General features: G+C 72.2%; 46 protein-coding genes (2 of these 46 running past the window's edge). 18 read left to right on the top strand and 28 right to left on the bottom strand.

Going from position 1 to position 57,142, the window contains the following annotated elements; translation table 11 throughout:
- From GR130_RS26175 to xylB, 3 genes are all read right to left on the bottom strand, one after another.
- A protein-coding gene (locus GR130_RS26175; RefSeq protein WP_159510223.1) for a family 2B encapsulin nanocompartment shell protein crosses the window boundary here: on the bottom strand, positions 1 to 842 show its 5' portion. 571 nt of this gene lie to the left of the window's left edge; only the first 842 of its 1,413 coding nucleotides appear in the window; its start codon is at positions 840 to 842; its stop codon lies beyond the left edge, outside the window.
- A gap of 152 nt (positions 843 to 994) precedes the next feature.
- Positions 995 to 2,263 carry an ROK family transcriptional regulator gene (locus tag GR130_RS26170; RefSeq protein ID WP_159506988.1) on the bottom strand — a complete coding sequence of 423 codons (1,269 nt, stop codon included), beginning with the start codon at positions 2,261 to 2,263 and terminating at the stop codon, positions 995 to 997.
- A gap of 93 nt (positions 2,264 to 2,356) precedes the next feature.
- Positions 2,357 to 3,814: a xylulokinase gene (xylB, locus tag GR130_RS26165; RefSeq protein ID WP_159506987.1), complete on the bottom strand. Its 1,458-nt coding sequence runs from the start codon at positions 3,812 to 3,814 to the stop codon at positions 2,357 to 2,359.
- A gap of 228 nt (positions 3,815 to 4,042) precedes the next feature.
- On the opposite strand from xylB, the gene xylA reads away from it, so the two are divergent.
- On the top strand, positions 4,043 to 5,209 hold the full coding sequence (gene xylA / locus GR130_RS26160; protein ID WP_159506986.1) for a xylose isomerase: 1,167 nt from the start codon (positions 4,043 to 4,045) through the stop codon (positions 5,207 to 5,209).
- 135 nt (positions 5,210 to 5,344) lie between these two features.
- On the opposite strand, the gene GR130_RS26155 is transcribed toward xylA, so the two are convergent.
- Positions 5,345 to 6,310 (bottom strand): acetylxylan esterase, encoded by a 966-nt coding sequence (locus GR130_RS26155; protein WP_159506985.1) that lies wholly within the window; start codon positions 6,308 to 6,310, stop codon positions 5,345 to 5,347.
- 179 nt (positions 6,311 to 6,489) lie between these two features.
- On the opposite strand from GR130_RS26155, the gene GR130_RS26150 reads away from it, so the two are divergent.
- Positions 6,490 to 7,455: a hypothetical protein gene (locus GR130_RS26150; protein ID WP_159506984.1), complete on the top strand. Its 966-nt coding sequence runs from the start codon at positions 6,490 to 6,492 to the stop codon at positions 7,453 to 7,455.
- 219 nt (positions 7,456 to 7,674) lie between these two features.
- Here GR130_RS26150 and mmuM read toward each other — a convergent pair whose 3' ends face one another.
- The 4 genes from mmuM to GR130_RS26130 all read right to left on the bottom strand — a co-directional run bounded on the left by mmuM (position 7,675) and on the right by GR130_RS26130 (position 14,489).
- On the bottom strand, positions 7,675 to 8,622 hold the full coding sequence (gene mmuM / locus GR130_RS26145) for a homocysteine S-methyltransferase (RefSeq protein WP_159506983.1): 948 nt from the start codon (positions 8,620 to 8,622) through the stop codon (positions 7,675 to 7,677).
- 19 nt (positions 8,623 to 8,641) lie between these two features.
- Positions 8,642 to 9,514, bottom strand: a complete 873-nt coding sequence (locus GR130_RS26140; RefSeq protein WP_159506982.1) for a YceI family protein — start codon at positions 9,512 to 9,514, stop codon at positions 8,642 to 8,644.
- 230 nt (positions 9,515 to 9,744) lie between these two features.
- Positions 9,745 to 11,124, bottom strand: coding sequence for an SWIM zinc finger family protein (locus GR130_RS26135; protein WP_159506981.1), 1,380 nt, complete (start codon positions 11,122 to 11,124; stop codon positions 9,745 to 9,747).
- 56 nt (positions 11,125 to 11,180) lie between these two features.
- Positions 11,181 to 14,489 carry a DEAD/DEAH box helicase gene (locus GR130_RS26130; RefSeq protein WP_236574024.1) on the bottom strand — a complete coding sequence of 1,103 codons (3,309 nt, stop codon included), beginning with the start codon at positions 14,487 to 14,489 and terminating at the stop codon, positions 11,181 to 11,183.
- Between the two features lie 161 nt (positions 14,490 to 14,650).
- Here GR130_RS26130 and GR130_RS26125 point away from each other — a divergent pair, with 161 nt between their 5' ends.
- A complete protein-coding gene (locus GR130_RS26125; protein ID WP_159506979.1) occupies positions 14,651 to 14,833 on the top strand; it encodes a hypothetical protein in 183 nt (60 codons plus the stop codon).
- Between the two features lie 163 nt (positions 14,834 to 14,996).
- Here GR130_RS26125 and GR130_RS26120 read toward each other — a convergent pair whose 3' ends face one another.
- The gene (locus GR130_RS26120; RefSeq protein WP_201305002.1) at positions 14,997 to 15,794 is read right to left on the bottom strand and encodes a hypothetical protein; all 798 of its coding nucleotides are present in this window, start codon (positions 15,792 to 15,794) and stop codon (positions 14,997 to 14,999) included.
- 89 nt (positions 15,795 to 15,883) lie between these two features.
- Between GR130_RS26120 and GR130_RS26115 the strand changes: the two genes are divergently transcribed.
- Entirely contained in the window at positions 15,884 to 16,306 is a 423-nt protein-coding gene (locus GR130_RS26115; RefSeq protein WP_201305001.1) for a hypothetical protein, read from the top strand.
- Here the strand turns inward: GR130_RS26115 and GR130_RS26110 are convergent.
- Complete coding sequence (locus GR130_RS26110; RefSeq protein ID WP_159506978.1) at positions 16,276 to 16,578, bottom strand: hypothetical protein; 303 nt, start codon at positions 16,576 to 16,578, stop codon at positions 16,276 to 16,278. The two genes, GR130_RS26115 and GR130_RS26110, sit on opposite strands and share 31 nt — an antisense overlap.
- Positions 16,579 to 16,669: 91 nt before the next feature.
- Between GR130_RS26110 and GR130_RS26105 the strand changes: the two genes are divergently transcribed.
- On the top strand, positions 16,670 to 17,566 hold the full coding sequence (locus GR130_RS26105) for an oxygenase MpaB family protein (protein WP_159506977.1): 897 nt from the start codon (positions 16,670 to 16,672) through the stop codon (positions 17,564 to 17,566).
- A gap of 22 nt (positions 17,567 to 17,588) precedes the next feature.
- On the opposite strand, the gene GR130_RS26100 is transcribed toward GR130_RS26105, so the two are convergent.
- Positions 17,589 to 18,200: a class I SAM-dependent methyltransferase gene (locus GR130_RS26100; protein WP_159506976.1), complete on the bottom strand. Its 612-nt coding sequence runs from the start codon at positions 18,198 to 18,200 to the stop codon at positions 17,589 to 17,591.
- Positions 18,197 to 19,687 (bottom strand): purine-cytosine permease family protein, encoded by a 1,491-nt coding sequence (locus tag GR130_RS26095; protein WP_159506975.1) that lies wholly within the window; start codon positions 19,685 to 19,687, stop codon positions 18,197 to 18,199. The genes GR130_RS26100 and GR130_RS26095 overlap by 4 nt, the downstream gene beginning before the upstream one ends.
- A 247-nt stretch (positions 19,688 to 19,934) precedes the next feature.
- Between GR130_RS26095 and GR130_RS26090 the strand changes: the two genes are divergently transcribed.
- Positions 19,935 to 20,549 (top strand): GTP-binding protein, encoded by a 615-nt coding sequence (locus GR130_RS26090; RefSeq protein WP_159506974.1) that lies wholly within the window; start codon positions 19,935 to 19,937, stop codon positions 20,547 to 20,549.
- A gap of 50 nt (positions 20,550 to 20,599) precedes the next feature.
- On the opposite strand, the gene GR130_RS26085 is transcribed toward GR130_RS26090, so the two are convergent.
- Positions 20,600 to 21,028, bottom strand: a complete 429-nt coding sequence (locus GR130_RS26085) for a PPOX class F420-dependent oxidoreductase (RefSeq protein ID WP_159506973.1) — start codon at positions 21,026 to 21,028, stop codon at positions 20,600 to 20,602.
- A 166-nt stretch (positions 21,029 to 21,194) separates the two neighbouring features.
- Here GR130_RS26085 and GR130_RS26080 point away from each other — a divergent pair, with 166 nt between their 5' ends.
- On the top strand, positions 21,195 to 21,602 hold the full coding sequence (locus GR130_RS26080) for a roadblock/LC7 domain-containing protein (protein ID WP_159506972.1): 408 nt from the start codon (positions 21,195 to 21,197) through the stop codon (positions 21,600 to 21,602).
- Between the two features lie 78 nt (positions 21,603 to 21,680).
- Complete coding sequence (locus tag GR130_RS26075; RefSeq protein ID WP_236573496.1) at positions 21,681 to 22,574, top strand: DUF6397 family protein; 894 nt, start codon at positions 21,681 to 21,683, stop codon at positions 22,572 to 22,574.
- Here GR130_RS26075 and GR130_RS26070 read toward each other — a convergent pair.
- Both GR130_RS26070 and GR130_RS26065 read right to left on the bottom strand, forming a co-directional pair.
- Positions 22,561 to 23,427 carry an acyl-CoA thioesterase gene (locus GR130_RS26070; protein WP_159506971.1) on the bottom strand — a complete coding sequence of 289 codons (867 nt, stop codon included), beginning with the start codon at positions 23,425 to 23,427 and terminating at the stop codon, positions 22,561 to 22,563. The two genes, GR130_RS26075 and GR130_RS26070, sit on opposite strands and share 14 nt — an antisense overlap.
- Before the next feature lie 49 nt (positions 23,428 to 23,476).
- Positions 23,477 to 25,990, bottom strand: a complete 2,514-nt coding sequence (locus tag GR130_RS26065; protein ID WP_159506970.1) for a DEAD/DEAH box helicase — start codon at positions 25,988 to 25,990, stop codon at positions 23,477 to 23,479.
- Between the two features lie 478 nt (positions 25,991 to 26,468).
- On the opposite strand from GR130_RS26065, the gene GR130_RS26060 reads away from it, so the two are divergent.
- Complete coding sequence (locus GR130_RS26060) at positions 26,469 to 27,260, top strand: metal-dependent hydrolase (RefSeq protein WP_159506969.1); 792 nt, start codon at positions 26,469 to 26,471, stop codon at positions 27,258 to 27,260.
- 183 nt (positions 27,261 to 27,443) lie between these two features.
- Here GR130_RS26060 and GR130_RS26055 read toward each other — a convergent pair whose 3' ends face one another.
- The gene (locus tag GR130_RS26055; RefSeq protein WP_159506968.1) at positions 27,444 to 29,228 is read right to left on the bottom strand and encodes an ABC transporter ATP-binding protein; all 1,785 of its coding nucleotides are present in this window, start codon (positions 29,226 to 29,228) and stop codon (positions 27,444 to 27,446) included.
- Positions 29,225 to 31,039, bottom strand: a complete 1,815-nt coding sequence (locus tag GR130_RS26050) for an ABC transporter transmembrane domain-containing protein (protein WP_159506967.1) — start codon at positions 31,037 to 31,039, stop codon at positions 29,225 to 29,227. Before GR130_RS26050 ends, GR130_RS26055 begins: the two co-directional genes overlap by 4 nt.
- Positions 31,040 to 31,337: 298 nt before the next feature.
- Between GR130_RS26050 and GR130_RS26045 the strand changes: the two genes are divergently transcribed.
- From GR130_RS26045 to GR130_RS26030, 4 genes are all read left to right on the top strand, one after another.
- A complete protein-coding gene (locus GR130_RS26045) occupies positions 31,338 to 32,099 on the top strand; it encodes a hypothetical protein (RefSeq protein WP_159506966.1) in 762 nt (253 codons plus the stop codon).
- A gap of 184 nt (positions 32,100 to 32,283) precedes the next feature.
- Positions 32,284 to 33,645 (top strand): cation:dicarboxylate symporter family transporter, encoded by a 1,362-nt coding sequence (locus GR130_RS26040; RefSeq protein ID WP_159506965.1) that lies wholly within the window; start codon positions 32,284 to 32,286, stop codon positions 33,643 to 33,645.
- Positions 33,642 to 34,232 (top strand): RNA-guided endonuclease TnpB family protein, encoded by a 591-nt coding sequence (locus tag GR130_RS42030; protein ID WP_443043663.1) that lies wholly within the window; start codon positions 33,642 to 33,644, stop codon positions 34,230 to 34,232. The genes GR130_RS26040 and GR130_RS42030 overlap by 4 nt, the downstream gene beginning before the upstream one ends.
- A gap of 111 nt (positions 34,233 to 34,343) precedes the next feature.
- On the top strand, positions 34,344 to 35,717 hold the full coding sequence (locus GR130_RS26030) for an alpha-amylase (RefSeq protein ID WP_159506964.1): 1,374 nt from the start codon (positions 34,344 to 34,346) through the stop codon (positions 35,715 to 35,717).
- A gap of 24 nt (positions 35,718 to 35,741) precedes the next feature.
- Here GR130_RS26030 and GR130_RS26025 read toward each other — a convergent pair whose 3' ends face one another.
- Both GR130_RS26025 and GR130_RS26020 read right to left on the bottom strand, forming a co-directional pair.
- Positions 35,742 to 38,678, bottom strand: coding sequence for an FAD-binding and (Fe-S)-binding domain-containing protein (locus GR130_RS26025; protein ID WP_159506963.1), 2,937 nt, complete (start codon positions 38,676 to 38,678; stop codon positions 35,742 to 35,744).
- Between the two features lie 41 nt (positions 38,679 to 38,719).
- Positions 38,720 to 39,184, bottom strand: a complete 465-nt coding sequence (locus tag GR130_RS26020; protein ID WP_159506962.1) for a MarR family winged helix-turn-helix transcriptional regulator — start codon at positions 39,182 to 39,184, stop codon at positions 38,720 to 38,722.
- 98 nt (positions 39,185 to 39,282) lie between these two features.
- On the opposite strand from GR130_RS26020, the gene GR130_RS26015 reads away from it, so the two are divergent.
- On the top strand, positions 39,283 to 41,127 hold the full coding sequence (locus tag GR130_RS26015) for an ABC transporter ATP-binding protein (protein WP_159506961.1): 1,845 nt from the start codon (positions 39,283 to 39,285) through the stop codon (positions 41,125 to 41,127).
- 75 nt (positions 41,128 to 41,202) lie between these two features.
- Here GR130_RS26015 and GR130_RS26010 read toward each other — a convergent pair whose 3' ends face one another.
- The 4 genes from GR130_RS26010 to GR130_RS25995 all read right to left on the bottom strand — a co-directional run bounded on the left by GR130_RS26010 (position 41,203) and on the right by GR130_RS25995 (position 45,469).
- On the bottom strand, positions 41,203 to 42,330 hold the full coding sequence (locus GR130_RS26010; RefSeq protein ID WP_159506960.1) for an SGNH/GDSL hydrolase family protein: 1,128 nt from the start codon (positions 42,328 to 42,330) through the stop codon (positions 41,203 to 41,205).
- A 189-nt stretch (positions 42,331 to 42,519) separates the two neighbouring features.
- Positions 42,520 to 43,167, bottom strand: coding sequence for a LutC/YkgG family protein (locus tag GR130_RS26005; RefSeq protein WP_159506959.1), 648 nt, complete (start codon positions 43,165 to 43,167; stop codon positions 42,520 to 42,522).
- Positions 43,164 to 44,672, bottom strand: a complete 1,509-nt coding sequence (locus tag GR130_RS26000; protein WP_159506958.1) for a lactate utilization protein B — start codon at positions 44,670 to 44,672, stop codon at positions 43,164 to 43,166. Before GR130_RS26000 ends, GR130_RS26005 begins: the two co-directional genes overlap by 4 nt.
- Positions 44,669 to 45,469, bottom strand: coding sequence for a (Fe-S)-binding protein (locus GR130_RS25995; RefSeq protein WP_159506957.1), 801 nt, complete (start codon positions 45,467 to 45,469; stop codon positions 44,669 to 44,671). Before GR130_RS25995 ends, GR130_RS26000 begins: the two co-directional genes overlap by 4 nt.
- Positions 45,470 to 45,635: 166 nt before the next feature.
- Here GR130_RS25995 and GR130_RS25990 point away from each other — a divergent pair, with 166 nt between their 5' ends.
- From GR130_RS25990 to GR130_RS25980, 3 genes are all read left to right on the top strand, one after another.
- Positions 45,636 to 47,012 (top strand): MFS transporter, encoded by a 1,377-nt coding sequence (locus tag GR130_RS25990; protein WP_159506956.1) that lies wholly within the window; start codon positions 45,636 to 45,638, stop codon positions 47,010 to 47,012.
- A gap of 201 nt (positions 47,013 to 47,213) precedes the next feature.
- A complete protein-coding gene (locus GR130_RS25985; RefSeq protein WP_159506955.1) occupies positions 47,214 to 47,960 on the top strand; it encodes a GntR family transcriptional regulator in 747 nt (248 codons plus the stop codon).
- A gap of 66 nt (positions 47,961 to 48,026) precedes the next feature.
- Entirely contained in the window at positions 48,027 to 49,196 is a 1,170-nt protein-coding gene (locus GR130_RS25980; protein WP_159506954.1) for an adenosine deaminase, read from the top strand.
- Positions 49,197 to 49,301: 105 nt separating this feature from the next.
- Here GR130_RS25980 and GR130_RS25975 read toward each other — a convergent pair whose 3' ends face one another.
- The 3 genes from GR130_RS25975 to GR130_RS25965 all read right to left on the bottom strand — a co-directional run bounded on the left by GR130_RS25975 (position 49,302) and on the right by GR130_RS25965 (position 51,894).
- Positions 49,302 to 50,507, bottom strand: coding sequence for an LLM class flavin-dependent oxidoreductase (locus tag GR130_RS25975; RefSeq protein ID WP_159506953.1), 1,206 nt, complete (start codon positions 50,505 to 50,507; stop codon positions 49,302 to 49,304).
- 1 nt (position 50,508) lies between these two features.
- Positions 50,509 to 50,763 (bottom strand): hypothetical protein, encoded by a 255-nt coding sequence (locus GR130_RS40930; RefSeq protein ID WP_236573494.1) that lies wholly within the window; start codon positions 50,761 to 50,763, stop codon positions 50,509 to 50,511.
- A gap of 169 nt (positions 50,764 to 50,932) precedes the next feature.
- A protein-coding gene (locus tag GR130_RS25965) for an IS5 family transposase (protein ID WP_443043638.1) occupies positions 50,933 to 51,894 on the bottom strand; the annotation gives its coding sequence in 2 pieces (ribosomal slippage) (positions 50,933 to 51,507 and positions 51,507 to 51,894; 963 coding nt in all).
- Between the two features lie 2,184 nt (positions 51,895 to 54,078).
- Here GR130_RS25965 and GR130_RS25960 point away from each other — a divergent pair.
- The gene (locus GR130_RS25960; RefSeq protein ID WP_159506952.1) at positions 54,079 to 54,852 is read left to right on the top strand and encodes a cutinase family protein; all 774 of its coding nucleotides are present in this window, start codon (positions 54,079 to 54,081) and stop codon (positions 54,850 to 54,852) included.
- Between the two features lie 898 nt (positions 54,853 to 55,750).
- Here the strand turns inward: GR130_RS25960 and GR130_RS25955 are convergent.
- Together GR130_RS25955 and GR130_RS25950 are read right to left on the bottom strand one after the other, a co-directional pair.
- Entirely contained in the window at positions 55,751 to 56,020 is a 270-nt protein-coding gene (locus GR130_RS25955) for a hypothetical protein (protein WP_159506951.1), read from the bottom strand.
- A gap of 1,080 nt (positions 56,021 to 57,100) precedes the next feature.
- Positions 57,101 to 57,142 carry the end of a hypothetical protein gene (locus tag GR130_RS25950; RefSeq protein ID WP_159506950.1) on the bottom strand. Its footprint extends 129 nt past the window's final position, so 42 of the gene's 171 nt are visible here — the last part of the coding sequence; its start codon lies off the right edge, out of view; the stop codon is at positions 57,101 to 57,103.

Below are 57,142 nucleotides of genomic sequence, written 5' to 3'. Positions count from 1 at the left end.
TTCATCGGGTCGTTGTAGAGGTCGCCGACCCTGGTGTGGGTGCGCAGTACGGTCTGCGCGACGCTGAGTTCGTACTCCCGCGGGGCCGGCTCGTAGTCGACGAAGGTGCTGGGCAGCGACGGCTCGCCGTGGTGACCGGAGGCGACCGCGACCGCGGACTCGCCGCTGGCGTTGGTCGGCGGCCCGGCGCCGTCGGTGGCCGAGGCGAGATGGTCGCGCAGCGCGTCGGAGCGGCCGATGACCTCATGGGCGTCCTGCCGGTGCAGTGCCATTGCCGTCACCCGGGTCACCGCGCGGTAGCTGAACTCCCAGTCGCCGTCCGGGCTGGTGAGCGGTTCGTCGCCGAGGTGGTCGCCGCCGGCCAGCGCTTCGAGGACGGTCGCGTCGCCGTACTTGCCGGTGCCGATCCGGTCGACCCGGCCGTGGGTGATGAGCACCACCCTGTCGTGGGGCGTACCGGCCTCGGCGATCAGCTCACCGGGCGCGTACTCGTGCTGAGTAAACCTTTCGCCGAGTGCCGCGAGCACCTCGGTGTCCGTGAACTCCCACAGTGAGGGCAGTTCGCGCAGCTCGTCCGGGATGATGGAGACCTGGGTGCCGATGATGTCGAAGTCGATCCGCCCGTCGCCGACGGTGTACGCCAGCCGGCGGTTGACGCGGTACGTACCACCCGAGACCTGCACCCAGGGCAGCAGCCGCAGCAGCCAGCGGGAGGTGATCCCCTGCATCTGCGGCGCGGTCTTGGTGGTCGTCGCCAAGTTCCGTGCGGCTGCGGTACTCAGACTGGAATGCGGGGTCTCTTCGGCGCTTCCGGGCAGTGTTTCGCCGGCAATCGTCACCATGTCACCTATCTCGTGGAGGGTGCGGCGTGGACCGTCCGGAGAGCGCACGGCGCGGCTCCCCGGCAGCTCGCCGCACCGAAGATAGTTGCCTGACTTTTCGCCGCACAATCGCTGGATGGGGTGGCATGGAATTCGGCTTCTCTGGAAAGGGTTTAGCGGTTTTCAGTGCCGGGAACGGTGTGCCGGGAAAAGGCCAGCGGATCGTCCAGAACGGTGCGGAGCGCGGCGTGCGCGGCGCCGAACAGCGGGCCGTCGGCACCCAGTCGGGATACGGTCACCAACGGTCCACCTGTAGCGGCCGGTTGAGACGCGACGGCCGTCCGCAGTGTCAACTCCCGCTCCAGGGACGGCAGGACCCATGGCGCCAGCCCGGCCAGCGAACCGCCGAGGACCACCGCCCGCGGATCGAGCAGGTTCACCGCCCCGGCGAGCGCGATCCCCAGTGCGGTGCCCGCCTCGTGCAGGGCGCGGACCGTCGCCGCGTCCCCGTCGGCGGCCCGCCGCGCCAGCAGCGCGACCGCGGCCCCCGGCCCCGGGCGGCCGGCCGCCGCCCGCTCCGGTGAGAGCCCGCCGGCGCGCAGCACGGCCCGCTCGCCCGCGTACTGCTCCAGGCAGCCCCGCCCGCCGCAGTCGCACGGGCGGCCCTCCGGATGGACCGGGACGTGCCCCAGTTCACCGGCGAACCCCCGTGCGCCTCGCAGCAGTTGGCCGCCCACCACGACCGCGGCGCCGATGCCGATCTCGGCCGAGACGTGCAGGAAGTCCGGAGGTGTGGGCCGGCCGGTGCCGCCGCCCAGTCGCAGTTCGGCGAGCGCGCCGAGGTTCGCCTCGTTCTCCACGGTCAGCGGTATGGCCCCGGCGCCGGACTCCGGGGCCAGGGCGGGCGCCAGGTCGGCGTCCCGCCAGCCGAGGTTGGGGGCGTGCACCACCGTCGTCGAGCCCCGGGCCACCAGCCCCGGGACGGCGACCGCCAGCCCGGCCGGCCGCAGCCCCTCGGCGGCGATCCCCGTCCGTACCTCCGCCACCAGGGCGGACAACCGCCGGAGCACCGGCCCCGGTTCGCTGTGCCGGTTCGCCGCGTCCGCCGCCACCCGGGCGCGGACCCGGCCGCGCAGATCGACCGCGCACACCGCCAGGTGGTCGACGCCTATCTCGGCCCCGATCCCGGCCGGTCCCCGGTCGCCGACCGCCAGTTCGCTGCCCGGCCGCCCGCGCCCGCCGGTCGCCGCCGGCCCGGTCTCCACCAGCAGCCCGGCCCGCAGCAGTGCGTCGACCAGCGGCGCCACGCCCGCCCGGGTCAGCCCGATCCGCGCCGCGACACCCGGCCGGGACAGCGGCCCTTCGGCCGCCACCACCCGCAGCACCCGGGCCAGATTGCGGCGGCGGATGCCCTGCGGGGTGTCGTCGGCGGGGGCGGGCATGGCGGTCTCCCGGGAGGGTCGTAAGAGGCTTGTGAGCAAGGCGGGTTGGGGGGTGCCGCAACCGGGCGAAGCAGGAGCTGCGGTAGCGGGCGGTCAGCGGCGGCCGAGCAGGGCGGCCCCGTCGGCGAGCGTCGCCGCCAGCCGGTCGCAGGCGGCGGTGTCCCGCTCCACCGCCTCGAACGCCGCGCCGCGGGCCGTCCCCCAGCGGCGCGCCACCGCCGCCGGATCCTCGCCCAGCAGCAGCCCGGCCGCCTGCGCCGCGGCACCGAGCGCCACCAGCTCCTGCGCCTCGGGCACCACCACCGGGCGCCCGGAGAGCCGCCGCACGGTCTCCCGCCAGGCGCGGCCCCGGGCCCCGCCGCCGATCAGCAGCAGCGGCGCGTCCGCCGCGGCATCCGCGTCGAGTACCTGCTCCAGGGCCTGGAGCAGCGCGAACACCGCACCGTCGTATGCCGCTTGGAGGAGCTGGCCGGCCGTGGTGTCGTGCCGCAGGCCGTGCAGCAGCCCCGAGGCGTGCGGCAGATTCGGGGTCCGCTCGCCGTCCAGGAAGGGCAGGAGTACGGCGCTGCCGCCCGCCTCGACGGCCTCCCGGTCGCGGCCGAGCAGCGCCGCCACCCGGTCCACCGCGAGCGTGCAGTTCAGGGTGCAGGCCAGCGGCAGCCAGTCGCCGCGGGCATCGGCGAAGCCCGCGACGATCCCGGTCGGATCGGTCGGCCGGCGGGTGGCGATCGCATAGACCGTGCCGGAGGTGCCCAGGCTCAGCACCGGCTGCCCGGGGCGCAGGCCCAGGCCCAGCGCCGCCGCCATGTTGTCACCGGTCCCGGCCGTAACCAACGCCCCCTGGGGAAGCGGCAGTTCCGTGCTCCGTACGGTGCCCGCGGCCTCGCCCGGCAGCGCCACCCGCGGCAGCTTCTCCGGGGCCAGCCCGACGTGCTCCAGGACTTCCGTGTCGTACTCCTCGGTGGCCGACGCCCACCAGCCGGTCCCCGACGCGTCCCCGCGGTCGGTGACGCCCTGGCCGGTCAGCCGCTGCGTCAGGTAGTCGTGCGGCAGCCGGACCGCGGCGGTGGCCGCGGCGGCCTCCGGCTCGTTGTCGCACAGCCAGGCCCACTTGGCGACGGTGAACGCGGACCTCGGCACGCTTCCGGTCCGCTGCGCCCAGACCTCGGCGCCGCCCCGCTCCCGGATCAGCCGCTCGCTCTGCGGCGCCGCCCGTACGTCGTTCCACAGCAGCGCCGGGCGGACCGGCGCGCCGGCCGCGTCCAGGGCGACCAGCCCGTGCTGCTGCCCGGCGACGGACACCGCGGACGCCTGCCGGGCCGCCGCCCCGCACCGGTCCAACGCCTCACCGAGCGCCCGCCACCACTGCTCCGGATCGCTCTCCTTGCCGCCGGGTTCGCCCCCGTCCGCTCCCGTGCCGCCGCTGACGGTGTGCGGGGCCTGGCCCCGGGCCAGTACCTCGCCGGTCTCCGCGTCCACGACCAGCGTCTTGGTGGACTGCGTCGAGCTGTCCACCCCGACGACGAGCGGTCCGGCCGACTGTGCGCCCATCGTGCACTCTCCCTTGGCGGCTGGTGGCCCGGGGCGCGAACTCCCCGGGACTGCCCGGCGGTCCGGGTTTCTCCCAGGGGTTCCCCGGTGTGCTGCCGCATATTAATTTGTCCGCGACGGAATTTGTAAAGCTCGTTGACGAAATGGGTGGGGCGCGGCGCCGGACACCACGACCGGGTGTGCCGGACCGCACCGCACGACCCGGACGACCCGACCGAGGGAGCCGCCATGAGCCATCACCCCGTGCCCGCCGACAAGTTCAGCTTCGGCCTGTGGACCGTCGGCTGGCAGGGCCGGGACCCCTTCGGGGACGCCACCCGCCCCGCCCTGGACCCGGTCGAAGCGGTGCACCGACTGGCGGAGCTGGGCGCGTACGGCGTCACCTTCCACGACGACGACCTGATCCCGCCCGGCTCCGGCGACCGCGCCCGCGAGACCGCCGTCAAGCGCTTCCGCAAGGCGCTGGACGCCACCGGTATGGCCGTCCCGATGGCCACCACCAACCTCTTCACCCACCCCGTCTTCAAGGACGGCGCCTTCACCGCCAACGACCGCGACATCCGCCGCCACGCCCTCCGCAAGACGCTCCGCAACATCGACCTCGCCGCCGAACTGGGCGCCCGCACCTATGTGGCCTGGGGCGGCAGGGAGGGCGCGGAATCCGGCGCGGCCAAGGACGTCCGCTGCGCGCTGGACCGGCTGAAGGAGGCGTTCGACCTCCTCGGGCAGTACGTCACCGAGCAGGGCCACGACCTGAGGTTCGCCATCGAGCCCAAGCCCAACGAGCCGCGCGGCGACCTCCTGCTGCCCACCGTCGGCCACGCCCTGGCCTTCATCGAACGGCTGGCGCGCCCCGAGCTGTACGGCGTCAACCCGGAGGTCGGCCACGAGCAGATGGCCGGCTTGAACGTCCCGCACGGCGTCGCCCAGGCGCTCTGGGCGGGCAAGCTCCTCCATATCGATCTCAACGGCCAGAGCGGCGTCAAGTACGACCAGGACCTCCGCTTCGGCGCCGGCGATCTGCGGTCCGCGTTCTGGCTGGTCGACCTGCTGGAGACCGCCGGCTACGACGGTCCCCGGCACTTCGACTTCAAGCCGCCGCGCACCGAGGACCTGGACGGTGTCTGGGCCTCGGCGGCGGGCTGTATGCGCACCTACCTGCTGCTGCGGGAACGCGCGGCGGCCTTCCGCGCCGACCCGGCGGTCCAGGAGGCGCTGCGGGCGGCGCGGGTCGGCGAACTGGCGCGGCCGACCGCCGAGGACGGCTTGGCGGGACTGCTGGCCGACCGCGGCGCGTACGAGGCGTTCGACGCCGCGGAGGCGGGTGCCCGGGGGATGGCGTTCGAGCGGCTGGACCAGCTGGCGGTGGACCACTTGATGGGGGCGGCCGGCTGACGGACGGAGCGGCGATCCTGAAGGGAGACAAGGGAGAACAGGGGAGACAAGGGAGATAAGGGAGGCGAGGGGGACCGACTCAGGGGCGACGATCTCCCCTGAGCGGGCCGGCCGAGGGGGCCGCGGCGGGTCCCCTCAACCGAACAGCTCGCGGACGAACCGCAGCTCCGCCGCCCGCTGCTCCCCGCCGCCGCCCTCATGGGCGTTGAACCGCCACACCTGGAGCTGCTTCTCGCCCGCGTAGTGGTGGTACGCGGCGAACCCGGTGGACGGCGGCACGACGGCGTCGCGCAGCGCCGTACCGAAGAGCGCCGGGGCGCTCGCGCGAGCCGCGAAGTTCAGCCCGTCGAAGTGGTCGAGGGTGTGCAGCGCGGTGTCGATGCGGGTGCGTTCGCCCGCGAAGTAGCCGACCAGTTCGCCGTACGGTCCCTCGTCGGTGATGTCGAGGGCGCGCCGGATGTGCGTCAGGAACGGCACATCGATCAGCGCGCCCGCGAGCCCCGGGACCAGCCCCGTCATGGCGAGCGCGAGGGCGCCGCCCTGGCTGCCGCCCGCGACCACGATCCGCTCCGCGTCCACCGCGGCGTGCCCGCGGGCCGCCTCCACGGCCCGGACGGCGTCGGTGAACAGTCGCCGGTAGTAGTAGTCGTCGGGATCGAGCAGGCCCTGTGTCATCTTGCCCGGTACGCCGGGATGCGGGGCGCCGACGGGATCGGGTGTGTCACCGGGCCGGTTGGGGCCGCTCTGCCCCCGGGTGTCCATGACGAGAGTGGCGTACCCGGCGGACGGCCACAGCAGCCAGTCGTGCGGCAGCAGCCGGCCGCCGCCGTAACCGAGGTACTGCACGACGCAGGGCAGCGGGCCGGCGGCCGCCCGCGGGCGCAGGAACCAGCCGCGGATCCGGTGCCCGCCGAAGCCGGAGAACTCCACATCGGCGGTGTGCAGCAGCGCCAGCCCGGCATCGACCTCGGTGAACCGCGCGTCGAGTGCATGGCCGCGGGCCTCGTCGAGCGTTCGCCGCCAGAACGCGTCGAACCCGGCGGGCTCGGGCAGCGGTGGGTGGTAGCGGCGCAGTTCGTCCAGGGGCAGGTCGGTGAACATGGAGCACCTCCGGGCCGTCGGGCGTACACGTTAGGGTCTCTCCGGGCGATCGCGGACCAGGGCCGGTCCTTGGCCGCTCGTCGCCAACGGTGCCCAGCGGACGGACATTTCAGACCAGGGATGTTCGGGGTCGGCCACCACGTCCCTCAAAACACCGTAAAGAAGCGATCATTTCCGCCATGAGCTATCCGCCGCCTCCGCCGTCGAACCAGCCGCCGCACCAGCCGGCCCCTGGCAACTCTGGTGGCTTCGGCCCGCCGGGCGGTGGCTACGGGCCCGGCGCGCAGGGCGGCGGCCAGGGCCCGTACGGACCGGGCGGCTACGGGCTGTCCGGACCGGCCGGCCCGCCGGGACCTGCGGGCCCGTCGGCCGGTGGCGGCCCGGCGGCCTCCGGGCCGTACGGTGCCTCCGGGGGCGGCGGCTTCGGACCTCCCGGCTCGGGCGGTCCCGGTGGTCCCGGTGGTCCCGGTGGTCCCGGCGGCCCGGCCGGTCCGGGCGGCCCCGGTGGCTGGCAGCAGCCGTCCGGCCCGCCGCAGCGGGGCGGCGGCAACGGCAAGGCGATCGCACTGATCGTCGGCGCCGGTGTGCTCGTGCTGGCAGCCGTCATCGGCACCCTGGTCTGGGTCAACAGTGGCAGCGACGGCACGAACCAGGCCAAGCCCTCGGGCTCCGGCCCCAGTTACACGGCCAGCGCGAGCCCGTCCGACTCCGCCTCCGCGACCCCGTCCGGCACCCCCTCGCCGTCCACGGCACCCACCGGCCCGGGAGCCGGCGCGGCCTCGCCCAGCGGCCGCACGATTCCCTTCTACGAGCTGAAGCGGGGCGACTGCTACGACATCCCGCCGGGCGACGACGGCGGCAACAGCAACGCCGCCGCCTGCACCGGCGCCCACGACGCCGAGGTCGTCTTCGTCTACACCCTGCCGTTCGGCATGTCGTCCGAGAACGAGATCAAGGACAAGGCATCGACGCTCTGCGCCTCCGAACTGGAGAGCAAAGCGTCCAAGCAGCCGGCCGGAACCGCCGAGGGCACCTACGTCCAGTTCCCCAGCCTCAAGGGCTACAAGCTGGGCATCAAGTCGGTGATCTGCAGCCTGACGGCCAACAAGAGCGGCACCAAGAAGCTCACCAAGCCGCTGGTGTGACCACGTCTTGCGGCTGGTGTGACCACCCCTTGCCGCTGGTGTGACCACCCCTTGTTTTTTCCCCGCCGCCCACCCCCCTTCGGGGGGTGGGCGGGTGTAGTGGGGAGGTTGGGGGCGGGGGGCGCGGGGGGCAGGCGGAGGAGAGCAGGCGTGCGTAACAGGAGTGCAGGCGCGCGTATCGCGCGGCCGTAGGTGTGGGGCGAGCCGTACCCCGCCACCTCAACGCCCCAGCGCCGCCGCCAGTTCCCTGATCGTCTCCGGGCCCACCCGGCAGCAGCCGCCGATCAGCCGGGCGCCCGCGGCCACCCAGGCGGCGACGCGGTCCCCCCTGAACGCCGGGCTGCCGCACCACGCCCGCGCCGCCGCATCCCAGATCTCCCCGCTGTTGGGGTAGACCACCACCGGCTTGCCGGTGACCCGCGCCGCGACCTCCACCGCTCGGTCCGCGTCGTCCGGCGCGCAGCAGTTCACCCCGACCGCGATCACCTCCTGCGCCTCCGCCGCCGGCGCGAACGCCTCCGCCAGCGGCTGCCCGGCCCGCGTACGGTCCCCGGTCACGCTGTACGACAGATAGGCCGGAACACCCAGGCCGCGTACCGCCCGCAGCAGCGCCACCGCCTCGTCCGCGTCCGGCACCGTCTCCAGCGCCAGCACGTCCGGCCGGGCGGCGGCCAGTACCTCCAGGCGCGGTCGGTGGAAGCGCTCCAACTCGTCCACCGACAGGCCGTAGCGACCGCGGTACTCGGAGCCGTCCGCCAGCATCGCCCCGTACGGACCGGCCGACGCCGCGACGTACAGCGGTCCGGCGACGCCGCCCGCCTGCGCCCGCTCGGCCGCCGCACGCGCCAGCTCCACGCTCCGGCCCATCAGCGCCGCGGCGTCCTCCGTGGCGATGCCGCGCCGCGCGAACCCCTCGAACGTCGCCTGATAGCTGGAGGTGATCGCCACCTGCGCGCCCGCCTCGTAGTACGCGAGATGGGCCAGGACGACGGCCTCCGGCTCCTCGGCCAGCAGCCGGGCCGACCACAGTGCGTCGCCCAGGTCGTGGCCCGCGGACTCCAGTTGGTTCGACAGCCCGCCGTCGAGGACGACCGGCCCCGCGGCGAGCGCCTCGGCGAACGACGGCGTCGCCGCGGGGGAGGACGACGGCGACGACGGCCCGCTCATGGCCCACACCTCCTGGGGATCAGTCGTGCTCCACCGCCTGGATGTCCAGCTCGATCCGGATCGTAGCGCCGATCGCGGCGATGCCCCTGGCCAGCATCGTGCGCCAGTCCAGGGTGAAGTCCTCGCGGTGCAGTTCGGTGACGGCCGTGCACGCCGTACGGGTCTCGCCCGCGATGCCCGTGCCGATGCCCAGGTAGCGGGTGTCCAGCTGGACATTGCGGCTGACGCCGTGCAGATGCAGCACGCCCTGTACCGCCCAGCGGCTGCCGCCCTTGTGGACGAACCGCTCTCCGGCGAACTGGAGATACGGGTACCGCGCCACGTCCAGGAACTCCGCCGACCGCAGATGGTCGTCGCGCATCCGCACACCGGTGTCGATGCTCGCCGCGTCGATGGTCACCTCCACCCGGGAGTCCCGCATCCGCTCACCGATCCACAGCCCGCCCTCGAAGCGGTTGAACCGGCCGTGGATCTCCGCCAGTCCGATGTGCCGGGCGGTGAAGCGGATGGCGCTGTGGTCGGGGTCGATCCGCCACTGCCCCGGGGCGGGCAGCGGCAGCGCCGGCGCCAGTTGCAGGGCGATCGGCCGCGGCACCGTCCGCTCGCCCGCCACGACCACCGCCTCGATGCGCACCGGCCGGTAGCCGTCGGAGGTCACCACGAGGCGGTACGTGGCGGGCGGCAGCGTCACGGTCAGCCGGCCGTTCGGGTCCGTCCGGCCGTGCGTCACTTCCTGACCGTCGGTGTCCCGGACCGATATCTCGACTCCGGCCATCGGCAGGCCGACCGGATCGTGCACGGACAGGTCCAGCGCGCCCGCCCCGTGGGGGAGCGGTGACTGCGGGCTGTGCGGCGAACGGTCGCGCAGGCGCTGGAGGATGGCGAGCGGCATGACAGGACGGGGCCTCTCGGTCGAATCACGGAAGGAACCGTGGAAAAGGTGCAGATACGTCTCCATCCTGTCATTGCCGTGCATCGGAGTGGTCATCGGGCGTCAAAAGCGGGAGAAAGGTGACGTTGGTCGCAGGGGCTTCTTCAGCGCGCGAAGGGGCTTCAGCGCGCGAAGCGGCTTCGGTGGGCGAAGGTGCTTCGGCGGGAGGAGGGCGGCGGGCGCGGTGGCGGTCAGTCGCCGTCCGAGGGCGTCGTCATCCCGGCCAGGGCCGCCGCCGGGTCGTCCGTGGCCGGGCCGGCGGGCGTCCACTGGCCGGCCTCCTTCCGGTACGGCCACCAGCGGCCGTCGCGGCCGTAGCGGAGCTGGGCGTCACCGCCGAGCACTGTCCAGCGGTTGCCGGCGGCGCGCAGTCGGGGCCGTGTCCCGCGGTCCTCCCAGGCGGCCGCGAGCCGTTCGGCGGCGCGGGCGAGCACCTCGGGTTCCGGAGTCCAGTCCTCCTCCAGGACCGCCAGGCCGGCCGGGCCGCCCAGCTCCCAAGCCCGCACCGCCCGTGCCAGGCCCCGCATGTCGCGTCCCGAACCGGCGGCCAGGCGCGCCGCCATGGCCGTACCGGGTCCGTCTGCCGCCAGCCGCACGGCGTCCTGTTCCGGCGTCAGTTCGGGCGGTGGCGGGGCGTCGGGGTGCCAGGGGGAGAGCGCGTCGGAGAGCAGCTGCCGGGCGCGCGCCGCCGCGTCGTTGATGAGGAACTCCAGCGCGGCCACGTCGACACCGGGCGCGGGCGGGGTGCCGCCGCCGAGCACCGGAGCGCCGCCCGGTTGCGTGACCACCGGTGGTGGAGCGGGCAGCGGCGGCAGGATGTCCCGCGCGGCGTACGCCTCGGCGGCCGGTACCCCTGGCGCGTTCCCGTTCCCGTTCCCGTTCCCGCTTCCCCGGCCGGTTGCTGCCGTGGTGTCCGGCGCGTCCCCGGAACGGCCCGCGGGTGCGTCCGCGGTCGCCACTTCGCCCGTGGTCACCCCGGCGCGGGCCGCGCTCCGCTCCTGGAGCTCGTCCAGGAGCGCCTGTTCGCTCCGTCCGCGCAACAGCAGCAGGACGAACGGATCCTCGTCCAGCAACCGCGCCACCTGGTAGCACAGCGCGGCGGAATGCGCGCAGTGGTCCCATGCCCCGCAGCTGCACTCCGGTTCCAAGTCACCGATAACCGGAAGGAGTTCGATCCCGGCGACGGCGGCGTCCTCGACGAGGACCGGCGGCATGTCCCGGTCCAGCAGCGCCGCGATATGCCCGGCCCGGTCCGTGACCAGGTCCAGGAAGCGGTCCCAGTCGGCCGCGCCCAACTGCTGCAGCAGGACGTCGGAGCGGTGCCGGGTGTGGTCGCGGTCCTGTACGACGGCGGTGACCCGGCCGGGGCGTACCGATACCGCGCCGACCGCCCCGGCCCGCGCGTGCCGGCGGCCCAGTTTCAGCTGCTGCCCGTCCAGCGCGGTGTCCTCCAGCGCCTTCAGCCATGCCTGCCCCCACCAACTGCGCGCGAACGCCCGCCCGCGCGCCACCGGCAGCGCGGCGAAGGTCCGCTCGGGACCGTGCCCGTCCGTCTCCACATCGTCGTGCATATCTGCCGTATCCCCCATATCTCCCCTATCCTGCACTTCCTGCGCGTTGCGTGTGGTCATCGTTCGCTGCTCCCCCTCAGCGCGACCAGGTCCGCCAGTTCCGCGTCGGTGAGTTCGGTCAGTGCGGCCTCGCCGGAGCCCAGTACGGCGTCCGCCAACCGCTGCTTACGGGAGAGCATGTCGGCGATCCGGTCCTCGATCGTGCCCTCCGTGACGATCCGGTGGACCTGCACCGGCTGGGTCTGCCCGATCCGGTACGCGCGGTCCGTGGCCTGCGCCTCGACGGCCGGGTTCCACCAGCGGTCGAAGTGCACCACATGCGCCGCCCGGGTCAGGTTCAGGCCCGTACCGGCCGCCTTCAGCGACAGCAGGAACACCGGGACCGAGCCGTCCTGGAAGCGCCGCACCATCTCCTCCCGCCGGGCCACCGGCGTCCCGCCGTGCAGCAGTTGGGCGGTGACGCCGCGCGCCGCCAGATGCGCCGCCAGCAGCCGCGCCATCTGCACGTACTGGGTGAAGACCAGCACGCTCGCCCCCTCGGCGAGGATGGTGTCCAGGAGTTCGTCCAGCAGCTCCACCTTCCCCGACCGCCCGGCGAACCGCACCGTGCCGGCATCCGACGGGCCGTTCCGCTCCGTCGCGTACGGCTCCCTCTCGTACGGCTCGCCCTCGTACGGCTCCTTCACGTACTGCGCGGGGTGGTTGCAGATCTGCTTGAGCGAGGTCAGCAGCCTGACCACCAGGCCCCGACGGGCGAACCCGTCCGTCCCGGAGATCTCGCTCAGCCCCTCGCGCACCACCGCCTCGTACAGCCCGGCCTGCTCCTTCGTCAGGGCCACCACCCGGTCGGTCTCCGTCTTGGGAGGCAGCTCCGGCGCGATCCCCGGATCGGACTTGCGGCGGCGCAGCAGGAACGGCCGTACCAGCCGGGCCAGTTGCTCCGCCGCCGCACCCGCTTCGGGGGACGCCGCGCCGCCCTCGACGACCCGCGCGTAGCGCCTGCGGAACCGCCCCAGCGGCCCCAGCAGTCCGGGCGTCGTCCAGTCCAGTACGGCCCACAGCTCGGACAGGTCGTTCTCCACGGGCGTGCCGGTGAGTGCCACCCTGGCCCCGGCGGGGATGGTGCGCAGTGCCCGGGCGGTCGCGGAGAAGGGGTTCTTGATGTGCTGCGCCTCGTCGGCGACGACCAGCCCCCAGCCCGCCTCGGCCAGCTTCCCGGCATCCAGCCGCATCGTGCCGTACGTGGTGAGGACGAACTCGCCGTCCGCGGGCTCCCCCAGACTGCGCCGCCCGCCATGGAACCGGCGCACCGGCGTACCGGGCGCGAACCTCTCGACCTCCCGCTGCCAGTTGCCCATCAGGGAGGTGGGGCAGACGACCAGGGTGGGGCCGGCGGATGCCGGGTCGGTCTGCCGGTGCAGATGGAGGGCGATCAGGGTGACGGTCTTCCCCAGGCCCATGTCGTCGGCCAGACAGCAGCCGAGGCCGAGCGAGGTCATCCGGTGCAGCCAGCCGAGCCCGCGCAGCTGGTAGTCGCGCAGGGTGGCGGCGAGCGCGGCCGGCTGCTCCACGGGGGCGGCGTCCGCACGCTCCGGATCGGCGAGCCGGTCGCGGAGCTGGGCCAGCATGCCGGACGCGCGCACCTCCACCCGGTGGCCGTCGCCGTCCGCGACGCTGCCGGTGAGCGCGGCGCCGAGCGCGTCGAGCGGGGTGACCTTGCGGTCCCGCCGGTCCCGGGCGGCACGCACCGCCGCCGGATCGATCAGCACCCACCGGTCGCGCAGCCGCACCAACGGCCGGCCGGCCTCGGCGATCCGGTCCAGCTCGGCCCGGTCGATCTCCTGGCCGCCGATCGCGAACCGCCAGCTGAACGAGAGCAGCGCGCCGGCGGACAGCAGGGACGGCATACCGGATCCGGCCCCGCCGGAATCACGACCGTTCCCGTCCCTGTCCCCGTCCCCGTTCCCGTTCCTGTCCCTTGCCTCCGACTCGTCTCCTCCCCGGATCCCGGGGCGGGGGCTGTCGTCCGCCGCCGTCCGGTGCTCGTAGCCATGGGCGGTGCGGTACGCGGCGGTGGTCGCCCCCGTCCCGGTCGCGCCCCTCGCCTCGGGGGGTCCCACGACGGCCTGCGTGGTCAGCGTGCGCGCCAGCTCCTTCGGCCAGTGGACCGGCACTCCGGCGGCGGCCAGCGCGCCGGACGCCGGGCCCAGCAGTTCCGCGATCTCCTCGTCGGCGAGTTCCAGCGCATCGGGGACGGCCGCGGACAGCAGCGGTGCCAGCGGAGCCCACACGTGGGCCGCACGGCGCAGTGTGAGCAGGGTGTCCATCCGGGCCCGCGGCCCGAACGCCTGCCCCGTCGGCGTCCTGCCGGCCCAGACCTCGGCGGCATCCGCGCACAGCGCGGGGTCGGTCGCGCTGTGGAGCTGGAGGACGGCGCTGAAGGTGACGTCCGGCGCGGCCGGCCGGCCCAACTCGCCCGGCCCGCAGGGCGCAGCGGGCTCGTGCGGCCCGCGGAGCCCGTCGCGGCCCGACGGCTCGTCCCGCGCGCCCCGCACCTCGACCCGCAGGGAGATCCGCACGCCCGCGTCGTGTCCGGCGGCGACATCCGCGGCCCAGGCGCGCTGCTCCGGGATGTGCTGTGGGGCGGCCGCGGCGAAGGCCGTTCCACCGGCCGCCAGTACGGCCGCGGGAGTACGGGGCAGACCGTCGGCGACCGCGTCCAGGAAGGCCCGGAGATGGCCCTCGGGCTCCGGCAGCGCCACCGGGTCGGTGCCGGGGAGCGGGGTGGCGTGCGCGTGCGGCGGCATCGCGGCGGCGAGGTCGCGCAGCCGCCGGATGTCGTCCGGGTCGAGCGGGCCCAGCCGCCAGGCGTCGTGGCCGGCGGGGCTCAGACCGGGCAGCAGCCGGCCGCGGGCGGCGATCTGGAGCGCGAGTACGGAGGCCGCGCCCCAGAAGGCGGCTGCCGGTTGGGCGCCGCTCGCGGTACGGGCACGGGTGAGGACCGGCAGCGCGGCGGCGACCGGCAGCACCAGGGCCGGTACGGCGCACACGGCGATCGCGGCGCCCGTGCCGCCGTTCCCCGTGCGGCCCGCCCCGGCGCCGCCGGAACCGTCCGCCGAGGCCGCCGGCAGCGCGACGGGTATCTCCTCCGCCGCCGGCCCGCTCTCGCCGGGGGCCTTGTCGCCCCGCGTGCCGCCGTGGTACGTGTCCCGGGGTGCGGCGCCCGAAGTGCCCATGACGGGGTCGCCATCGGGGCGCCAGAAGGCGATCCGGCCGAGCCGGGGTGGATCGGACGGCAGGAAGACCGCCGCACAGCGGGAGAGGTCGGAGAGCAGATCAGGGGTGACCGTGGTGAGGGAAGCCACTGGGGAAGCCACTGGAACCGAGAACTCCTCAAGTTTGACTAGTTGGCCTTGAGCCGCCCGAGGGTACAGGAGGAACGGCCGCGGCATGGAACCCGCGGCGTGAAAAGGGCGTTCAATGGAATACACAGAGCGCGGCATGCGCCGCGGAAGGGGCGTGAAGGATGTCCACACAGGCGAAGGTCGCGATCGGCGGCGTCGTGGTGGGAGTGATCCTGCTGTCGCTGCTGCCCTTCTGGGCGGCCGTATTGGTCATGGTCGGCATCCCGGCCATCGCGTATCTGACGCTCGACCCCTCCCAGCGGCGCCGGCTGCGCCACGCCGGCCGCAAGCAGATCGACCGCTGACCTCACGGACCTCGTCGTACGCCGGGGGTCCGGGGCCGCGGACGCCCCGCGGCCGTGCGGAGCCGCCCCGCGCCGCCGCGGCAGCCGGGGGTCGGAACCGCTGCACCGAGGGCCACCGACCGCGGCCCTGCGAGGCGGTTTCGGCGCCGCCCCGCGGCGAGCGTCAGACGGGGCGCGCCGCCAGCGTGTCCAACGACGCGAGCAGACCGGGCAGTTCGGGCCCCCGGCCCACCGGGTGCACCTCGCCGGGCTCGTCGTCCAGTAGCACGAACGCGATGTCGTCGGTGCGGGCGACCAGGCTCCAGCCCGGCCCGTCGACCCGCAGTGTACGGGCCTCGCCCGCCGCGAACGACGACCGCACCCGTCCGGGCGGCGGCGGCTCGGAGAGGTAGCCGCGGGCCTCTTCCAGGACCCGCCGCACGCCCTTGTGCGACTGCTCACCCGGCTCGGCGAAGGTGACGTCCTCGTCGTCGACCTGCGCGCGCCACGCCGCCCACTGGAGTGCGATCTCGTCCGCGCCCAGCCGCCGCTGCGCCGGGCCCCACTCCGCGGCGTCCGGCGGCGTGAGCGTCGCCGGGCCGCCTTCCTGCGGTTCCGGGTCATGCGGCTGCGGCACCCCGGGTGCGGACACGGCGAGGGGGAGCGGCCAGCCGGGCAGCGCCGCGACGAGGCTGTCCTCCGTGGGCGACAGGTCGTACTCCATGCCGCAGTCCCAGGCCGCGATCGCGCAGGCCACCAGCGTCACGTCCTCCGTGGCCACCGTCCAGCGCGCGCCGGCGCCGTCCTGGCCGAGGACCAGCCCGTAGCCCTCCGCGTACGGTTCGAGACCGAGGCCCGCGCACACTTCCGGGTAGTCGTCGCCGAGCACGCTCGGGAACTGCGCGGGCGTCAGCAGCACCGCCGTCAGCACGAACAACTCGTCGCCCGACGGGTCGCTGTCGGCGCTCTCGGTCGTCGGCACGCGGGCCTCCCCATCCATTCCGATCCGCACTACGTCGGCGCACCCTAATTGGCTTGGTCCGGCCTTGTCACCAGCCGTACGCTGCGCCGATGTGTTTCTACAGCAGGCGGGTGCACTTCGTGTGCCTGGAGTGCCGCGCCGCGTACAAGAAGACGGCGGGCTCGCGGGAAGTCGACCGCTGCCCGCAGTGCCGCGGGGAGTTGATCGACGCGGGCGCCGATCTGGCCGTCCCCAAGCGGCGGGATACCGCGGGCTGGCGGGCGCTGGAGGCGGTGCTGCGCGCCGGGCTGACCTTCCACGGCGGCTGCTGCGGTACGGGCCCCGGCTACCGTCCGCGCACCCCGCGTGAGGTCCGGGACCGGCTGGTGCTCGCGGCCCGCACCGGCATGCCGGTCGCGGCGGCGCTGGCCGTCGCGGACCCCACGCTGATCGACCGCCATGGTGCCGCCGCGCGCCCCCGAGGGGGCGCCGGCACGTCCCGTCAGGACACCGGCAGTCCGAGCAGTTCGTAGGCGACCTCCCGGGGCGACTGCGCACGCTCCCGCGCCAGTGCGATCACCGCCCGGCAGGCCAGCTCGTTGACGCCGAAGGCCAGGGCCTCGGGCGACACCCACGCCGCCGCCTGCGCGGCGCACTCCTCGTCCTCCTCGGCGGCTGCCGCCACGTAGCAGGCCGCGGCCTCGAAGAGATTGTGCGGGCGGCCCGCGAGAGGGTGCCCGCGCCCCGCTCCCGGCCGTCTGCCGCTGTGGAACACCCCGACGATCTCGCGTATGAATCCGGTCATCCCGACTCCCGATCCGGCGCCCGTACCGTCGTTGAAGTGTGCCCGCAGCGCCTAATGTTGGAACTTCGGCTGACGAAGGGACGGACAGCAGGTGCGGCGTTACGACTGGCTCGAAGAGATCCGGCGGCTCGATCCGGAGCGGGACTTCCTGCGGATCTACCGGATCACCGCCACCTACGAGTTCCCCTGGGACCTCACCAGGGCCCTGGAACTGGCCCTCTACCGCACCTACGCGGTACCGAGCATCGGCCGACTGCTCGCCGAGACCGCGGAACTGACGGACCGTACGCAGAAGCGCTACGACGACACCGCCCTCCTCCTGGACGCCGTCCTGGAGCACGGTTTCGACGGCGACGAGGGCCGCACCGCGCTCCGCCGCATCAACCAGATGCACCGCAGCTACGACATCAGCAACGACGATATGCGCTATGTGCTGTGCACCTTCGTGGTGGTGCCGATCCGCTGGATCGACCGGTACGGCTGGCGGCGGCTGAGCGAGCACGAGAAGCGCGCCATAGCGGCGTACTACCGCACCCTCGGGCGCCACATGGGGATCACCGAAATCCCGCAGACCCACCAGGACTTCGCTCGCTGCCTCGACGCCTACGAGAAAGCGCACTTCGGCTGGGATCCCGGCGCCCGCCGGGTGTCGGACGCCACCCTGGACCTGATGGCGGGCTGGTACGGACCGCTCGCACCGGTGGTGCGCGGTGCGAGCATGGCTCTCCTGGACGACACGCTGCTGGACGCCTTCCGCTACGACCGGCCCAGGCCCGCGGTCCGGAAGGCGGTACGCGGCGCCCTCAAGCTGCGCGCCCGGGCCGTGCGGCTGCTGCCGCCCCGCCGCACCCCGCACTACGCCCGCCAGAACCCGGAGATCAAGGGCTATCCGAACGGCTTCCGGGTGGCCGAGCTGGGGACGTTCCCCGCCGCGCGCCCGATGGGCGGCTGCCCCGTTCCCCATGAGGAGGACCCGGCGGCATCGTGAGGGACGGCGTGTGCCAGGGGGCTCACCCCCGGCGGACCGCCAGCGCCAGGTAGCGGGAGTCCTCGTCCACATACCGGACCAGGTCCCAGCCGCTGCCGGCCAGGAGGGGCCGCAGGTTCGGCTCCGCCCGGAGGTCGCCGGGCGTGAGCGGGCGGCCCTTGCGCGCCGCGAGGGCCGCCCGGCCGACGGGGTGGAAGAGGGCCAGCCGGCCACCGGGGCGGACGACCCTGGCCAGTTCGGACAGTCCGCCCGCGCAGTCGGGCAGATGGGAGATCAGCCCCGCGGCGAACACGGCGTCCAGGGCGGCGCCGCGGAGCGGGAGCCGGGTCACATCGCCGAGCAGCAGGGCCCCGTGGGCGCCGCGTCCGGCCCGTACGGCGGCGTGCAGCATCTCCGGGGTGAGGTCCGCGCCCAGCACCGTTCCGCGCGCTCCCACGGCCTCTCTGAGGGCCGGCAGGGCGCGTCCCGTGCCGCAGCCGGCGTCCAGGACGTGATCGCCTCTCCGGAGCGACAGTTCGGCGACGCCCGCCGCGTAGGCGGGGCCGTCATCCGGGAACTTGGCGTCCCAACTCGCGGCGCGCGGCGCGAAGAACGCGCGGACCTCGTGCGGCCGGTCGGCGTGGTGGTCGGTCATCGGGTTCCTTCGGGGGCTGCGGGACGGGGGTTGGCCAACGGGGCGGTGGCGGCGTACAGGGCGCCCGCGACGAGCAGGGCGACCACGACGCCGAGGTTCATGGCGCCCAGGGTGCCGTGTGCGGCGCTGTCGGTGAGCAGATAGCCCACCACCCGGGCGATGTGCGGATCCGCGGACGTGATCAGGCCGAGCCCGACGGCGGTGGCGACGGCCAGGGAGAGCACCGCCGGCCATCCCACGGCGGGTACGGCGGCCAGAGCGAAGCCGGTCCGGCGGCGGCGCCACTGCTCGACCAGGAAGACCGCCGTCCAGCCGGCCATCGCCACCCCGATGATGGACAGGAACGCCTGGAACGTGGCGAAGAAACCGGGCGAGACGAACAGCACGTACCAGCCACCCGCCGCCATCAGCACACCGTCCACCAGCACCGCGAGATGCCGGCGGACGGGGATGCCGAGGGCCAGCATCGCCATTCCCGAGCTGTAGATGTCCATGATCGCCCCGGAGGCGAAGCCCCCGATGGCCGTCAGCAGATACGGCACCAGGAACCAGGTCGGCAGCTCGGCGGCCAGCGCGCCCACGGGGTCGGCGGCCGCCGCCCGCGCGAGCGCGGGGTCACCGGCGTTCAGCAGCACCCCGAAGACCAGCAGCACCACAGGGGCCAGCACCCCGCCCAGCGTCGTCCAGCCGGCGATCGCCCGGCCGCTGCTCCTTCGGGGCAGGTAACGGCTGTAGTCGGCACCGCAGTTGACCCACCCCAGCCCCAGGAGCGTCATCGCGAAGACCACGCCCCCGATGGCGGTGCCGAGATCGGCCGGCGGGCCGTGCACGAGGGCGGACGGGTGGACACGGCCGGCCATCAGCGCCATGTAGACCACCGTCGTGATGGTGATCGCGCCGGTCACATAGGTCTGCACCTTCATGATCAGCGCATGCCCGTAGATCCCGACGACGACCACGGAGACGGCGGTCACGGCGAAGCACAGGGCCTGGGCCCCGGTGGTCGGGGACCGCCCGTCGGGTTGGGCGAAGACCTCGGGCGAGACACGCGCCAGGATGGCGGCTCCGCCCAGCGAGGAGAGCGCGACCAGTACGGTCTCCCAGCCGACGTTCGAGACATAACTGAACAAGGTGGGCAGCTTGTTGCCCTGTCGCCCGAAGGAGGCCCGCCCGATGGCCATCGTGGGCGCCCCCGTACGCGCCCCGGCGATCGAGACCACGCCGACGAGGACGAACGACAGCACGTAGCCGATGACTCCGGTGGCCACCGCCTGCCAGGGGTTGAGCCCGAGGCCCATGAGGTAGCTCCCGTAGGCGATGGACAGCAGGGACAGCCCGGACGCGGCCCACGGCCAGAACAGGGACCGGGGCGTGCCGTGCCGCTCGGCCTCCGGAACCGGGTCGATGCCGTTGCGCTCCACGGTGCCCGCCGTGGTGTGCCCGCCCGCGGGCGGGCCGTGCCGCCGCTCCGACTGCTGCTGCGTCATGGGCTCATGTTCCCCCATGGGCACCGGCCGCAGGGGAACGGGTGTGCGGTAATCGGCTTGGCCGGAGACCATCTTGACCAGAGCCTTTGACAGCTTTCGTGAATTCGAGGACATCCCGATCAGCGGGCGGTACGGTCCTCGCCATGGATTTCGGACGGCGCTCCGTGCCGCCGTCGGCTCCCCCTGCCGAGCCATGGATCCGCACGCCCCGCGATGCGCGGGACCCGCACCCTGAAGGAGACGGCCGATGAACGCCGCACAAGGGGCCCCGGAAGGCGCAGCCCTGGACCCCGACCCCGAATTGTCGCTGAAAATCTTAGTCGCGGGCGGATTCGGGGCGGGCAAGACCACCCTGGTCGGCTCGGTCAGTGAGATCCGGCCGCTGCGCACCGAGGAACGCCTCAGTGAGGCGGGTCAATCCGTGGACGACACCGGGGGAGTGGACGGCAAGACGAGTACCACCGTGGCGATGGACTTCGGCCGCATCACCATCAGGGACGGCCTCGCCCTGTACCTCTTCGGCACTCCTGGGCAGGACCGGTTCTGGTTCCTGTGGGACGACCTGTCGGAGGGCGCCCTGGGGGCCGTGGTGCTGGCCGACACCCGCCGGCTGCAGGACTGCTTCCCGGCCGTCGACTACTTCGAGCGCCGCGCGATACCGTTCCTCGTGGCCGTCAACTGCTTTGCGGAGGGCCGGTCCTACGGTGCCGACGAGGTCTCCCACGCCCTGGACCTGGACCGCGGCACCCCCGTCGTCCTCTGTGACGCGAGGGACCGCGACTCGGGCAAGGAGGTGCTGGTCCGTCTCGTCGAGCACGCCGGGCGGCTGCGCTCCGCCCGGCAGCTGGATTCCGTGGGCTGACCCACGGCGGGGCGGCGCGGGCACCGGCTGAACCGCGCCGTCCCCGCCCGTCAGCTCGCGAGATCGGCGACCGCGACCACCTTGTCGATCCTGACCCGGACCACCAGTTCGCCCGGCACGCCGTTGCGGGCGCCGTACTCCCGTGCGCGCTCCTCGCCCACATAGCGGGCCGCGATCCGGGTCGCCCAGTGCCGCACGTCCGCGAGATCCTCGCTGAGTTCCGCCGTCCCGTGCACGACGACGAACGCGAACGGCGGCCGTTCGTCGTCGACGCAGAGCGCCACCCTGCCATCGCGGGCGAGGTTGCGACCCTTGACCGACTTCCTGCCGGTGTTGAACACCAACTCGTCACCGACCATGAGGAACGACACCGGAGCGACGTGCGGGCTCCCGTCGGCCCGTACAGTCGACAGCTTTCCGGTACGGGTGCCCTCGGAAAGGAACGCCCGCCACTCGTCCTCGGTCATCTTCCGCGCCATGCCGACATCCTGGCCGCCGGCACGGTCCCCGCGGTACTTGGCGCGCCGGGCGTAGTGCCGCTTGCCGAGACGGCAGACCTGGGACAGGCTGGCACGGCAGTCTGCGGACGGACCGCGAACTGCCGTCCGGCCGCGCGTGCGGACGGGGATACGGGGAGGAACCGGCATGGCATTGAGCAGCGGACTCGACTGGCTGCTGGACGACCTGACCAAACGGGTGGAGAAGGTGCGGCACGCGTTGGTGCTCTCCAACGACGGGCTGGTGACCGGCGTGAGCCAGGGGCTGGAGCGGGAGGACGCCGAGCATCTCGCGGCGGTGGCCTCGGGGCTGCACAGTCTGGCGAAGGGGTCGGCACTCCACTTCCGTATCGGACGGGTACGCCAGACCATGATCGAGTTCGACGACGGGGTGCTGTTCGTGACGGCGGCGGGGGACGGCAGCTGCCTGTGTGTGCTGGCCGGAGCCGACGCCGACATGGGCCAGATCGCGTACGAAATGACGCTGTTGGTCAATCGCGTGGGGGAGCACCTGGGCGTCGCGGCCCGCCGGCCGGAGACTTATCCACAGGCTTGAGGCGGGCGTTGACTCGGTGTCGTCAACCGCGGCACAGTCGTCACTGTCAGTGATGGACCGAGTTGCGGGGGAAGCAACATGACAGTGATGTGCGATGGGCGGCAGACGCTCGCGATGGGGCGGGCGGCCCGGGAACTGGAGCTGCGGAGCGGCGAGTTCGAGCTCGCCACCCAGCTCGGGCAGGTACGGACGGTCCCGGCCGGGCCGGCGGACCGGCCGGGTCGTGCCGGGCCGCCGGCGCGGCGCCGGGTCCCGGCGGAGGAGATCGCCCGGCTGCAGGCCGAGCCGGGCTTCCCGGAGGCGCTGCGCGAACGCCTCCGCACCCTCACCACGAACGAGGCCGCGACGCTGATGGGCATCGGCCCCGGCCGGGCCCTGCGGCTGACCCGCGCCGGCTGCGTGAGTCCCGTCCGGTTCTACGTGAACCGCTTCGGCGCCGTGGTCTGGCTCTATCTCGCCACGGAGATCGCGGAGTTCGCGGAGCGCCAGCCGGAGCTGATGCAGGGCAGCACCCCGGCCGCGATGCGGGTGATGCTCAACAACGGGCAGGACTGGCGGGCTCGGGAATGGCGCAGCCGCCGGGTCGCCCAGCTCATGCGCCAGACCGACGACCCCTGGGCCTCGGCCGCGGTGATCGCCGCCGTACTCCCTCCGGAAGAACTGGCCTCGGTCGCCCAGGACCCGCTGGAGCGCACGCTGCTCCGCAGGCTGCGCCCGGCACTCGCCTCCATGATCACGGCGACCTCCGCGGCCCGTGAAGCCTTCGAACGGGTCCTGACGGCCGAGGAGTTCGACGAGGTGATGTGGTACCGCGTCAGCCTCTCCCGGTCCCTCGAAGAGGCCCGCCGGGACGACCCCGGACGACCAAGGACACCGACCGCCCCAACCACCACCGCCCGCCGCCCGCTTCAGCCGCCCAGCTTGCGGAACAGCCCCTCCGGGGATGGTCGGACACTTCCTACAGTGCCCTAAACAATCCCTCCTGGACGACGGAGACGAGCAGCCTGCCCTCGCGGTCGTAGATCCGTCCGCGGGCCAGGCCGCGGCCGCCGGTGGCGATCGGGGACTCCTGGTCGTAGAGGAACCACTCGTCCGCGCGGAAGGGGCGGTGGAACCACATGGCGTGGTCGAGGGAGGCCATGTCGAAGCCGCGCGGGCCCCAGAGGGGCTCGATCGGGATCCGGACCGCGTCCAGCAGGGTCATGTCGCTGGCGTAGGTCAGCGCGCAGGTGTGCACGAGTGGATCGTCACCCAGCGGTCCGACCGCGCGCATCCAGACGGCGCTGCGCGGCTCCGCGCCCTCGATCTCGTCCGGCGTCCAGCGCAGCCGGTCGACGTACCGGATGTCGAACGGCTGCCGGCGCGCCATCCGCTCCAGCGACTCGGGCAGACCGCCCAGGTGCTCGCGGACCTCTTCCGCGACGTTCGGCAGATCGTCCGGGTCGGGTACGGCCCGGCGCATCGGCAGTTGGTGTTCGAAGCCGGGTTCCGGCTTGTGGAAGGAGGCGGTCAGATTGAAGATCGTGCGTCCCTGCTGGACGGCGACGACCCGGCGGGTGGTGAAGGACCGCCCGTCGCGAACCCGCTCGACCTGGTACACGATCGGCACCCCGGGCCGGCCGGGGCGCAGGAAGTACGCGTGCAGCGAGTGGACCGGGCGGTCCCCTTCGGCGGTCCGCCCGGCAGCCACCAGCGCCTGGCCTGCGACCTGCCCGCCGAAGACCCGCTGGAGGCTCTCCTGGGGGCTGCGGCCCCGGAAGATGTTCACCTCGATCTGTTCGAGGTCCAGCAGATCGACCAGCTTCTCGGCCGGATTCGTCGTCACCGGTGGTCCTCCGTCATCTCCTTCGGCGGCCTCGGGCGAAGCCGTCGCCTCACAACTGCCCCACATCCGTGACCCTCACCACCGCGCGCCCCTCCTCGTCGGAGGCGGCCAGGTCCACCTCGGCGGAGACGCCCCAGTCGTGATCGCCGTTCGGGTCGGCGAACGTCTGCCGCACCTTCCACAGCCCGTGTTGGGCATCCTCCTCGATCTGCAGGAGCTTGGGGCCGCGCGCGTCCGGGCCGGTGCCCAGCTCGTCGTACTCGTCCCAGTAGGCGTCCATGGCCTCGCCCCAGGCGTCCGCGTCCCACCCGGACTCCGCATCCATCTCGCCGAGTTCCTCGACCTTGTCCAGTGCCGCCAGCTCCACCCGCCGGAACATCGCATTGCGGACGAGGACGCGGAACGCCCGCGCGTTGGCCGTGACCGGCCGGACCTGGTCGGCGCGCTCGGCCGCCTCGTCCGCGGTCTCCTCCTCCGGATTGGCGAGCTGCTCCCATTCGTCCAGCAGACTGGAGTCGACCTGCCGGACCATCTCGCCCAGCCAGGCGACGATGTCCTGGAAGTCCTCCGACTTCAGATCGTCCGGCACGGTGTGGTCCAGGGCCTTGAAGGCGCTCGCCAGGTAGCGCAGGACGATGCCCTCGGTGCGCGCCAGCTCGTAGAAGGAGGTGAACTCCGTGAAGGTCATGGCGCGTTCGTACATATCGCGGATGACCGACTTCGGCGACAGCGGGTGGTCGCCGACCCACGGGTGGCTCTTGCGGTAGAGGCCGTAGGCGTGCGACAGCAGCTCGTCGAGCGGCTTGGGGTACTCGACGTCCATGAGGCGCTCCATGCGCTCCTCGTACTCGACGCCGTCGGCCTTCATCTGGGCGACCGCCTCGCCCCGCGCCTTGTTCTGCTGGGCGGCCAGGATCTGCCGGGGGTCGTCGAGAGTGGACTCCACGACCGAGACCATGTCCAGGGCGTACGACGGCGACTCGGGGTCGAGCAGGTCGAACGCGGCCAGTGCGAACGTCGACAGCGGCTGGTTGAGCGCGAAGTCCTGCTGGAGGTCGACGGTGAGCCGGACGATCCGGCCCTCCGCGTCCGGCTCCGGGAGCCGCTCCACGATCCCGCCGTCCACGAGGGAGCGGTAGATCGCGATCGCGCGGCGGATGTGCCGCAGCTGGTTCCGCCGCGGCTCGTGGTTGTCCTCCAGGAGCCGGCGCATCGCCTCGAAGGCGTTGCCCGGCCGGGCGATCACCGACAGCAGCATCGCGTGCGTCACACGGAAGCGCGAGGTCAGCGGCTCGGGATCGGACGCGATGAGCTTCTCGAAGGTGTTCTCGCCCCAGTTGACGAAGCCCTCCGGCGCCTTCTTGCGGACGACCTTGCGGCGCTTCTTCGGATCGTCGCCCGCCTTCGCCAGCGCCTTCTCGTTCTCCACGACATGCTCGGGAGCCTGCGCCACCACAAAGCCCGCCGTGTCGAAACCCGCCCGGCCGGCGCGGCCCGCGATCTGGTGGAACTCGCGGGCCCGCAGCGTCCGCACCCGCGTCCCGTCGTACTTGGTCAGCGCGGTGAACAGCACCGTACGGATGGGGACATTGACCCCGACGCCGAGCGTGTCGGTACCGCAGATGACCTTCAGCAGCCCTGCCTGGGCCAGCTTCTCGACGAGCCGGCGGTACTTCGGCAGCATGCCGGCGTGGTGCACGCCGATGCCGTGCCGGACGTACCGCGACAGGTTGCGCCCGAACTTGGTGGTGAAGCGAAAGTTCCCGATGAGCTTGGCGATCTCGTCCTTCTCGGCGCGGGTGCACATGTTGATGCTCATCAGCGCCTGCGCTCGCTCCACGGCGGCGGCCTGGGTGAAGTGCACGATGTAGACCGGCGACTGGCGGGTCTCCAGCAGTTCGGTCAGCGTCTCCGTCAGCGCCGTCGTGCGGTACTCGTACGACAGCGGAACGGGCCGGGTCGCGGAGCGCACCACCGACGTCGGCTTGCCGGTGCGCCGGGTCAGGTCCTCCTCGAACCGCGACATGTCGCCGAGCGTCGCCGACATCAGGATGAACTGCGCCTGCGGCAGCTCCAGCAGCGGAATCTGCCAGGCCCAGCCGCGGTCCGGCTCGGCGTAGAAATGGAACTCGTCCATCACGACCTGGCCGATGTCGGCGTGCTTGCCGTCACGCAGCGCTATCGAGGCGAGCACCTCGGCGGTGCAGCAGATGACCGGCGCATCCGCGTTGACCGACGCGTCACCGGTGAGCATGCCGACGTTCTCGGTGCCGAAGAGCTTGCAGAGGTCGAAGAACTTCTCCGAGACCAGCGCCTTGATGGGCGCGGTGTAGAACGTGACCTGGTCGTTGGCGAGAGCGGTGAAGTGCGCGCCGGCCGCCACCAGGCTCTTTCCGGAGCCGGTGGGGGTGGACAGGATGACGTTCGCCCCCGAGACCACTTCGATCAGCGCCTCCTCCTGGGCAGGGTAGAGCGCGATGCCCTGCTGCTCGGCCCAGCCCGAAAAGGCTTCGAAGAGGGCATCGGGGTCGGCGTCGTTCGGCAGATGATCGATGAGGGTCACGCCCCCATACTGCCTGCCTTCGGCCCGGATCCGGGAACCGGTGCTCCGGATGGAGATCAACTGGAGATCGACGGCCGGTGGAGATACCCCATCCGCGGGTGCCCGCGCCGTGCCGGGCCCGCCGCCGGACCGTGGTATCGGCCCGGCGGTCCTGACCTGCGGGGACGGCATACGGCGGGCGCCCCGCGGGGACAGTCCGGCGCTGCGGGGATGCGGGGCCGGTGCGCTGGTCTGCGGAGACTTCCGCGCAAGGTCTTCACATTCCGTACGCGGCCGTGTGCGGAATGCCGTCGCCGTCGCGGTGCCCGGTGGCACGTCGGGCGGGCCGGCTCCCCGGTACCCCCGTTCCTCGTGGAGAGATCATTTGACGCTACGCTGAGTATCCGACCGGGCGTCAGATATGCGGTGGAAACGCAACGCGAAGGCAACGCGTCGTGCGCCGACGTCAGAAGCGCAGAGCAAGGGGTGGAGAACGACCATGATGGGACCGGCGCACTCGCTGTCGGGGGCCGCGGCCTGGCTGGGGGTGGGAGCGGCGGCCTATGGGGCCGGGTATCCGATGCCCTGGCCGGTGCTGGTCAGCGGCGCCCTGATCTGTGCCGGGGCGGCGCTCGCGCCGGATCTCGACCACAAGGCCGCCACCATCTCGCGGGCCTTCGGGCCGCTGTCGCGGGGGCTGTGCGAGGTGGTCGACACCCTGTCGCACGCGGTGTACAAGGCGACGAAGATGCGCGGGGACGCGCACCGTTCGGGCGGGCACCGGACGCTCACCCACACCTGGCTCTGGGCCGTGCTGGTCGGTGGCGGTATGTCACTGCTGGCGACGGAGGGCGGGCGCTGGGCGGTGCTCGGGATCCTCTTCGTCCATATGGTGCTCGCCATCGAAGGGCTGCTGTGGCGGGCGGCGCGGGTCTCCAGTGACGTGCTGGTCTGGCTGCTGGGTGCCGCGACGGCGTGGATACTGGCCGGGATCCTCGACGAGCCGGGCAACGGTGCGAACTGGCTGTTCGCGGAGCCGGGGCAGGAATACCTGTGGCTCGGGTTGCCGATCATGCTCGGTGCGCTGGTGCACGACATCGGCGATGCGCTGACCGTTTCGGGCTGCCCGATCCTGTGGCCCATCCCGGTGGGCCGTAAGCGCTGGTACCCGCTGGGTACGCCCAAGCCGATGCGCTTCCGGGCCGGGAGCTGGGTGGAGCTGAAGGTGCTGATGCCGGGCTTCATGCTGCTGGGCGGCATCGGGGCGCTGGGCGCGCTCGGTTACATCTAACCGAGGGGGCTCCCAGCGGACAGGGGTGGGGCGCCCCCAACTCCATACTCCTCCCGCCCCGTCTGCGGGTGGCCCGGAGACCGCTGCGGCCCGTGCGCCCCGCCCGTGCTCCTCCGCCTCCGGGCCTCGCCGGTTCATCGGCCGGTCCGGTGCGCTCCGGGGTGACGGGCCGGCCGGTGGGCCTCAGCCGTGCCAGGACTTCCAGAGTGCGGCGTACGCCCCGTCGGCGGTGACCAGTTCCTGGTGACTGCCCAGTTCGCTGATGCGGCCGTTCTCGACGACGGCGATGACATCGGCGTCATGGGCGGTGTGCAGGCGGTGGGCGATGGCCACGACCGTGCGGCCGCGCAGGACCTTGCCCAGCGAGCGTTCCAGGTGGCGGGCCGCCCGCGGGTCCAGCAGCGAGGTCGCCTCGTCCAGGACCAGGGTGTGCGGGTCGGCCAGGACCAGGCGGGCCAGCGCGATGTGCTGAGCCTGGGCCGGAGTCAGGCTCTGGCCGCCGGAACCGACCTCGGTGTCCAGTCCGTTGGGGAGGGCGCCGGCCCAGCCGTCCGCGTCGACCGCGCCCAGCGCCGCCCAGAGTTCGGCGTCGGCCGCGCCGGTGCGGGCCAGCAGGAGGTTGTCGCGCAGCGTTCCGACGAAGACATGGTGCTCCTGATTGACCAGGGCGACGTGTTCGCGGACGCGTTCGGCGGGCATCGCGGAGAGTTCGGCGCCGCCCAGGGACACCGTGCCGGCGCGCGGGCCGTAGATGCCGGCCAGCAGCCGACCCAGGGTGGACTTGCCGGCGCCGGACGGGCCGACCAGTGCCACCGTGCTTCCCGGGCGGACGTTCAGTGAGACCTGGTGCAGCACGTCGACGCCCGCGCGGTAGCCGAAGCTGACGTCGTCGGCGCACACGCCCCGGCCGTCGGGGGAGAGCGTCGCGTCGGCCGTCTCCGGCTCGATCTCGCGGACGCCGACGAGGCGGGCGATGGACACCTGGGCCACCTGGAGTTCGTCGTACCAGCGCAGGATCAGGTTGACCGGCTCCCGCAGCATCTGTGCGAGGAGCGCGCCGGTCGTCAGCTGGCCGGGGGTGATCCAGCCGTGGAGGACGAAGACCCCGCCGAGCAGCAGCACCGAGCAGAGGATCAGCAGGTGGGCGACGTTGATGACGGGGAAGAGGACGGAGCGTAGTGAGAGGGTGTAGCGCTCCCACTGGGTCCACTCGCGGATCCGGTGCTCGGAAAGGGCGATCCGGCGGCGGCCCATGCGGTGCGCCTCGATGGTGCGCCCGGCGTCCACGGACTCGGTGAGGACCGCGGACACCGCGGCGTAACCGGCGGCCTCGGAGCGGTAGGCGCCGGGTGCGCGCCGGAAGTACCAGCGGCAGCCGATGAGCAGCACCGGCAGCGCGATGACGACGGACAGCGCGAGCGGCGGGGCGGTGAAGGTGAGCCCGCCGAGCAGCAGGCCCGCCCAGACGACGGCGATGGACAGTTCCGGTACGGCCTCGCGCATCGCCTCGGCGAGCCGGTCGATGTCCGTGGTGATCCGGGAGAGCAGGTCGCCGGTTCCGGCCCGCTCCAGGACACCCGGCGGCAGTGCCACCGACCGGACGAGGAAGTCCTCGCGCAGATCGGCCAGCATCTGCTCGCCGAGCATCGCCCCGCGCAGCCGCACCATGCGGACGAAGACGGTCTGGGCGATCAGGGCGAGGGCGAACAGGGCGAGCGTGCGGCCCAGTTGGATGTCTCCGCCGCGGCCGGCGGACAGGTCCTCGACCAGTCCGCCGAGGAGGTAGGGGCCGACCATCGAGGCGATGACCGCCGCCGCGTTGACGGTGACGAGGATCGTGAAGGCGCGGCGGTGACGGCGGATCAGGGCGGCGACGTAGGAGCGTACGGTCGCCGGTGAGCCGACGGGCAGCGTGGTGGCGGTCTGCGGGGTGTCGGGATCGTGCTCCGGCGGTGCCAGGCCGATCATGCGGTCTCCTCGTGGTGGTCGGGCCGGTCCGGTTCGCGGGTGACGACCGCGCGGTAGCCGGGTTGGGTGCGCAGGAGTTCGCGGTGGGTGGCCGCACCCGTGACCTTGCCGTCCTGGAGGAACACCACCTGATCGGCGCGGTCCAGCACGAGCGGGCTGGAGGTGAGGACGAGGGTCGTACGGCCCGCCCTGATCTTCCGCAGCCCGTCGGCGATGCGCGCTTCGGTGTGCGAGTCGACGGCGCTGGTCGGCTCGTCGAGCACCAGTACTTGCGGGTCGGTGACCAGTGAGCGGGCCAGGGCCAGGCGCTGCCGCTGCCCGCCGGAGAGGGACCGGCCGCGTTCGGTGACGTGGGTGCGCATCGGGTCGCCGGAGTCGTCGGCGGATGCCTGGGCCAGGGAGGCCAGCACATCGCGGCATTCGGCCGCGGCCAGCGCCTCGGCCGTGGTCACCCGGCCGGATGCCGGGACGTCGAGGAGGTCGGCGAGCGTGCCGGAGAGCAGCACCGGGTCCTTGTCCTGGACGAGTACGGCGGTGCGGGCGGTGTCGCGCGGGATGTCGTCCAGCGGGGTGCCGCCGAGGACGACGGAGAGCGGACGGCCGGCGGATTTCCTCCCGGGCTCGGCGCCGTCGCCGCCGTCCTCGCCCTCGTCCCGGTGCGGGGGGTGGCCGCCCAGGCGCTCGGCGAGCCGGCCCGCCGCGTCGGGGTCGCCGCAGACCACGGCGGTCAGCCGGCCGGCCGCGGCGGTCAGTCCGCTGACCGGGTCGTGCAGATCGCCGGACGGTGGTTCCGGTGCGGTGAGCCGGCCGTCGAGCGGCCGGCTCAGGGCCAGTACGCGTGCCGTGCGCGCCGCCGCCGGACGGGAGAAGGAGTAGGACATGGAGATCTCTTCGAAGTGGCGGAGGGGGTAGAGCAGGAAGGCCACCGCGCTGTAGATCGTGACCAGTTCGCCGACGGCGATCCGGCCGTCCCGGGCGAGCCCGACGCCGTACCAGACCACCGCGATCAGCAGCACCCCGGGGAGCAGGACCTGGACGGCCGAGATCAGCGACCACATCCGGGCGCTGCGGACGGCGGCGCTGCGCACCTCCTGGGAGGCGCTGCGGTAGCGCCCGAGGAACAGCTCCTCGCCGCCGATGCCGCGCAGGACGCGCAGTCCGGCGACCGTGTCGGAGGCGAGTTCGGTGGCCCGGCCGGCCTTCTCCCGTTGGTCGTCGGCGCGCCGGGTGGCGGCCGGCAGCAGCGGCAGCGCGGCCAGCGCCAGGGCGGGCACGCCCAGGGCCACCACGAGGCCCAGTTCCGGTTGGTAGACGACCAGGGCGAGGCAGACGCCGACCGTGGTCACGGCCGCCGCGCAGAACCGGGAGAGGACCTCGACGAACCAGCCGATCCGCTCCAGGTCGCCGGTGCTGACGGCGGCGACCTCACCGGCCGCCACCCGCCGGGTCATCGCCCCGCCCAGTTCCGTCGTCTTGCGGGCGAGCAACTGCTGCATCCGGGCGACCGTGACGATCCAGTTGGTCACCGCCGCCCGGTGCAGCATGATGTCGCCGAGCGCGACCAGTACGCCCAGCAGCGCCAGCAGGCCGCCCGCCAGGGCGAGTCGGGATCCGTCACGATCCACCGCGGCCTGTACGGCGAGCCCCACCGGGAGCGGGAACGCGGCCACCGCGCTCATGTGCACAAGACCCCAGAAGAGCCCTTTGGCCTGCCCGCCGAGCTGCCGTCTGCACAGCCACAGCAGGAATCTGCCACCCGTACGGACGTCCGGGACGCCGGGGTCGGGATGCGGGAGATCGCGAATACGCATGATGTCCAAAGGAGTTGTCGCGGCAGGCGGGGTGAGCCGAGCGTGCTCGGCGGGCCGGGGCGGAGGGGCGGCGGTCGTGGGCAAGGGGGCGGCGGGGGCCGTCCCGGGCAGGGCGAAATGCCCCTCTCGCACGTCTCGGCCATCTCGACGTGGACGGAGGTAAGGGAAGGTTCGCCCGTCGCGTGGGCCGCTTTCAAACGGTTTTTCCGCAGCGGGGCGGTAAAGCCGATGAATCGGCGGTGATGTGCACAACGCCGGTGCTGAAGGACCGTCAGTGCGGCGGTGGCACCATGGGGCCATGCGGACAGCGGCGGGTGCGATACGGGCGGTGGCGGCGGCCGCCGCGGGACTGGTCCTTGTGGCGGGCTGTGGGGGCGGCGGTGCACACGGCAGCGGCCGCGGGGGCGCGGAGGGCGCCAAGGGGGGCGGCGGAGCGCGGGCGGGCGAGCGGCCCGGCGGGCCGCCGGCCGCCACTCACCTCGCGGACATCCCGGACGTCGGCCCCGCGCTGCGGTCGCGGATCCCGGGCGGCGCGCGTCAGGTCGTGGCGGTCTACGGCAAGGGAGCCGACTCCCCTGACGCCACCGTCGTGCTGTACGACAAGGGCGTCAAGGGATGGGACCGCAAGGGGAGTTGGCCCGCGCACAACGGGCGCCGCGGTTGGACGGCGGACCATCACGAGGGCGATCAGCGCAGCCCCTTCGGGGTGTTCTCGCTGACCGATGCCGGGGGAGTGCTCGCCGATCCGGGCGCCAGGCTGCCCTATACGCGATCGGCGGCGTTCACCCCGCCGTCGTACTGGTCCGAGAACACCCGCCATGACTTCGACTACGTGGTGGCGATCAACTACAACCGGGTGCCGGGGACGTCCCCGCTGGACCCGACCCGCCCCCTGGGGCAGTCCAAGGGCGGCGGGGTGTGGCTGCACCTGGATCACGGGACCGGGACCTCGGCCTGTGTGACCGTGGCGAAGTCCGCGATGGCGGCGCTGCTGCGGGCTCTCGACCCGGCCCGGCACCCCGTCGTGGTGATGGGGGACCGGGGTCACCTTTCGTCCTGAAAGGGAAGTGGCCGGGCGCCGGTGAGCGGTCTGCGGACGGCGTGCGGAGCCAGCTCTTGGATCAAGCTCCAAGATTTTCCCGGAAGTTACATCGGCCTCTTTCGTGGTGAACGACAAGCGGCAATAGTGACGGACCGCGGAAGTCCGATTCCGCATCACAGAATCCGTCCATGGAGGAGTGCCCGTGCCGCACACCACCGGAACCCTCGTCCGCCGCGCAGGGCGTCTGCTGCGCACCAGCCTGTTCGTGCAGGTCCTGCTCGCCCTGCTGCTCGGTGTCCTGGTCGGACGCCTCTGGCCGCAGGCGGGAGCCTCGCTCCAGCCGCTCGGCGACGGGTTCGTCCGTCTGATCAAGGCGGTCATCGCCCCGCTGGTCTTCTGCGTGGTCGTCGCCGGTATCACCAAGGCGGGCGACCTGAAGTCCTTCGGTCGCATCGGCGTCAAGGCGCTGATCTGGTTCGAGGTCGCGACCAGCGTCGCCCTGGTCGTCGGTCTGCTGGCGGGCAATGTCTTCGCGCCCGGCGCCGGGATGCACGTCGACCCGGCGGCCCTGGACAAGAGCGCGGTCGATGCCGAGACGGGCGGCGGGAAGCTGCCCTCCGCCGTCCAGTTCATCCTGGAGGCGCTGCCGAACAGCGCGGTCGGTGCGTTCGCCGTGAACTCGCTGCTGCAGGTCCTGGTACTGGCCTGCCTGGTGGGCGCGGCCCTGCTGCACCTCGGTCAGCGGAAGGTGCCGCAGCTGCTGCCGCTGATCGAACAGGCCCAGGACGTCGTCTTCACCATCGTCGGCTACATCATGAAGCTCGCCCCGCTCGCGGTCTTCGGTGCCACCGCGCATCTCGTCGGCCGGTACGGGCTGGGCGCGATGTCGACGTACGGCAAGCTGATCGCGGTCTGCTACGGCGTCGCGTTGGCCTTCCTCATGCTGCTCGGGTGCGCCCTCAAGGCGGTGACCGGGCTCAGCCTGTGGAAGTTCGTCCGCTACACCCGCGAGGAGCTGCTGCTGGCGCTCGGTACGGGTTCCAGCGAGACCGTGATGCCGCGGATGATGCAGAAGCTGCGGGCCGCGGGCTGCCGGGACGACGCGGTGGGGCTGGTCCTGCCGACCGGCTACTCCTTCAACCTGGACGGGGCCTCGATCTACCTCTCCGTCGGGACGCTCTTCATCGCGCAGGCCATCGGCGTGCAGCTGTCGCTCGGCCAGCAGATCACCGTCGTCCTGGTGTTGATGCTGACCAGCAAGGGCATGGCGGGCGTGCCGGGTTCGGCGTTCCTGGCGCTGTCCGCGACCGCCTCCGCGCTGGGGGTCGTCCCGGCCGCCGCGGTGGCCCTGCTGCTCGGCGTCGACCGGATCATGGACTCGATGCGGGTGGCCACCAACCTGCTCGGCAACTGCGTCGCGGTCTTCGCGGTGTCCCGTTGGGAGGGCGCGCTGGACCGGGTGACGGCCAGGAAGGTGCTGAACGGGGAGCTGCCGGCCGTCCGGACCGGGGAGGAGAAGGCGCCGGAGGCGGACAGCGCGTCCGTCGTTCCCGGCGAGAAGTGACGCTCCGGGCCCGGAGGCGGACGGCCGCCGTCCACCGCCGGGCCCGGACCGGCGACCGGTATGCGGAGGCCGGACTTGAGAGGGCAACTCCCGCTATTCGACCGGTTTCCGTGCGCAACATGGTCAAGAACCGGAGCCTGGCCCGCGCCATCAGCGATGCCGCCTGGTCGGACTTCCGGAGCATGCTGGAGTACAAGGCCGCCTGGTACGGGCGGGAGGTGATCGCGGTGGATCGCTTCTTCCCCTCCTCCAGGCTGTGCTCCCACTTCGGCGCCCTGCAGGAGAGGATGCCGCTGCAGGTCCGCACCTGGAGGTGCGGCTGCGGCGCTACCCGTGACCGGGACGTGAACGCCGCACGTAACGTGCTGGCCGCCGGACTGGCGGTGACAGCAACCTCCGTGAGGACCCTGGCGGTTGCTCCGGCTGGGGCACAGGAGGGCCAATTGGACTTCCAGTGCGCAGAGTTGGATGTTTCGCCGCCGGGTGTGCGCGCTCCGCGACCGGCCGGGAACGCTCCGCTGCGCCGTCGGGCCGGCCCCCGCCACCGTCTTTCGCAAGACGCTGAAATCCCTTGCTTGAAACCTTGACGTGTCCACGCGCGGAACGGCAGGCTCCGAAGCGAACCCCCCATGGCGGCCTGGCGCGTGGCTGCTCTCGTGGGCGCGGTGCGCCGTGCCCCATGACGAAGGAGCCGCAAGATGCAGCAACGTTCCCGTGTGCTGGGCGGGACGCTGGCCGGCGTGCTGGCCGCGGTCGGCCTCGCCACCTTCGCCCCCTGGTCCTCGCAGGCCACCCCACCCGGCGACAAGACCGTCACGGCCACCCTCTTCGAGTGGAAGTACGCGGACGTCGCACGGGCCTGCACCGACCAGTTGGGGCCGGCCGGCTACGGCTACGTGGAGGTCTCACCCGCCTCCGAGCACATCCAGGGCGACCAGTGGTGGACGTCGTACCAGCCCGTCAGCTACAAGATCGCCGGCCGGCTGGGCGACCGCAACGCCTTCGCCGCCATGGTCGGCGCCTGCCACGGCGCGGGCGTCAGGGTCCTCGCCGACGCCGTCGTCAACCACATGTCGGCGGGGTCCGGCTCGGGCACCGGAGGCACTCAGTACACCAAGTACAACTACCCCGGCTACTACGAGGACCAGGACTTCCACAGCTGCCGCAAACCCATCTCCGACTACGCCGACCGCAATGACGTCCAGAACTGCGAACTGGTCGGCCTCGCCGATCTCGACACCGGCAGCGACTACGTCCGCACCACCATCGCGAAATACCTCGACGACCTGCGGTCGCTGGGCGTGGACGGGTTCCGGGTGGACGCCGCCAAGCACATCTCCGCCACCGATCTCGCCGCCATCAAGGGCAAGATGAAGGACCCCGGGTACTGGGTGCAGGAGGTCGTCTACGGCGCCGGCGAGGCCGTCCAGCCCGACGAGTACACCGGAATCGGCGATGTCGACGAATTCCGCTACGGCACCCACCTCAAGAGCGCCTTCCAGGGCGGCAACATCGCCCAGCTCAAGTCCGTCGCGGACGGCAAGCTCAGCGGTGACAAGGCCCGTACCTTCGTCGACAACTGGGACACCGAGCGCAACGGCTCCACGCTGACCTACAAGGACGGCGCGGTCTACACCCTCGCCAACGTCTTCATGCTCGCGTCGCCCTACGGCTCGCCCAACGTCTATTCCGGGTACACGTGGACCGACAAGGACGCGGGCCCGCCGGCCTCCGGCAGCGGCGGCTGGACCAATGAGCACGCCAAGCAGGAGATCACCGGCATGGTCGGATTCCGCAACGCGGTGGGGTCGGCGGAGCTGACGGACTGGTGGGACAACGGGGGCAGTGCGATCGCCTTCGGCCGGGGAAAGGCGGGCTTCGTCGTCGTCAACAACGGTGACGCCGAACTGCGCCAGACCTTCGCCACGCCGCTGCCGGGCGGCACGTACTGCAACGTCGTCGCCGCGGCGCCCGCCTCGTGCGACGGGCACACGGTCACCGTGGGCGCGGACGGGAAGGCGCAGATCACCGTCCCCGCCAGGAGCGCCGTGGCGCTGCACATCACGCGCTGACCCGCGCCGGCCGGGGGAGTGCGCTCAGGCCGGGCCGGGACGCGTCGCGTACTCCAGTGCCAGGAGGGCCGAGCAGTAGCCTCGGCCCTCCGTCGCGTGGTCCATGCCGATCTCGCACATCCGGTTCGCCGAGAGGTGCGCGTCGAAGTGGCGGGCGGTGACCTCGGCGGCCTCCTTCGCCGTCGCCGACTCGGTCAGCTCCCTGTGCAGCATGCCGCGGTCGCCGGCGAACGCGCAGCAGCCCGCGTCGTCCGGCACCACCACTTCGCGGGCGCACGCCTCGGCGACCTGCCGGAGCCGGTCCTCGTCGCCCAAGTGCCGCATGGAGCAGGTGGGATGGAGGACGGCGGAGCCGAGGGCGCGGTGGACGTCGAGGCGGGGGAGGAGCTCGTCGGCGGCCCAGACCAGGGAGTCGACGACCGTCAGCTCGGCGTGCAGGGCGCGGTGAAACGGCGTCAGATACGGAACGACCTCGCGGGCGATGCCCAGGGTGCAGGAGGAGGCGTCGACGATCAGCGGCAGCTCGCCGCCGGCCGTCCAGCCCCAGGCCGCCTCGACGATGCGCTGTGCCATGACGCGGTTGCCGCCCTCGTAGCCCTTGGAGTGCCAGATCGTGGCGCAGCAGGTGCCGGTGACGTCCGGGGGGATCCACACCGGGCGGCCGGCCCGCCAGGACACCGCGACCACCGCCTCGGGCAGCGAGGGCCCCCGATGGCCGGCCGGCTCGCCGAAGATCCGGTTCACACATGCCGGGTAGTACACGGCCGCCGCGCCCGCCCGCCGGGTTCCGGGCAGCTTCCGGGCCGCGGCCCCCGGGATCTGCGGCAGCCACTCGGGCACCAGATCGGGGCGAACGGCCCTGCGGGCGGCGCCGGTCACCGACGTCAGCAGCCGGTCGCCGATCCGGTCCGCGGCGGCCACCGCCAGCCGCGCCGCCCGCTCCACCGTCGCGAACCGCCGCGCGGTCTGCTCGGCCAGCCACTCCTCGTGCGGCGAGTGCCGCAGCCGCCGGAAGTCCCTCATCAGCGCCCCGGTGTCGATGCCTACCGGGCAGGCCAGTTCGCAGGTGGAGTCGCCGGCACAGGTGTCCACCGCGGCATAGCCGTACGCGCCGAGCAGCGCCTCGCCGACGGCGGAGCCGGGCGGCTGGCGCAGCATCTCGCGGCGCAGCACGATGCGCTGGCGGGGCGTGGTGGTCACATCCTTGCTGGGGCAGGTCGGTTCGCAGAAGCCGCACTCGATGCACGGGTCGGCGATGGCCTCTACCTGCGGGATGGTCTTCAGCCCGCGCAGATGCGCCCGGGGATCGCGGTCCAGGAGGATGCGCGGGGCCAGGATGCCGTGCGGATCGACAGTCTGCTTGATCCGCCACATCAACTCCGTTGCCCGCGGCCCCCATTCGAGCTTCAGGAAGGGCGCGATGTTGCGGCCGGTGGCGTGCTCGGCCTTGAGCGAGCCGTCGAAGCGCCCGACGGTCAGCCGGCAGAAATCGTCCATGAAGGCGGCGTAGCGGGCCACGTCGTCCGGGTCTGCGGCGTCGAACGCCAGCAGGAAGTGCAGGTTGCCGTGGGCGGCATGGCCGGCGACCGCCGCGTCGAAGCCGTGCCGGGCCTGGAGGTCCAGGAGCGCCGTACAGGCGTCGGCGAGCCGGTCCGGCGGCACCGCGAAGTCCTCAGTGATCAGCGTCGTACCGGGCGGCCGGGATCCGCCGACCGCGGTGACGAACGCGCGCCGGGCCTTCCAGTAGCCGCCGATGACCGCCGGGTCCCGGGTGAAGGCGTTGCTGACCGAGGCGACCGGCGCGACCAGCTCCAGCCCGTCCAGCAGCCGTCCCGCGGTCCGCTCGTACGCCTGCCGCGTGGCCTCGTCCGGCGCCCGGAACTCGACCAGCAGCGCGGTGGTCTCCTTCGGCAGTTCCGCCCAGTCGGCGGGCACGCCGGCCACGCTCACCGAGGCGCGCAGCGTGTTGCCGTCCATTAGCTCCACGGCCCGCGCGCCCGCCTCGTTGAAGCGCGGTACGGCGGCGGCAGCGGAGGCGAGGTTCGGGAAGAAGAGAAGCGCGCTGGTGGTGTGCCGGTCCAGCGGCAGGGTGTCGAAGACCGTCTCGGCGATGAAGCCGAGCGTGCCCTCGGAGCCGACCATCAGCCCGCGCAGGATCTCCACGGGCGTGCCGCCGTCGAGGAAGGCGTCCAGCCGGTAGCCGTTGGTGTTCTTGATCCGGTACTTGGCGCGGATCCGCGCCACCAGCCCGGGGTCCGCCTCGATCTCCGCCTTGAGCGCGAGCAGCCCCGCGCAGAGCGCCGGTTCGGCGCGCGCCAGCGCGGTGTCCGCGTCCGGGTCGGCGGTGTCGACGAGGGTGCCGGACGGCAGGACGAGGGTGAGCGAGGCGAGCGTCCGGTAGGAGTTGCGGGTGGTCCCGGCGGTCATCCCGGAGGCGTTGTTGGCGACCACCCCGCCGAGGGTGCAGGCGATCGCGCTGGCCGGGTCGGGACCGAGCAGCCGGCCGTGCCGGGCGAGCGCGACGTTGGCCCGCAGCACCGTCGTGCCCGGACGGATACGGGCGCGGGCGCCGTCGTCGAGCACCTCGATCCCGGCCCAGTGGCGGCGTACGTCGACGAGGATGTCCTCGCCCTGTGCCTGGCCGTTGAGGGAGGTCCCGGCGGCCCGGAAGACGACGCCGCGGCCCTTGCCGTGGGCGTAGGAGAACACCGCGGAGATGTCGTCGACGTCCTCGGCGAGCACCACGACCTGCGGGACGAAGCGGTACGGGCTCGCGTCGGACGCGTAGCGGACCAGGTCGGAGACCTCGTGCAGCACCTTGTCCGCGCCGAGCAGCGCGACGAGGTCGCCGCGCAGCGGCTCCGGGGTGCCCGCGGCCAGCCGGTCGGGCACCCGGTCGGGCGCGGGCCCGGTGGTGGCCGCGGGCCGCAGGGCGTGGGGGCGGGGCTCCAGCAGGGGCACGGTCACTCCTCCGGTGAGGCGGTGCTGCCGTGGTGCTCAGGTCAGTGATGCCTACCCGGCCCGTCGACCAGAGCCGACAGCAGGTCGCCGAACACCTCGCGCTGCTCGGCGGTCAGTGGGGCCAGGATCTCCTCCGCCGCGGCCCGCCGGGCGCTGCGCAACGCGCGCAGCGTGCTGCGCCCGGTGTCGGTGAGCTCGATCCGCACCACCCGCCGGTTGGCCGGATCCGGGACCCGGCGTACCGAACCGTTCGCCTCCAGTGCGTCCACCAGCGTCGTCACCGCCCGGGGAACGACCTCCAGCCGCTCGGCGAGGTCGGCCATCCGCGGCGGGGTGTCGCGGTAGTGGTCCACGATCCGCAGCAGCCGGGACTGGGCCGGGGTGAAGGCGATGTCCAGATGCTCCAGATGGCGCTTCTGCGCGCGGTGCATCCGGCGGGTCAGCCGGACCAGCTGTTCGGCGAGGTTGCCGCTGCCGGCGGACGAGTCGGGGGAGGGCGAGGGCATGCCCCGAGGATAGCAGGACCTTGTTCATTGTGAGTATAGGTAACAATGAGCTAGGCTCCACGATGCCCCAGTTTCCGGTACGCATCCCGAAGGAGCCCATGCGCCGCGACGAACCCCAATGGACCGCACCGCCCAAGGACCCGGACGCCCCGGTCCCCCTGCGGCGGATCCTCGCCCTCTTCCGCCCCTACCGAGCCCGGCTCGCCCTCGTCGGCCTGCTGGTCGCCGCCTCGTCCCTGGTCTCGGTGGCGTCCCCGTTCCTCCTCCGGGAGATCCTGGACGTCGCCATCCCGGGACGGCGCACCGGACTGCTGTCCCTGCTCGCCCTCGGCATGATCGCCACCGCCGTGACCACCAGCGTCTTCGGCGTGCTCCAGACCCTGATATCCACCACCGTCGGCCAGCGCGTGATGCACGATCTGCGCACCGCCGTCTACGCCAAGCTCCAGCGGATGCCGCTGGCCTTCTTCACTCGCACCCGCACCGGTGAGGTCCAGTCCCGGATCGCCAACGACATCGGCGGCATGCAGGCCACCGTCACCTCCACCGCGACGTCCCTGGTCTCCAACCTCACCTCCGTCGTCGCCACCGTCGTCGCCATGGTCGCCCTCGACTGGCGGCTGACCGTCGTCTCGCTCCTCCTGCTCCCGGTCTTCGTCTGGATCAGCCGCCGGGTCGGCAACGAGCGCAAGAAGATCACCACCCAGCGGCAGAAGCAGCTGGCGTCGATGTCCGCGATGGTCACCGAATCCCTCTCCGTCAGCGGCATCCTGCTCGGCCGCACCATGGGCCGCGCGGACTCGCTCACCAAGAACTTCGCCGAGGAATCCGAGCGCCTGGTCGGCCTGGAGATCCGCGCCAACATGGCCGGCCGCTGGCGGATGGCCACCATCGGCATCGTCATGGCCGCCATGCCCGCGCTCATCTACTGGGCGGCCGGGATCGTCCTCCAGTTCGGCGGCCCGGCCTTCTCCATCGGCACCCTGGTCGCCTTCGTCTCGCTCCAGCAGGGCCTGCTGCGCCCCACCGTCTCGCTGCTGTCCACCGGCGTCGACATGCAGACCTCGCTGGCCCTCTTCCAGCGCATCTTCGAGTACCTGGACCTGCCGGTCGCCATCACCGAGCCCGCCGACCCCGTACAGCTGCCCGCCCCGCGCGGTGAAGTCCGCTTCGAGAACGTGCGGTTCAGCTACGACCCCGAAGCGGCGCCCACCCTGGACGGCATCGACCTGACGATCCCGGCGGGCGGCAGCCTCGCCGTCGTCGGCCCCACCGGCAGCGGCAAGAGCACCCTGAGCTACCTCGTCCCCCGCCTCTACGACGTGACCGAGGGCCGGGTCACCCTCGACGGCACCGACGTCCGCGACCTCGGCTTCGACACCCTCGCCCGCTCGGTCGGCGTGGTCTCCCAGGAGACCTACCTCTTCCACGCCTCGGTCGCCGACAACCTCCGGTTCGCCAAGCCCGACGCGACCGACGAGGAGATCGAACGCGCCGCCCGCGCCGCCCAGATACACGACCACATCGCGGCCCTCCCCGACGGCTACGACACCCTTGTCGGCGAGCGCGGCTACCGCTTCTCCGGCGGCGAGAAGCAGCGCCTCGCCCTCGCCCGCACCATCCTGCGCGACCCGCCGGTACTCGTCCTGGACGAGGCGACCAGCGCCCTGGACACCCGCACCGAACACGCCGTCCAGCAGGCCGTCGACGCCCTCTCCGCGGGCCGTACCACGGTCACCATCGCGCACCGCCTCTCCACCATCCGCGACGCCGACCAGATCGTCGTCCTGGACGCCGGCCGGATCGCCGAACGCGGCACCCACGACGAGCTGTTGGCCGCCAACGGGCGCTATGCGGCGCTGGTGCGGCGCGATGCGCACCAGGTGCCGGCGGACGGCGACGGCGCGGCGGACGACGGGCACGCCTCGGGCATGCTGGTGTGACCGGCGCGGTGCCGGGCCGGCGGCGCCCGCCCCGCTCCGGCGCCGCTCAGACCGGACGCCGCCGCACCCCGGCGGTCAGAGCGCCGCGAGATCGACCGCCGCCGCCATCGCCCGGTACCCCGCGTCGTTCGGGTGCTTGCGGTCCCCGCAGTCGAAACCGGGCGCCAGCGCGTCCGCGTCCCGCGGATCGGCCAGCACAGACGCGAAGTCCGCCACCGCGTCGAACGCGCCGGAGGCGCGGATCCACGCATTGACCTCCCGGCGCTTCGCCTCGGCTGCCGGGGTGTGGTACTCCGACCCCTTGAACGGCGTGATCGTCGCCCCGGTGACCCGCACCCCCGCCGCCCGCGCCCGGTCGATCAACCCCTGGTATCCCGCGATGAGTTGACCGGCCGACAGGTCAGGATCGGGCTTGTACGTCGGCAGGTCGACCTCGCTGAACCCGATGTCGTTGAGGCCCACCAGCACGACGACGGACCGCACGCCCGGCTGCTCCAGCACATCCCGCCCGAACCGCTCCCCGGCCGACTCGCCGTACCACGGCGAGTCGTGCAGCAGCAGGTTCCCGCCGATGCCGTGGTTGAGCACCGGACGCGGGGTGCCCGCGGCGGCCAGCCGCTCGGCCAGCGCGTCCGGGTAGCGCGCGTGGCCGTCGACCGTCGACCCGAAGCCGTCGGTGATCGAGTCGCCGAAGGCCACGACGGTGTCCCGCCGCGCCGCCCCGCCGTCGGCCAGCTCCACGGCGGCGAGGTGGTACCACGACACCGTCGTCTCACCGAAGACCGCCGGATCCACCTCCCCCAACTGCTCGCCCGCCGCCCGGTAGGAGGTGGCGAACGCCTGCGCGTGGAAGGTCGCCGGCCCTGTCGGCCGGGCGAAGTACAGGGACACGGTCAGCGCGTCGAAGGCCGCCACGCGCACCTCCACCGCATCGCTGTGCACCTCGCCGCCCGCCGGGATCCGTACGGAATCCGCCCCGCCGAAGGTGAGCCGGCGACCGGTACCGCCGTGCACCGCGGGCCCCCGGTCCGTCCGCGCGAGCCAGGCGCCGGACACCTCCAGCGGTGCGGTCCCGTAGCGGTGGGAGAGCTTGACCCGGGCCGAGGTCCCCGTCCCGGTGACTCGTACGACCTGCCGTACGGTCTGATCCGCGAACCCCTCCTCGGCCCAGTTCTTGTCGAACCCCGCACTGGGGCGCTGCATGGATGCCGCCCAACCTGCCTCCCAAACAAGGGAGTTGTCGCTGCTCACGATGTGGTGCCTGCCTCTCGGTCGGTCGCCCGATGACGACGGCCACGAGTCTGGCGGCCCGCCCGGCGGCGACCCAGACACCTCCGTTTGGTACGCACCGGATGCCTGCCAACGTCAGGGTCACCCTCCGCGCCGCGGCCGTCAGCCGGCCGCCAGCAGCACCACCTCCAGCGTCCGCGGACCGTGCACCCCCTCCACCCGGTCCAGTTCGATGTCGCTGGTCGCGGACGGTCCGGAGATCCAGGTCAGCGGGCGGTCGGGGGCCAGTCGCGGCAGCGCCTCGGGGACCGAGCCGACGACCTGGCCGGGGACGCGCACGACGCAGATGTGGTGGTCGGGGACGAGGGTGATCCGGCGCCGCCCCTGGTCGGGCCCGGCGTCCAGCACGAGGGTGCCGGTCTCCGCGATCGCCAGCGCACACCCCGTCACCACGCTGTCCACGGCGTCCAGTTCGCGTGCCGTGCTCGGTGCCAGGTCGGGCACCCGCGTCACCTCGGCCGCGGCCAGCCACCCCGGATCCAGCCCCGGCGGCACCACCACCGACCGCGCCCCGCGCTCGGCCAGCAGCCGGCCGATCAGCGCCGGCAGTCCGTCGGGGCCGCTGCGGTGCACGATCGCCCGGTAGTCCGCGAGGTTCTCGGCGAGCAGCTCGACGTCCTGCCCGGCCGTACGCGAGCCGTGCACCCGCAGGTAGTCGCGGGCGACCGGTGGATCGCTCGGCCCCTCGCCGCGCGGTACATCGGCCAGCGCCCGCCGGATCCGCGCCAACACCACGTCCCGGCCGCTCATCTGACGCCTCCTCGCCCTTCTCCCGACGCCCCGTCGGGGCGCTGCTCGCCACGGGTGCGCCGCCACCAGTCGCGGAACGACTCGGCCGCCACCGCCGGCAGCTCACGGCTGTCGGACCAGGCCCGCCCCGGCCCCGGCAACCGCCGCGGATGCAGCCGCCGGGTGCGGGACGCCAGCCGCATCCCGCCGCGCAGCGCGCCGGGATGGTCGAACGCCCAGGCCGCGGCCCGCATCGCCGCCCGCTCCGCGGCATGGCCCCTGGCCGGCTTCAGGACGGTGCGGGTGCCGCGCCGGGTGACCGGGCCGCCCTCGACGACCCGCTCCCGCAGGTGCACCAGGACCTCGGGGATGTCGATGGCGACCGGGCACACCTCGTAACACGCCCCGCACAGCGACGAGGCGTACGGCAGCGACGCCTCCAACGATCCCTCGATGCCCCGCAGTTGAGGCGTGAGAATGGCCCCGATCGGACCCGGATACGGTGAACCGTACGCATGCCCGCCGGCCCGCTCGTACACCGGGCAGACGTTCAGGCAGGCCGAGCAGCGGATGCAGCGCAGCGCCTGCCGCCCCACGGTGTCGGCGAGGGTGTCGGTGCGCCCGTTGTCGAGCAGCACGAGATGGAAGGTCCGGGGCCCGTCGCCGTCCGTGGTCCCCGTCCAGGTGGTGGTGTACGGGTTCATCCGCTCGGCCGTCGAGGAACGGGGCAGCAACTGGAGGAAGATCTCCAGATCCTGCCAGGTCGGCACGGTCTTCTCGATACCGACGACGGAGATCAGCGTCTCCGGCAGCGTCAGGCACATCCGGCCGTTGCCCTCGGACTCGACGACCACCAGCGTGCCGGACTCGGCGACCATGAAGTTGGCCCCGGAGATCCCCACCTTCGCCGTCAGGAACTTCTCCCGCAGGTGCAGCCGGGCCGCCTCGGCGAGCTCGGCGGGGGAGTCGGACAGCCCCTCGGGCGCCGGACGTCCCCAACTCCCCATCTCCCGAAGGAAGATGTCCCGGATCTCGGAGCGGTTGCGATGGATCGCCGGCACCAGGATGTGCGACGGAAGATCGTCCCCGAGCTGCACGATCAGCTCGGCCAGGTCTGTCTCGTACGCCCGGATGCCGGCCTCGGCCAGCGCCTCGTTCAGCCCGATCTCCTGCGTGGCCATCGACTTGACCTTGACGACCTCGCGCTCACCGGTCTCCCGCACCAGCCGGGTGACGATCCGGTTGGCCTCCTCGGCGTCCGCCGCCCAGTGCACCCGGCCGCCCGCGGCGACCACCGACTCCTCCAACCGCTCCAGGTAGTGGTCGAGGTGACGCAGCGTCCGGTCCTTCACCGCGGCGCCCGCGGCCCGCAGTTGTGCCCAGTCGTCCAGCTCGGCGACGGCCCTGGCCCGCTTGTCGCGGATGGTGTGGGTGGCATGGGTGAGATTGGCGCGCAGCCGGCTGTCGCCGGTGGAGACCGCGGCGGCCCGCGGGAACGCCGGCATCCCGAGAGAGGTGCCGCTCATCGCGCGCCCCCTTCCGCGCCGTCGACCGCACCGGGGACGGCACCGCCCTCCGCGCCGTCCTCCGTGGCGGCCAGGATCTCCGCGATGTGCACCGGACGGACCCGCGAACCCTGCCGCGCCAGCGTGCCCCCGATGTGCATCAGACAGGAGTTGTCGACCGTGCAGACCGCCGAGGCGCCGGTCCGGGCCACCGCCCGGACCTTGTCGGCCCCCATCGCGGCCGACACCGCCGGATTCTTCACCGCGAACGTGCCGCCGAACCCGCAGCACTCCTCGGCACCCGGCAACTCCCGCAGCTCCAGCCCCCTGACGTGCTCCAGCAGCCGCCGCGGCCGGTCGCCCAGCCCCAGCATGCGCAGGCCGTGACAGGTCGGGTGATAGGTGACGGTGTGCGGGTAGTACGCGCCCACATCCGTCACCTTCAGCACGTCCACCAGGAATTCGGTGAGCTCGTACGTCTTGGGCACGGCCCGCGCCGCCGCGTCGGCCAGTTCCCGGCCACGCCCCTCGGCGGCCGCCTTCGCCCCGATCCGCGGATAGTTGTCGCGCACCATCGCGGCACAGGAACCGGACGGGGTGACCACGTACGCGTAGTCCCGGAACGCCCGGTCGAAGCGGTGCACCAGCGGTTCGGTGGCATGCCGGTAGCCGGTGTTGAACTGGGGCTGCCCGCAGCAGCTCTGGGCGCCGGGAAAGTCCACCTCGACGCCCAGCCGCTCCAGCAGCGTCACCACCGCCTGCCCCGTCCGCGGATAGAGCGTGTCGTTGATGCAGGTGACGAACAGTGCTACCCGCACGTTGCGATCTCCTTGCCGTCATCGTGCCGTTTTCTTGCGGCGGTGTTTCGGCCGCGCCGCCTCCGCCGAATCCCCTGGCGGTGGCCCGCCTCACCGGTACATGATCACGTGTCGGATCATCCTGCCCCAGCGGGAGGCCGAGGAGAAGAACCGGGAGCGGAGGACCATGTCGAGTGCACAGCCCATCACCGAGGACCGGGCGCCCCGCGGCGATCGCCCGCCGTCGCCGATACGGCAGCTGGCCGCCGCCTCCATCGGCAATGCCGTCGAGTGGTACGACTGGTACGCCTACTCCTTCCTGGCCGTCTACTTCGCCGACCAGGTCTTCCCCAAGGAAGCCGGCAACTCACTGGTGCCGCTGCTGTCGACCTTCGCGGTCTTCGCCGTCGGCTTCTTCATGCGCCCGGTCGGCGGACTGCTGATGGGCGCGGTCGCCGACCGGCGCGGCCGGCGCGCCGCGCTGACCCTGACGATCCTGCTGATGGGCGGCGCCAGCCTGCTGGTCGCCCTCACCCCCACCTACGCGGCCACCGGCGTGCTCGCCCCGGTCGTGCTCGTCATCGCCCGCCTCGTCCAAGGGCTCTCCGTAGGCGGGGAGTTCGCCGCTTCCACCACCTTCCTCGTGGAATCCGCGGGTCCGGGACGGCGCGGGCTGTTCTCCAGCTTCCAGTACGTCTCCACGACCCTCGGCCAGCTGCTCGCCTCCGGGACCGGGGCGCTGCTCGCCGCACTGCTCACCGAGCGCCAGATGGGGCAGTGGGGCTGGCGGGCCGCCTTTCTCGGCGGCGCGCTGCTGAGCCTGCTCGGACTCTGGATCCGGAGCGGCGCCCAGGAGACCCGTTCCCCGGCGCTCGACTCCGTTCCCGCTCGGGGCTCCGCCCGCTCGGGCGGAACCCCGAGCGCAGTGCAGACCTCGGCCGCCGAGCAGCAGGCCGCCCGCCCCGGCCTCTTCGAGGGCCTGCGCCGCCACCCCCGCCAGTCGCTCCTCATCTGCGGCATCACCGCCGGCGGCACCCTCGCGTACTACACCTGGACCACCTACCTCCCGACCTACGCCCAGGTCAACGCGGGCTTCGACAAGGCCGATTCGCTCACCGTCGGCACCCTCTCCCTGGTCTTCTTCGCCCTGCTCCAGCCGCTCGGCGGCATGCTCTCGGACCGTATCGGCCGCAAACCGCTGCTGCTCGCCTTCGCCCTCGGCTTCGCCGTGCTGGCCGTTCCGCTGCTGCACCTGGTCACCGGCGCCTTCCTCTCCCTCCTGCTGGTGCAGTGCGCGGGCATGGTCCTGCTCACCGGCTACACCGCGGTCGCCGCCGCGGTGAACGCCGAGGTCTTCCCCGCCCGGGTACGCGCCGCCGGCATCGGCTTCCCGTACTCCCTGACCGTCGCCCTCTTCGGTGGCACCGCCCCGTACGTCGGCACCTGGTTCAAGCAGTCCGGCCACCCGGACCTCTTCCCCTGGTACGTCGCCGTGCTCTGCCTGATCTCCTTCGGCGTCTACCTGACGCTGCCGGAGACCGCGCACCGGGAACTGGAGAAGTAACCCGCGGACGCAAACCTGTCAGACAAGATCGTCGGGCAAGGAGCCGCACAAGGAGTCGGCCGAGGAGTCCGTTCGCGCTGGCCCGCACCGCACCGTCGATGGGAAACTGCCCTGCGCACGGGATGCGACCCGTGCGGCACGGCGGCAGGCGGCTCGCGGACGGCCGCGGGCCGGTCTGACCACGGACCCCGGGAGACGGATATGGCCGGCAGACAAGCTCAGGGGCGACGCCCGGTCGTCGCACTCTACGAGCGGATGGTCGAGGCGGTCCGCGCGGGCACCTACCCGCCGGGCTCCACCCTCCCGACCGAGCCCCGGCTCGCCGCCGAACTGGGCGTGAGCCGCCCCGCCCTGCGCGAGGCGCTGATCCTGCTCCAGGAGGACGGCGTGATCAACGTGCGGCGCGGGGTGGGGCGCACGGTCAACCACCATCTCCCGCCGCGCGGCTTCGAGTTCCTCAAGCCCGTCGAGGAGCTGCTGGGGGAGGGGCGGCAGGCCGTGACCGTGCCGCTGGCCCGTACCGGCGAGGAGCCGACGGACTTCTCCACGCAGCATCTGGTCCTGCCGTCCAACGGCGAGGTGCGCTTCTGGGAGAGCCTGATCGAGGTCGCCGGGATGCCCGCCTGCCTGACCCAGGAGTGGGCCGCGGACGAGACGGTGGGGGAGCTGCTGCCGGACGCCGTCGCGGCGTTCGACGGGCCCGAGGGGCGCACGTCGTCCATGCTGCGGCTGCTGCTGTCGGCCGGGCGCGGGCTGCCGCTGACCGGCAGCAGCACCATCGTGGCCACCACGCTCGGCCGGCAGCGCGGCCGGCAGCTGGGGCGCGCTGCCGACACCCCCGGAGTCCTCGTCACCCAGGTCGTACGGCTGGACCGCACCCCTCTGCTGGCCGCCAAGCACATGCTGCCCCCAGGGGCGCCCGCCCTCCCGGTGTGGCAGGCGCGGTGAACGGGGCCGGTGGCCCGATGACCCCTTCGGTGACGCGACGGCGGGGACGTGTCATACTCGCGCCCCATGACGTTGTCTGACAAGCTCCCCCGGCAGTCCGCCCACCCCCTGAACGGCGAGCGGATCCGCCGCGCCCCCAAGGTGCTGCTCCACGACCACCTCGACGGCGGTCTCCGCCCGGAGACGATCATCGAGCTGGCCGAGGCCATCGGCTACCGCGACCTGCCGACCACCGACCCCGCCGCGCTGGCCGCCTGGTTCCGTGACGCCGCGGACTCCGGCTCTCTGGAGCGCTACCTGGAGACCTTCGCGCACACCTGCGCGGTGATGCAGACCGGCGGGGCGTTGTTCCGTATCGCCGCCGAGTGCGCCGAGGACCTGGCCGCCGACGGCGTCGTCTACGCCGAGGTGCGCTACGCCCCCGAGCAGCACCTGGCGGGCGGCCTGACCCTCGACGACGTCGTCGACGCGGTCAACGCGGGCTTCCGCGAGGGCGAACGCCGGGCCGCGGCGGCCGGCCACCGCATCCGCGTCGGCACCCTGCTGTGCGCCATGCGGCACGCCGACCGCGCCCTGGAGATAGCCGAGCTGGCGGTGGCCCACCGCGACCGCGGGGTGGCCGGCTTCGACATCGCGGGCGGCGAGATCGGCAACCCCGCGAGCCGGCACGCCGCGGCCTTCGACTACCTGCGCAGCCAGGGCGCCCGGGTGACCGTGCACGCCGGCGAGGCGGTCGGTATGGAGTCCATCCACGAGGCGGTACTGCGCTGCGGCGCCCACCGCATCGGCCACGGCGTCCGCATCACCGACGACATCGCGATCGGCGCCGACGGCCAGGTCACTCTGGGACGCCTGGCCTCCTACGTGCGCGACATGCGGATCGCCCTGGAGGTCTGCCCGACCTCCAACCTCCAGACCGGAGCCGCCACCAGCTATCCGGAGCACCCCGTCGACCTGCTCCGCCGGCTCGGCTTCCGCGTCTGCCTCAACACCGACAACCGCCTGGTCAGCGGCACCACGATGACCCAGGAGTTCCAGCACCTGCGCGACACGTTCGGCTACGGCGCGGCGGAGCTGGAGGAATTCACCGTCAACGCGGTGAAGTCCGCCTTCCTGCCCTTCGACGAGCGGGCCGCCCTCCTCAACGAGGTCATCCGCCCCGGATACGCCCAGCTCCGCGCCTGGGAACTGAGCCGGGTCCCCGTAGCGGACGCCTCCGGCACCGCGGCGGCCTGACCGGCGCCGACCGGGATCCGGAGCGGTCCGGGCCGTCCGGTTCGTCCAGGCCGTCCAGGAATCGCCCCGCTCCGGAGCCCGGCGCCGCCACCGCGGCGCGCCGCCTCAGGCCGGGCCGCCGGGCACGACGGAGGCGCCCACCGGGTCGGACACCGGCCGTCCGCTCGCGGCCGGGACGCCCGCCGGCGGCGACGGCCCGGCGTCCACCAGCCCGCGAGCGGCGAGTTCCGGCCGTACGCCCTCCCCGAACCAGTACGCCTCCTCCAGGTGCGGGTATCCGGACAGCACGAAGTGCTCGATCCCCAGCGCGTGGTACTCCTCGATCCGGTCGGCCACCTCGGCATGGCTGCCGACCAGCGCGGTGCCCGCCCCGCCGCGTACCAGCCCGACCCCCGCCCACAGGTTGGGCGAGATCTCCAGCCGGTCGCGCGAGCCGCCGTGCAGCGCCAGCATCCGCTGCTGACCCACCGACTCGCTCCTGCGCAGCGCCTGTTGGGCGGCGGCCACGGTGTCCGGATCGAGATCGTCCAGCAGCCGGTCGGCGGTCGCCCATGCCTCCTTCGACGCGTCCCGGGAGATGGTGTGCAGCCGGATCCCGAACCGGACCGTCCGCCCCTCCCGCTCCGCCAGCCCGCGAATCCAGTCGATCTTCCGCCGCACCTGCACAGGCGGCTCCCCCCAGGTCAGATACACATCCACGTTCCGGGCCGCCACCGGACCGGCCGCGGCGGACGACCCCCCGAAGAAGATCTCCGGCAGCGGATCCGGCGGCAGCGCCGTCAGCCCGCCCTCGACCTGGTAGTGCCCACCCCGGAAGTCGAACGGCGTGCCGCCCCACACCCCCCGTACGACCTGCAGAAACTCATCCGTACGGGCATACCGCCGATCATGGTCAAGATGATCCCCGAACCGCTTCTGCTCGGTGGCGTCACCACCGGTCACCACATTCAGCAGCAGCCGTCCCCGCGAGATCCGCTGGTACGTGGCGGCCATCTGCGCCGCCAGCACCGGCGAGACGACCCCGGGCCGGAACGCGACCAGGAACTTCAGCCGCTCGGTGACCTGGGTCAGCGCCATCGTCGTCAGCCAGGCGTCCTCGCACCACGTCCCGGTCGGCGTGAGCACCGCCTCGAACCCCAACTGCTCGGCGGCATTGGCTATTTGGGCCAGGTACTCGACGTCCGGGGCCCGTACCCCGCGTACCGCGGTGATGCGATCCCGCCGGATGCCCCCGTCGGTGTACGCGTGCCGGTCGACGAGCGTCCGCCCGTCGCCGCCGGTCGACAGAAACCAATGCAGGTGTACGGACATGTCACCGAGCCTTTCCGTAGGTACGCGGTGCCGTGCTCGAAGGCGGCAGGCCACCGTTGATGCGGGGGTTGACGAACTCCGCGAAGTCGCAGGCGCGCGGAATCAGCGCCAGCGCCGCGAACGTGTCCACGATCCGCTGCTCGGAGGCGAGGGCGGCCCGGTCCACGGCGACCGTCACCGCTGCCCCGTGGGTGCGCCGGACCGCGTCCCGTGCCGTCTTCCCCGGCAGCCCGGCAGCCCGGTCGCCTTCGCCCATGCCTCCGCCCACCCGTCCGGGTGCCGGAACACCCAGCCCTGAGCCCGCCGCAACCGTTTCGTGCAGTCCTTCAGCGCCGCCGACTTCTTCGTGTCGTCCAGGGCGGCGGGCGCGGCGACCCGCAAACCCACTCCGCCGACGTTCCCCTGACCCATCGTCAGCCCGCCCTCTAGGGCGTTTCTGATGGCTCTTGGACGGTGTCGCGGAGCCAGATGACGATCGCTGCAACGGCCAGGGTGCCGTTGAAGATGTAGTCACGCTTGTCGTACCTGCTGGCCACTGCGCGGTACTGCTTCCACTTGCTGACGCACCGTTCGACGGCACTGCGGCGGCGGTACTGGGCCTTGTCGAAGGCCGGAGGACGTCCGCCGGCCCGGCCCTTCCGCCGGCGCTTGGCCCGCTGGTCATCGGGCTGGGCGATGGTCGCCTTGATCCCCCGCCGTCGCAGATAAGCACGGTTGTCGTAGCTGGAGTACGCCTTGTCACCGCGGACGCGATCCGGTCGACTGCGGGGTCGGCCCGGTCCGCGCCGCCGGATCCGCAGCCCCTCCAGCACAGGGATGAACATAGGGCTGTCGCCCCGCTGGCCTGGAGAGGTCCGCCAAGTCAGCGGGCGGGCCCGGTCGTCGGCCAGCAGATGGACTTTGCTGGTCAGCCCGCCTCGTGAGCGTCCCAACGCCTCACGCCCATCGCCTTCCACACGCGAACCGCCCCCTTTTGCGGAAAGTCCCGCGGCGGCCTGTGGCGGGCACCGGCTGCGTGCTGGTGGGCCCGGCAGGACGTGGAGTCGATGTTCACCGCCCATTCCCGCCGGCGCCGCACACTTTCCTTCTCGACGTCCTTGGCCAGGGCCCCGTCGGGATCGGTGGCATCGGCCTCGATCTGTAACTCGGTCAGGATCTGCTGCCAGGTTCCGTCCGCTGACCAGCGACGGTGCCGCTCGTAAACGGTCTGCCAGGGGCCGTACCGTTCGGGCAGGTCCGGCCAGGGAACACCGGTACGGGCCCGAAACAGCACCCCGTTGATCACCCTGCGGTGATCGGCCCACTGCCCGCCGGGCCTGCCATTGGCAGGCAGTAAAGCCTCGATCTTCTGCCACTGCGCGTCCGTCAGCTCATGTCGCCGCACCATAGAACGCACCTGCCCAGCCGGAGCACTGATCCACCCACCCCAGCAAGAGCCATCAGAAACGCCCTAGGTGCCGGCCTGATAGATGGCCTGTGACGCGTACGGGTCCCACACCGCCCAGGGGAACCAAGGCCCCATCGCCGGCAGCCCCCGAAAGAAACCCCGGTCGGAACCCGAAACAAACAAACATCGGGCTCAACCCCGAAACGCGGAGCCAGGGCAAGGCACCGAACAGCCTGCCCGCCCACCCCTCACGGGCCGAAACCGCGTCAGCCCATCGGCAACATCAGAAACGTCAGCAGCAGCCGCAACAACACGCGGCGGAGGCCACCCGCAGCAGGTCGACATGACCGCGCGTAGTGAGCAGAACCGACGAAGACATGCCCCCGAACGTAGCGCCGCCCCCGAACGGGGTCAAACCTCATCTCGGCTGCTGGACCTTTGTTGCCACAGCATTGACCAGAGTGGCGAACACCCCTCCCGCCTCCACCCAAGGCGCGGCGGCTCGGCGGGGGAGGCTGTCCATGCGGAGGCCGTGGCGGCCGCTGCCGCCGTCTTCGAGACGCACGGGGCTTCGAGAGCAAGTCACCAACTTTGCCCGTGACGCCAGGTCGTCAGGACGTCAGGAACAGATCGCCCGAGAGGGATCCCATCTCACGGGTCGTGCACTGAACGGCAGTCACGAGGAGGCATGGATTGACGCGTTTGCCCCTTGTGGCCAAACGGCGCTTTTCCGTCAGGGCAACATCCGCTCCACCGCACCGTTTACGAGCGTTGACGACGGGCGTGGCGGCGCGGCTCCCTCCGAGCGTTCCGGTGCCATGGGATGTGTGGCCCGTCGCACGCGTGGCTGTGTGTGCGTTGGCGCATGCGTGGTTGAAGGCCGGGGAGAGGGCCCCGATGATGCCGCCTGCCTCGGCGGGGCTGGCTGCGACAACTCCGGCACCGACGGCGACCGCGCTGACCACAAGCGCAGTCATTGAGTTACGAATGGTCATGTCAACTGGAACGACTGGGGTTTCCCGGAGTGCTGAGAGACCACTCGTCCGGGCCAGCACGCGAAGTTCCGTCATCTCGCTCAGTTGGGGTGGACCGTGCTGGGGTCTGCCCCGAAGGGCAGTGATCAGCGCCGGCGGCGTCATGAGCCCGAGGGGCCAACCTTGGTGGACGCGCAGGCCGGCAACGCCCCGACGATTCCCCGGCCCCGCCCGACGATTCCTGGGACCGGGAGATCGGCGCCCCTTCTCCAAGCCCGAGCCAAGAAGGACCCCCATTGAACCTTTCCCGGTAACCTGTCGTGGCGCTTCGTGATGCCGCGTCCTGCGTCATCTCGGCCTCGACCTGACGCCGCGTCGGGGACCGGTGGCTGGATCCGACGTGGTTCGTGGTTTGCGTACACGTTCTTGGCACGAACTGCACATGGATGTGTGGATGCCGATGGGCCGCGCGGTGATACTGGTTGTTCGCGGTGATTCGTCATGGCATGGGGGGCGTGTGGATGAGAGCGGTCGCACGAGAAGGTCGCGAGCGGGGTTACGCCTACCTGGGGTAGGGCGGGTTGTCCACCATGGGCAGTGGGTGGGTGTGGGGGCCGTGCTGGAGTCGGGCGTTCTGGCCGCACGCCTGCCGCGTCGCGACAGAACCGTGCCAGGGGATGAGTTCGTCGCCCGCGATTGGGGCGAACGCACCGTGCTCATAAGGAAGTTGATCGGGCCTTTGCGTGACCTGGCGGGTGCCGGTCCTCCGCCCGCGGGCCGAGGCGGTCCTGTCAACGCCCACCTGTTCACCACCTCTCCGCCCTCGCCTGGTTCCCGGCCGAGAGGCAACGGCAACACAACGTGCTGCGGGGCCGTTGGGCGATCAGGCGCGCTTGCGTCCGCACCGCGCTCAGGGCGGCTTCATTCTGTTCGCAACCACCGTGCGCCGCTAGGCGACCCGCGCGGAGCAGGCACCGACCGCCAGGCCGCGGCCAGGGCTGGGGGAGCAGCGCCCCGTCGAGCAGACGGCTGGGGAGCCCTGCCCTGATAGATCTGCCGGTCAATCCCCCAGCCCGGAGTACCCGGTGGCCGAAGTCGTAGGGATCCAACACCAACGGAACACCACAGCGTGTCCGGCACCGACAACCCCACCGCGTGGGGCCTTCGCAGTGCCGGGTGACGGAGCGTCAGCAGGAGAGGAAGAGAAACGATGTTTTCCGCACGTCTTCGCAGGTCCACAGCGCGGGCTGCAGCCTGCGCGGCATTACTGGCGCTGACGGGCGGGCTGCCGCCCGCCGTGGCTCACGCCGACTCAGGGAAGCACTACTACATAGAGATTGGCGGCACCGGCGGCTCGGAGCCGGTCCCGACGTGCACGCACAGCTACGGTTTCGCCAACCAGGCACTCGCCGGGAACCGGGACAACGTGATCGTCCCGGTCTGCTACGCGGCCAGCGCAGGACCATGGCAGGCCGGCAACAGTGCCATCCCGGGCATCGGTGCTCTGAGCTACGACGACAGTGAACGTCAGGGCTACGACAACTTGCTGGCCAAGGTCGAGTCGGTCCATAAGGCCGATCCGGACGCGCGCTACACGATCGTCGGCTACTCGCAGGGGGCGCAGGCAGCCGACCAGGTCCTGCAGGCGATCGCCGAGAACCGGACCGACATCCCGAGGTCGCAGGTGGAGGGCAAGCTCTACGCCGATCCGCGGCAGCCGGACACCGGGATCTGGAGCCGGGTGCCCCGGGGCTGGAGTGCGTTCGGTTTCACGTCGACCGGGCCGGGACCAGCCGACTTCGCGGGCATCCCCGTCGCGCGCTACTGCATCCACAGCGACCTTGCGTGCGACGCGACTTCGCTGTTCTCGGTTCCCGGTTTCCTTTCCCAGCACCCGCGTTACTTGCGGGAAGGCGGCATCGTATTCGACACCCTGACCAAGGACGGCCAGAACGGGATCTTCTGGTACGCGCCCAACTCGTAGTCCCGCACCGCCTCCCAGCCAGGCCCTCGGCCGACCTCACGTCGGACGAGGGCCGGGCTGCCGGGTCGCGCCTGTCCGTCCCCGGCCCGGCCCCGGGTGTGATGCACCGGAACTGCGCGTCCCGGTCCGGCGGTTGGTCGCTTTCGCTCCTCCGCCGACAGTCTCTTCCGAACCGGCGCCTCACCGATCGCGGAGTCCTGACGAACGGGCGAGGTGATCTCGGAGTCGAGTGTGGCGGAACTGGTAGACCCCGCCGGTCTGGCGCAGTACACCTCGTTGGTGGGCGTCTTCCAGAAACGTCATCACCCTCCATGGAAGCCGTCCGGTCAGCGGCAGCCAGATGTGCGCGAGGGCCACCCACTGACCCCAAGCGGTCAGACTGAGCACGGCTCCGGCCCCGGCCCCGAACGCGCAGAGGAACCCCGTTCCCGAGGGCAAGTACGGGGCCCCATACGAGCGGGATGCCCCACAGGGAACCGTGCAGAAGTTTGACGGTGAGCCAGCCCCCAAACCTGGACAAGAGTCCGAACAACGACCCGAATATGAGTAGCTGCATGAGCACGGTCTTACGGCATGTGTTCAGCAGGTCACGGGGGCCGGGGGCGGATTCGACGCCGATGGGAGCTTCAAACCAGGCCATGAGCCCTACCGCGATCCCGCCCCCGAGCGCGAATGTGGGCCCGAAGACGACCACCTCCAACAGCCCGAGCGTGAGCGAGCCTGCACTCCCGGGAAGTTCACCAAGAGTCCCGAAACGTCACCGAGAAAGGTTCATTGTGTGCGCCTGTGTCCAGCGGCTGTAAGGCGTCGCGTCCTCAAGGCCATGGCGATTTTTTCGGGTTCTGAAATGGGTTTGGCGCCCCGGGCGGCGGGGCGCCAAACGTTCACCTGCCGACGATCAGCGGGTTGCGGCGCCGCCAAGGGCGTTGGTCTTGGAGGCGAGGTCGTTCTTCGTAGCCAGGCTCTTGGCGACCTTGTCCACCCCGTTGACGATCGCCTTGATGTCGACGATGTCCCCGGGCTTCGTCACGGTGGACTTGCTGACCGTGTTGCTGTCCAGCAGCGGCTTGTCGTTACCGCTGGCTGCGGGAGCGGCAAGTGCCGGGGACGCTGCTCCCAGAGCCAGCGCGACTCCGGCGACACTCGCAGCGGCCTTTGAGATCTTCACGATCCATATCCCTTCCGGCAGTTGCGCTCAACGGCGAAGGTACGAAGCTCGCACCTCCGGAGCACCCAGTCCGCGGGCGCTCGCTACGCACTGCCGCATTCCCCAACCGCTGCGCTCATATCAAAGTGTCGGGGCGTCACCCGTCCGAGCAGTGTTTTCTTCGGTCTTTTCACTCGACTCGATGAACCGTACGAACGGCCCTGCCGGGTAGTCCCAGCAGCACCGTTCCAGGCAGCAGAACAAGGAGGGCGGCTTGGGTGAGGACGCCGATGTGATCCGCATAGCGCGCGGAGAAATGGGCCACCGCGAGGGATTCAGCGGACGCCACTGGAACAACCAGCAACGCTACAGCCCAACCGGGCCGGGCCCGGAGTGGTCCCAGAACCAGGCATGGTGCGCCACGTGAAGGGGAAGCGCGGGTTCGACCCCCTGTGGAGTCGGCGCTGCGGGCGGAGCGCCTGTTGGAGTCCCCTTGGTGCGATGGGTCGTTCGGGTCCATGGCCCGCATCGCGTACGCGACGAAGTGGCGCCGTGGTGATCGGGGCCCGCGAAATCCATGACGAGTCGGTGGCGTTGCGGGGCGGCGTGCCTAGCCGCAATCACGTTCCTGGTGATTCCGCGATTCCCATTCCTGGGCTGCCGGAGGGTTCGCTGGGCGACGGCACCGGCCGGTAGCGAAGGGCAGGGGCCCGGACGGACAGTGTTCCGTCCGGGCCCTTCGCCGTATCTGGCGGCGCCGCGCGGGTCGGAGGTAGGCAGGCTGGCCCGTTCCCTTCCTTCTCCTCCTCGGTTCAGAAAGAGAAGGACTTGGTCCCCGGCCTCTCACCGCACATCATGCACGGCGTTTCGGCCTTCAGGTTGTTGGTGCGCCTCTCGGCCCCACAAAACGCGGTTCGCTAGGAAAACGCCCGGCAGCACATCAGGTGCCCGCTGCCGTCGGGGCTGGTGTCGAGCTTCATCTACTGCGTGGTTTGCGCTCCTGTGGCGCTGACGTGTCGCGCCTGGTCGGCAGATGAAAACCGCCAGACGTAATGCCGCAGAGCGGGACACCTGCGAACTGGTTACTTCTCCGCGATCGCTCTAGAGGGAGATGGGGCAGCCGATGATGGGGAGGCAGTGGTC

Origin of the sequence: Streptomyces sp. GS7, from assembly GCF_009834125.1 — a bacterium.
Lineage (GTDB): Bacteria > Actinomycetota > Actinomycetes > Streptomycetales > Streptomycetaceae > Streptomyces.
The sequence above is the reverse complement of the archived record's forward strand: the minus strand, read 5'-3'. Positions and strand labels throughout refer to the sequence as shown.

What these genes read in the sequence shown, in the direction of transcription:
- GR130_RS26060 (WP_159506969.1), top strand. Translation starts at nt 26,469, where the DNA reads ATGATGGGACCGGCGCACTCGCTGTCGGGGGCCGCGGCCTGGCTGGGG.
- GR130_RS26140 (WP_159506982.1), bottom strand. Translation starts at nt 9,514, where the DNA reads ATGCCGCTCGCCATCCTCCAGCGCCTGCGCGACCGTTCGCCGCACAGC.
- GR130_RS26170 (WP_159506988.1), bottom strand. Translation starts at nt 2,263, where the DNA reads ATGCCCGCCCCCGCCGACGACACCCCGCAGGGCATCCGCCGCCGCAAT.
- GR130_RS26150 (WP_159506984.1), top strand. Translation starts at nt 6,490, where the DNA reads ATGAGCTATCCGCCGCCTCCGCCGTCGAACCAGCCGCCGCACCAGCCG.
- GR130_RS25975 (WP_159506953.1), bottom strand. Translation starts at nt 50,507, where the DNA reads ATGTCCGTACACCTGCATTGGTTTCTGTCGACCGGCGGCGACGGGCGG.
- GR130_RS26015 (WP_159506961.1), top strand. Translation starts at nt 39,283, where the DNA reads ATGCGCCGCGACGAACCCCAATGGACCGCACCGCCCAAGGACCCGGAC.
- GR130_RS26055 (WP_159506968.1), bottom strand. Translation starts at nt 29,228, where the DNA reads ATGATCGGCCTGGCACCGCCGGAGCACGATCCCGACACCCCGCAGACC.
- GR130_RS26135 (WP_159506981.1), bottom strand. Translation starts at nt 11,124, where the DNA reads ATGCACGACGATGTGGAGACGGACGGGCACGGTCCCGAGCGGACCTTC.
- GR130_RS26090 (WP_159506974.1), top strand. Translation starts at nt 19,935, where the DNA reads ATGAACGCCGCACAAGGGGCCCCGGAAGGCGCAGCCCTGGACCCCGAC.
- GR130_RS26080 (WP_159506972.1), top strand. Translation starts at nt 21,195, where the DNA reads ATGGCATTGAGCAGCGGACTCGACTGGCTGCTGGACGACCTGACCAAA.
- GR130_RS26155 (WP_159506985.1), bottom strand. Translation starts at nt 6,310, where the DNA reads ATGTTCACCGACCTGCCCCTGGACGAACTGCGCCGCTACCACCCACCG.
- GR130_RS26110 (WP_159506978.1), bottom strand. Translation starts at nt 16,578, where the DNA reads ATGACCGGATTCATACGCGAGATCGTCGGGGTGTTCCACAGCGGCAGA.
- xylB (WP_159506987.1), bottom strand. Translation starts at nt 3,814, where the DNA reads ATGGGCGCACAGTCGGCCGGACCGCTCGTCGTCGGGGTGGACAGCTCG.
- GR130_RS26000 (WP_159506958.1), bottom strand. Translation starts at nt 44,672, where the DNA reads ATGAGCGGCACCTCTCTCGGGATGCCGGCGTTCCCGCGGGCCGCCGCG.
- GR130_RS40930 (WP_236573494.1), bottom strand. Translation starts at nt 50,763, where the DNA reads ATGGGCGAAGGCGACCGGGCTGCCGGGCTGCCGGGGAAGACGGCACGG.
- GR130_RS26045 (WP_159506966.1), top strand. Translation starts at nt 31,338, where the DNA reads ATGCGGACAGCGGCGGGTGCGATACGGGCGGTGGCGGCGGCCGCCGCG.
- GR130_RS26050 (WP_159506967.1), bottom strand. Translation starts at nt 31,039, where the DNA reads ATGCGTATTCGCGATCTCCCGCATCCCGACCCCGGCGTCCCGGACGTC.
- GR130_RS25990 (WP_159506956.1), top strand. Translation starts at nt 45,636, where the DNA reads ATGTCGAGTGCACAGCCCATCACCGAGGACCGGGCGCCCCGCGGCGAT.
- xylA (WP_159506986.1), top strand. Translation starts at nt 4,043, where the DNA reads ATGAGCCATCACCCCGTGCCCGCCGACAAGTTCAGCTTCGGCCTGTGG.
- GR130_RS26030 (WP_159506964.1), top strand. Translation starts at nt 34,344, where the DNA reads ATGCAGCAACGTTCCCGTGTGCTGGGCGGGACGCTGGCCGGCGTGCTG.
- GR130_RS25960 (WP_159506952.1), top strand. Translation starts at nt 54,079, where the DNA reads ATGTTTTCCGCACGTCTTCGCAGGTCCACAGCGCGGGCTGCAGCCTGC.
- GR130_RS26095 (WP_159506975.1), bottom strand. Translation starts at nt 19,687, where the DNA reads ATGACGCAGCAGCAGTCGGAGCGGCGGCACGGCCCGCCCGCGGGCGGG.
- GR130_RS26020 (WP_159506962.1), bottom strand. Translation starts at nt 39,184, where the DNA reads ATGCCCTCGCCCTCCCCCGACTCGTCCGCCGGCAGCGGCAACCTCGCC.
- GR130_RS26085 (WP_159506973.1), bottom strand. Translation starts at nt 21,028, where the DNA reads ATGGCGCGGAAGATGACCGAGGACGAGTGGCGGGCGTTCCTTTCCGAG.
- GR130_RS26075 (WP_236573496.1), top strand. Translation starts at nt 21,681, where the DNA reads ATGACAGTGATGTGCGATGGGCGGCAGACGCTCGCGATGGGGCGGGCG.
- GR130_RS26005 (WP_159506959.1), bottom strand. Translation starts at nt 43,167, where the DNA reads ATGAGCGGCCGGGACGTGGTGTTGGCGCGGATCCGGCGGGCGCTGGCC.
- mmuM (WP_159506983.1), bottom strand. Translation starts at nt 8,622, where the DNA reads ATGAGCGGGCCGTCGTCGCCGTCGTCCTCCCCCGCGGCGACGCCGTCG.
- GR130_RS25980 (WP_159506954.1), top strand. Translation starts at nt 48,027, where the DNA reads ATGACGTTGTCTGACAAGCTCCCCCGGCAGTCCGCCCACCCCCTGAAC.
- GR130_RS25985 (WP_159506955.1), top strand. Translation starts at nt 47,214, where the DNA reads ATGGCCGGCAGACAAGCTCAGGGGCGACGCCCGGTCGTCGCACTCTAC.
- GR130_RS26115 (WP_201305001.1), top strand. Translation starts at nt 15,884, where the DNA reads ATGTGTTTCTACAGCAGGCGGGTGCACTTCGTGTGCCTGGAGTGCCGC.
- GR130_RS26125 (WP_159506979.1), top strand. Translation starts at nt 14,651, where the DNA reads ATGTCCACACAGGCGAAGGTCGCGATCGGCGGCGTCGTGGTGGGAGTG.
- GR130_RS26100 (WP_159506976.1), bottom strand. Translation starts at nt 18,200, where the DNA reads ATGACCGACCACCACGCCGACCGGCCGCACGAGGTCCGCGCGTTCTTC.
- GR130_RS26010 (WP_159506960.1), bottom strand. Translation starts at nt 42,330, where the DNA reads ATGCAGCGCCCCAGTGCGGGGTTCGACAAGAACTGGGCCGAGGAGGGG.